General features: G+C 48.5%; 52 protein-coding genes, 1 tRNA gene and 1 pseudogene (2 of these 54 running past the window's edge). 30 read left to right on the top strand and 24 right to left on the bottom strand.

Annotated features, from left to right (window positions below; genetic code table 11):
* The 4 genes from gcvH to ABWH99_RS08715 form a co-directional block, all read left to right on the top strand.
* Window positions 1-116 carry the 3' end of a glycine cleavage system protein GcvH gene (gene gcvH, locus ABWH99_RS08730; RefSeq protein ID WP_375585899.1) on the top strand. 262 nt of this gene lie to the left of the window's left edge, so only the last 116 of its 378 coding nucleotides appear in the window; its start codon lies off the left edge, out of view; it ends in the stop codon at window positions 114-116.
* Window positions 117-170: 54 nt separating this feature from the next.
* On the top strand, window positions 171-509 hold the full coding sequence (locus ABWH99_RS08725) for a VanZ family protein (RefSeq protein WP_375586560.1): 339 nt from the start codon (window positions 171-173) through the stop codon (window positions 507-509).
* Between the two features lie 74 nt (window positions 510-583).
* A complete protein-coding gene (locus tag ABWH99_RS08720) occupies window positions 584-1,258 on the top strand; it encodes an energy transducer TonB (protein ID WP_375585898.1) in 675 nt (224 codons plus the stop codon).
* 77 nt (window positions 1,259-1,335) lie between these two features.
* On the top strand, window positions 1,336-1,695 hold the full coding sequence (locus ABWH99_RS08715) for a DUF2237 family protein (protein ID WP_375585897.1): 360 nt from the start codon (window positions 1,336-1,338) through the stop codon (window positions 1,693-1,695).
* Window positions 1,696-1,856: 161 nt separating this feature from the next.
* Here the strand turns inward: ABWH99_RS08715 and ABWH99_RS08710 are convergent, their stop codons facing one another.
* Genes ABWH99_RS08710 through ABWH99_RS08700 form a run of 3 tightly spaced genes read right to left on the bottom strand, consistent with a single transcriptional unit; the run spans window position 1,857 to window position 7,291 of the window.
* The gene (locus tag ABWH99_RS08710) at window positions 1,857-2,735 is read right to left on the bottom strand and encodes a YicC/YloC family endoribonuclease (protein WP_375585896.1); all 879 of its coding nucleotides are present in this window, start codon (window positions 2,733-2,735) and stop codon (window positions 1,857-1,859) included.
* Window positions 2,736-2,752: 17 nt separating this feature from the next.
* Window positions 2,753-6,205, bottom strand: a complete 3,453-nt coding sequence (locus tag ABWH99_RS08705) for a biopolymer transporter Tol (protein ID WP_375585895.1) — start codon at window positions 6,203-6,205, stop codon at window positions 2,753-2,755.
* Window positions 6,206-6,235: 30 nt separating this feature from the next.
* Entirely contained in the window at window positions 6,236-7,291 is a 1,056-nt protein-coding gene (locus tag ABWH99_RS08700) for an NAD(P)/FAD-dependent oxidoreductase (protein ID WP_375585894.1), read from the bottom strand.
* A gap of 56 nt (window positions 7,292-7,347) precedes the next feature.
* Here ABWH99_RS08700 and ABWH99_RS08695 point away from each other — a divergent pair, with 56 nt between their 5' ends.
* Genes ABWH99_RS08695 through ABWH99_RS08675 form a run of 5 tightly spaced genes read left to right on the top strand, consistent with a single transcriptional unit; the run spans window position 7,348 to window position 14,425 of the window.
* Entirely contained in the window at window positions 7,348-8,001 is a 654-nt protein-coding gene (locus tag ABWH99_RS08695; protein WP_375585893.1) for an MBL fold metallo-hydrolase, read from the top strand.
* Entirely contained in the window at window positions 7,998-8,702 is a 705-nt protein-coding gene (gene pssA / locus ABWH99_RS08690) for a CDP-diacylglycerol--serine O-phosphatidyltransferase (protein ID WP_375585892.1), read from the top strand. The genes ABWH99_RS08695 and pssA overlap by 4 nt, the downstream gene beginning before the upstream one ends.
* Window positions 8,686-11,934, top strand: coding sequence for a type IX secretion system sortase PorU (gene porU, locus ABWH99_RS08685; protein ID WP_375585891.1), 3,249 nt, complete (start codon window positions 8,686-8,688; stop codon window positions 11,932-11,934). The genes pssA and porU overlap by 17 nt, the downstream gene beginning before the upstream one ends.
* Window positions 11,931-13,148: a type IX secretion system outer membrane channel protein PorV gene (gene porV, locus ABWH99_RS08680; RefSeq protein ID WP_375585890.1), complete on the top strand. Its 1,218-nt coding sequence runs from the start codon at window positions 11,931-11,933 to the stop codon at window positions 13,146-13,148. Before porU ends, porV begins: the two co-directional genes overlap by 4 nt.
* The gene (locus tag ABWH99_RS08675; protein WP_375585889.1) at window positions 13,145-14,425 is read left to right on the top strand and encodes a M16 family metallopeptidase; all 1,281 of its coding nucleotides are present in this window, start codon (window positions 13,145-13,147) and stop codon (window positions 14,423-14,425) included. Before porV ends, ABWH99_RS08675 begins: the two co-directional genes overlap by 4 nt.
* Here ABWH99_RS08675 and ABWH99_RS08670 read toward each other — a convergent pair.
* Window positions 14,420-15,397, bottom strand: a complete 978-nt coding sequence (locus ABWH99_RS08670) for a glycosyltransferase (protein ID WP_375585888.1) — start codon at window positions 15,395-15,397, stop codon at window positions 14,420-14,422. The two genes, ABWH99_RS08675 and ABWH99_RS08670, sit on opposite strands and share 6 nt — an antisense overlap.
* 176 nt (window positions 15,398-15,573) lie before the next feature.
* On the opposite strand from ABWH99_RS08670, the gene ABWH99_RS08665 reads away from it, so the two are divergent.
* Window positions 15,574-16,170, top strand: a complete 597-nt coding sequence (locus ABWH99_RS08665; protein ID WP_375585887.1) for an IMPACT family protein — start codon at window positions 15,574-15,576, stop codon at window positions 16,168-16,170.
* Here the strand turns inward: ABWH99_RS08665 and ABWH99_RS08660 are convergent.
* Both ABWH99_RS08660 and nhaC read right to left on the bottom strand, forming a co-directional pair.
* Entirely contained in the window at window positions 16,163-16,765 is a 603-nt protein-coding gene (locus ABWH99_RS08660) for a 3'-5' exonuclease (protein ID WP_375585886.1), read from the bottom strand. The genes ABWH99_RS08665 and ABWH99_RS08660 overlap by 8 nt on opposite strands.
* Window positions 16,762-18,246, bottom strand: a complete 1,485-nt coding sequence (nhaC, locus tag ABWH99_RS08655) for a Na+/H+ antiporter NhaC (RefSeq protein WP_375585885.1) — start codon at window positions 18,244-18,246, stop codon at window positions 16,762-16,764. The genes ABWH99_RS08660 and nhaC overlap by 4 nt, the downstream gene beginning before the upstream one ends.
* A 196-nt stretch (window positions 18,247-18,442) precedes the next feature.
* Between nhaC and ABWH99_RS08650 the strand changes: the two genes are divergently transcribed.
* Complete coding sequence (locus tag ABWH99_RS08650; protein WP_375585884.1) at window positions 18,443-18,922, top strand: DUF962 domain-containing protein; 480 nt, start codon at window positions 18,443-18,445, stop codon at window positions 18,920-18,922.
* A 122-nt stretch (window positions 18,923-19,044) separates the two neighbouring features.
* Window positions 19,045-21,063: a cation:proton antiporter gene (locus tag ABWH99_RS08645; protein ID WP_375585883.1), complete on the top strand. Its 2,019-nt coding sequence runs from the start codon at window positions 19,045-19,047 to the stop codon at window positions 21,061-21,063.
* 106 nt (window positions 21,064-21,169) lie between these two features.
* Here the strand turns inward: ABWH99_RS08645 and queA are convergent, their stop codons facing one another.
* Window positions 21,170-22,219, bottom strand: a complete 1,050-nt coding sequence (gene queA, locus ABWH99_RS08640; RefSeq protein ID WP_375585882.1) for a tRNA preQ1(34) S-adenosylmethionine ribosyltransferase-isomerase QueA — start codon at window positions 22,217-22,219, stop codon at window positions 21,170-21,172.
* 114 nt (window positions 22,220-22,333) lie between these two features.
* Here queA and ABWH99_RS08635 point away from each other — a divergent pair, with 114 nt between their 5' ends.
* Window positions 22,334-23,581 (top strand): ABC transporter permease, encoded by a 1,248-nt coding sequence (locus ABWH99_RS08635; RefSeq protein ID WP_375585881.1) that lies wholly within the window; start codon window positions 22,334-22,336, stop codon window positions 23,579-23,581.
* Window positions 23,582-23,601: 20 nt separating this feature from the next.
* Here the strand turns inward: ABWH99_RS08635 and recA are convergent, their stop codons facing one another.
* Window positions 23,602-24,651, bottom strand: coding sequence for a recombinase RecA (gene recA, locus ABWH99_RS08630; protein WP_375585880.1), 1,050 nt, complete (start codon window positions 24,649-24,651; stop codon window positions 23,602-23,604).
* Between the two features lie 183 nt (window positions 24,652-24,834).
* On the opposite strand from recA, the gene ABWH99_RS08625 reads away from it, so the two are divergent.
* The 4 genes from ABWH99_RS08625 to ABWH99_RS08610 all read left to right on the top strand — a co-directional run bounded on the left by ABWH99_RS08625 (window position 24,835) and on the right by ABWH99_RS08610 (window position 28,452).
* The gene (locus ABWH99_RS08625) at window positions 24,835-25,629 is read left to right on the top strand and encodes a DUF3108 domain-containing protein (protein WP_375585879.1); all 795 of its coding nucleotides are present in this window, start codon (window positions 24,835-24,837) and stop codon (window positions 25,627-25,629) included.
* A 151-nt stretch (window positions 25,630-25,780) separates the two neighbouring features.
* Window positions 25,781-26,470 (top strand): response regulator transcription factor, encoded by a 690-nt coding sequence (locus tag ABWH99_RS08620; protein WP_375585878.1) that lies wholly within the window; start codon window positions 25,781-25,783, stop codon window positions 26,468-26,470.
* Between the two features lie 8 nt (window positions 26,471-26,478).
* On the top strand, window positions 26,479-27,543 hold the full coding sequence (locus tag ABWH99_RS08615) for a sensor histidine kinase (protein ID WP_375585877.1): 1,065 nt from the start codon (window positions 26,479-26,481) through the stop codon (window positions 27,541-27,543).
* A 198-nt stretch (window positions 27,544-27,741) separates the two neighbouring features.
* Window positions 27,742-28,452 carry an RluA family pseudouridine synthase gene (locus ABWH99_RS08610; RefSeq protein WP_375585876.1) on the top strand — a complete coding sequence of 237 codons (711 nt, stop codon included), beginning with the start codon at window positions 27,742-27,744 and terminating at the stop codon, window positions 28,450-28,452.
* 45 nt (window positions 28,453-28,497) lie between these two features.
* Here ABWH99_RS08610 and ABWH99_RS08605 read toward each other — a convergent pair whose 3' ends face one another.
* The 5 genes from ABWH99_RS08605 to ABWH99_RS08585 form a co-directional block, all read right to left on the bottom strand.
* On the bottom strand, window positions 28,498-29,127 hold the full coding sequence (locus ABWH99_RS08605) for a glycosyltransferase (RefSeq protein ID WP_375585875.1): 630 nt from the start codon (window positions 29,125-29,127) through the stop codon (window positions 28,498-28,500).
* A complete protein-coding gene (locus ABWH99_RS08600; RefSeq protein ID WP_375585874.1) occupies window positions 29,127-29,468 on the bottom strand; it encodes a hypothetical protein in 342 nt (113 codons plus the stop codon). Before ABWH99_RS08600 ends, ABWH99_RS08605 begins: the two co-directional genes overlap by 1 nt.
* 101 nt (window positions 29,469-29,569) lie before the next feature.
* Window positions 29,570-29,926, bottom strand: a complete 357-nt coding sequence (locus ABWH99_RS08595) for a DUF4221 family protein (protein WP_375585873.1) — start codon at window positions 29,924-29,926, stop codon at window positions 29,570-29,572.
* A gap of 25 nt (window positions 29,927-29,951) precedes the next feature.
* Window positions 29,952-30,725 carry a DUF4221 family protein gene (locus ABWH99_RS08590; protein ID WP_375585872.1) on the bottom strand — a complete coding sequence of 258 codons (774 nt, stop codon included), beginning with the start codon at window positions 30,723-30,725 and terminating at the stop codon, window positions 29,952-29,954.
* 100 nt (window positions 30,726-30,825) lie between these two features.
* Window positions 30,826-31,035: a hypothetical protein gene (locus tag ABWH99_RS08585; RefSeq protein ID WP_375585871.1), complete on the bottom strand. Its 210-nt coding sequence runs from the start codon at window positions 31,033-31,035 to the stop codon at window positions 30,826-30,828.
* 1,032 nt (window positions 31,036-32,067) lie between these two features.
* On the opposite strand from ABWH99_RS08585, the gene rplM reads away from it, so the two are divergent.
* The 4 genes from rplM to tsf all read left to right on the top strand — a co-directional run bounded on the left by rplM (window position 32,068) and on the right by tsf (window position 34,655).
* Window positions 32,068-32,511 carry a 50S ribosomal protein L13 gene (gene rplM, locus ABWH99_RS08580; RefSeq protein WP_375585870.1) on the top strand — a complete coding sequence of 148 codons (444 nt, stop codon included), beginning with the start codon at window positions 32,068-32,070 and terminating at the stop codon, window positions 32,509-32,511.
* 12 nt (window positions 32,512-32,523) lie between these two features.
* Window positions 32,524-32,910 (top strand): 30S ribosomal protein S9, encoded by a 387-nt coding sequence (gene rpsI, locus ABWH99_RS08575; protein ID WP_375585869.1) that lies wholly within the window; start codon window positions 32,524-32,526, stop codon window positions 32,908-32,910.
* Between the two features lie 45 nt (window positions 32,911-32,955).
* Window positions 32,956-33,717 (top strand): 30S ribosomal protein S2, encoded by a 762-nt coding sequence (rpsB, locus tag ABWH99_RS08570; RefSeq protein ID WP_375585868.1) that lies wholly within the window; start codon window positions 32,956-32,958, stop codon window positions 33,715-33,717.
* A gap of 110 nt (window positions 33,718-33,827) precedes the next feature.
* Window positions 33,828-34,655 (top strand): translation elongation factor Ts, encoded by an 828-nt coding sequence (gene tsf / locus ABWH99_RS08565; protein ID WP_375585867.1) that lies wholly within the window; start codon window positions 33,828-33,830, stop codon window positions 34,653-34,655.
* Window positions 34,656-37,070: 2,415 nt separating this feature from the next.
* Here the strand turns inward: tsf and ABWH99_RS08560 are convergent.
* The 3 genes from ABWH99_RS08560 to ABWH99_RS08550 all read right to left on the bottom strand — a co-directional run bounded on the left by ABWH99_RS08560 (window position 37,071) and on the right by ABWH99_RS08550 (window position 39,350).
* Window positions 37,071-37,484 (bottom strand): NUDIX domain-containing protein, encoded by a 414-nt coding sequence (locus ABWH99_RS08560; protein WP_375585866.1) that lies wholly within the window; start codon window positions 37,482-37,484, stop codon window positions 37,071-37,073.
* Window positions 37,485-37,567: 83 nt separating this feature from the next.
* Entirely contained in the window at window positions 37,568-38,416 is an 849-nt protein-coding gene (locus tag ABWH99_RS08555) for a lysylphosphatidylglycerol synthase transmembrane domain-containing protein (RefSeq protein WP_375585865.1), read from the bottom strand.
* On the bottom strand, window positions 38,397-39,350 hold the full coding sequence (locus ABWH99_RS08550; RefSeq protein WP_375585864.1) for a glycosyltransferase family 2 protein: 954 nt from the start codon (window positions 39,348-39,350) through the stop codon (window positions 38,397-38,399). The genes ABWH99_RS08555 and ABWH99_RS08550 overlap by 20 nt, the downstream gene beginning before the upstream one ends.
* A 200-nt stretch (window positions 39,351-39,550) precedes the next feature.
* Here ABWH99_RS08550 and ABWH99_RS08545 point away from each other — a divergent pair, with 200 nt between their 5' ends.
* Both ABWH99_RS08545 and ABWH99_RS08540 read left to right on the top strand, forming a co-directional pair.
* Window positions 39,551-40,645, top strand: coding sequence for a Gfo/Idh/MocA family protein (locus ABWH99_RS08545; protein WP_375585863.1), 1,095 nt, complete (start codon window positions 39,551-39,553; stop codon window positions 40,643-40,645).
* A 76-nt stretch (window positions 40,646-40,721) separates the two neighbouring features.
* Window positions 40,722-42,380, top strand: a complete 1,659-nt coding sequence (locus tag ABWH99_RS08540) for an ArnT family glycosyltransferase (RefSeq protein ID WP_375585862.1) — start codon at window positions 40,722-40,724, stop codon at window positions 42,378-42,380.
* 71 nt (window positions 42,381-42,451) lie between these two features.
* Here ABWH99_RS08540 and hpf read toward each other — a convergent pair whose 3' ends face one another.
* Genes hpf through rpsU form a run of 3 tightly spaced genes read right to left on the bottom strand, consistent with a single transcriptional unit; the run spans window position 42,452 to window position 43,924 of the window.
* The gene (gene hpf / locus ABWH99_RS08535) at window positions 42,452-42,757 is read right to left on the bottom strand and encodes a ribosome hibernation-promoting factor, HPF/YfiA family (RefSeq protein WP_375585861.1); all 306 of its coding nucleotides are present in this window, start codon (window positions 42,755-42,757) and stop codon (window positions 42,452-42,454) included.
* Window positions 42,758-42,788: 31 nt separating this feature from the next.
* The gene (locus tag ABWH99_RS08530; protein WP_375586559.1) at window positions 42,789-43,673 is read right to left on the bottom strand and encodes a tyrosine-type recombinase/integrase; all 885 of its coding nucleotides are present in this window, start codon (window positions 43,671-43,673) and stop codon (window positions 42,789-42,791) included.
* Window positions 43,674-43,729: 56 nt separating this feature from the next.
* A complete protein-coding gene (rpsU, locus tag ABWH99_RS08525) occupies window positions 43,730-43,924 on the bottom strand; it encodes a 30S ribosomal protein S21 (protein ID WP_375585860.1) in 195 nt (64 codons plus the stop codon).
* A gap of 159 nt (window positions 43,925-44,083) precedes the next feature.
* Here rpsU and galE point away from each other — a divergent pair, with 159 nt between their 5' ends.
* Together galE and ABWH99_RS08515 are read left to right on the top strand one after the other, a co-directional pair.
* Window positions 44,084-45,106: a UDP-glucose 4-epimerase GalE gene (gene galE, locus ABWH99_RS08520; protein WP_375585859.1), complete on the top strand. Its 1,023-nt coding sequence runs from the start codon at window positions 44,084-44,086 to the stop codon at window positions 45,104-45,106.
* A 10-nt stretch (window positions 45,107-45,116) separates the two neighbouring features.
* Entirely contained in the window at window positions 45,117-47,393 is a 2,277-nt protein-coding gene (locus ABWH99_RS08515) for a GH92 family glycosyl hydrolase (protein WP_375585858.1), read from the top strand.
* Between the two features lie 129 nt (window positions 47,394-47,522).
* Here ABWH99_RS08515 and ABWH99_RS08510 read toward each other — a convergent pair whose 3' ends face one another.
* The 4 genes and pseudogenes from ABWH99_RS08510 to ABWH99_RS08495 form a co-directional block, all read right to left on the bottom strand.
* The gene (locus ABWH99_RS08510) at window positions 47,523-48,452 is read right to left on the bottom strand and encodes a hypothetical protein (RefSeq protein WP_375585857.1); all 930 of its coding nucleotides are present in this window, start codon (window positions 48,450-48,452) and stop codon (window positions 47,523-47,525) included.
* Window positions 48,453-48,601: 149 nt separating this feature from the next.
* Window positions 48,602-51,126 (bottom strand): annotated as a pseudogene (locus ABWH99_RS08505) (ATP-dependent Clp protease ATP-binding subunit).
* Window positions 51,127-51,210: 84 nt separating this feature from the next.
* On the bottom strand, window positions 51,211-51,846 hold the full coding sequence (locus ABWH99_RS08500; protein WP_375585856.1) for a WbqC family protein: 636 nt from the start codon (window positions 51,844-51,846) through the stop codon (window positions 51,211-51,213).
* A 63-nt stretch (window positions 51,847-51,909) separates the two neighbouring features.
* On the bottom strand, window positions 51,910-52,539 hold the full coding sequence (locus ABWH99_RS08495; RefSeq protein WP_375585855.1) for an L-threonylcarbamoyladenylate synthase: 630 nt from the start codon (window positions 52,537-52,539) through the stop codon (window positions 51,910-51,912).
* Between the two features lie 226 nt (window positions 52,540-52,765).
* On the opposite strand from ABWH99_RS08495, the gene mltG reads away from it, so the two are divergent.
* The 5 genes from mltG to ABWH99_RS08470 all read left to right on the top strand — a co-directional run bounded on the left by mltG (window position 52,766) and on the right by ABWH99_RS08470 (window position 57,263).
* Window positions 52,766-53,812, top strand: coding sequence for an endolytic transglycosylase MltG (gene mltG / locus ABWH99_RS08490; RefSeq protein WP_375585854.1), 1,047 nt, complete (start codon window positions 52,766-52,768; stop codon window positions 53,810-53,812).
* Window positions 53,812-54,240 carry an acyl-CoA thioesterase gene (locus ABWH99_RS08485; protein WP_375585853.1) on the top strand — a complete coding sequence of 143 codons (429 nt, stop codon included), beginning with the start codon at window positions 53,812-53,814 and terminating at the stop codon, window positions 54,238-54,240. Before mltG ends, ABWH99_RS08485 begins: the two co-directional genes overlap by 1 nt.
* A complete protein-coding gene (locus ABWH99_RS08480; protein ID WP_375585852.1) occupies window positions 54,237-55,205 on the top strand; it encodes a YihY/virulence factor BrkB family protein in 969 nt (322 codons plus the stop codon). Before ABWH99_RS08485 ends, ABWH99_RS08480 begins: the two co-directional genes overlap by 4 nt.
* A 131-nt stretch (window positions 55,206-55,336) precedes the next feature.
* Window positions 55,337-55,422: transfer RNA gene (locus ABWH99_RS08475), tRNA-Ser, on the top strand.
* A 392-nt stretch (window positions 55,423-55,814) separates the two neighbouring features.
* Window positions 55,815-57,263 (top strand): hypothetical protein, encoded by a 1,449-nt coding sequence (locus ABWH99_RS08470; RefSeq protein WP_375585851.1) that lies wholly within the window; start codon window positions 55,815-55,817, stop codon window positions 57,261-57,263.
* Window positions 57,264-57,555: 292 nt separating this feature from the next.
* Here the strand turns inward: ABWH99_RS08470 and ABWH99_RS08465 are convergent, their stop codons facing one another.
* A protein-coding gene (locus ABWH99_RS08465; RefSeq protein ID WP_375585850.1) for a DUF4221 family protein crosses the window boundary here: on the bottom strand, window positions 57,556-57,671 show its 3' end. It continues 1,042 nt past the right edge of the window; 116 of the gene's 1,158 nt are visible here — the last part of the coding sequence; its start codon lies beyond the right edge, outside the window; it ends in the stop codon at window positions 57,556-57,558.

The raw sequence follows: 57,671 nt of genomic DNA, 5'->3' as shown, positions 1-57,671 counted from the left end.
AGCTGGTCAACGACGACCCGTATGGAGAAGGATGGATGATCAAGATTGAAGTGGGAGAAATTGATGATTCCTTGCTCTTGTCAGCCGAGGAATACGAAAAGACAATTGGACAATAACGTAAAAGAACGGTGCGCGTACAGCTGTTACTTGCCGTTGGCTGGTCCTTAGGAATGGCTTACGCCTTGTTTAGCCCGGAAAGCGGAGTGCCGGATTTGCCCCGGTTTTTCGGATCCGACAAGGTAATTCATTTTGGCATGTTTTTCGGAATGTCTTTTCTGTGGAGCCGCGTTATTCGCCAGAACCTCCCCGAGCCGGCAAAAAAAAATCCAAAGATTTTTACTAACTACTTAGTTTTATGGATTTTTCTTGCTATCTTTACAGAGTACGTACAGCGGTTGGTTCCAGGCCGGTCCTTTGATTACCTTGACATTGTGGTCAACATACTGGGCGGAACTATTGGTACAGTTATTTTTGTTTTCTTGAATAAGCGGGGTAGCATTCTTGTATAAATAAAAATAATTTGTTATGATTGTTACTTGGAATGAAATAAACGATACAACAAAATAAAAAAAGGAGTTATACCATGGAAGCCAAAAAAACACCAAAAGCTGATCTAAGCAAAAAGACAGGAATGTTCCTGAATCTTGGGCTCATGATCAGTGTTGGTCTGGTCCTGTTCGCCTTTGAGTACAAGTCTTACGACGATGGCCTGCTCAAGGATTTGGGATCGATCGATGACGATTTTGAGGAATTATTAGACATTCCGATCACAGAGCAGCCACCACCACCGCCACCACCGGTAGAACAGCCTGAAATCAAGGAGATTCCTGACGAAGTAGAGATCGAAGAGAAAATTGAAGTAAACTTTGATGTAGACGTTCAGGAAGAGACCGTGATCAAAGAAGTGGTCATTGAAGAGGCTCCTGTGGAAGAAAAAGCAGACGAGATCTTTGACGTGGTAGAAAACATGCCAACGCCTCCGGGAGGAATGGAAGGTTGGAACAAATACCTGTCTAAAAATCTTAAATATCCTACCCAGGCACGTCGAATGGGTATCGAAGGTACGGTTTATGTAGTGTTTGTAGTAAATACCGATGGCTCCATACAAGACGTGGATATCCTGAGAGGTATCGGCGGAGGTTGTGACGAAGAAGCGATGCGAGTCGTGAAGAATGCACCGGCCTGGGAGCCTGGCAGGCAGCGAGGACGACCGGTTCGTGTAAAAATGAGACTTCCTATCCGTTTCAAATTGAGCTAACACACGGATGTAATTCAACTAATACGAAGCCATAGATGCGAATACATCTATGGCTTTTTCCTTTAACTGCCTCATCCATGGCGACAAATGTTTTTGGACAACCCCTTCAGCCCTGTTGCTTCGCTCCGGTAACCGGCTTTTACCGCGACGGGTATTGTCGCACGGGAACCGACGATACGGGCACACACACCGTCTGTGCCATCGTAACGGCGGAATTTCTGCAATTTAGCTTATCGGTTGGCAACGACCTGACCACTCCCCGTCCGGAGTATGGTTTCCCGGGATTAAAACCCGGAGACAAATGGTGCCTTTGCCTGACGCGTTGGATGCAAGCCTACCATGCCGGCGTGGCGCCCAAGGTCATCCTGGAGGCTACCCATGAAAAAACACTGGAACTGATCCCACTGGACGAACTGATCGCTTTTGCCGCAAAATAACCGGCGACACCTTCGAAGCCTGTGCTTGTGAAAAATATGTGGGGTAGTAGCAGGCAGCAACGCTGAAAAAACAGGAAAGAAAATGATCCCTGCCACCGATAAAAGGGTGCCTCCTGCGTACCCTGTCCTTTTTCCGAACCGGGAATTGACAGTCCATCCCGTTACAAAATATTCAGTGCTTGTTCTTTGATTTTTTCCAACTCGTCCTTCATATTGATCACCTGATGCTGAATGGTCGCATCGTTTGCCTTGGATCCGATGGTATTGATCTCTCTGCCCAATTCCTGGCTCACAAAGCCCATTTTCTTGCCCTCCGACCTGCCAGATTCCAATACCTCTGCAAATAACTTGAGGTGTGCTTCCAGGCGAACAATCTCTTCGGAAATGTCCAGCTTTTCAAAGTAATAAATCAACTCCTGTTCGAAGCGATTGGCATCAAACTCCTGTTCTTTGACCCATTCCGAGAAATTGTTTTTGATTTTCATCCTTAACCGTTCTTTGCGGATGGGAATCAGGTCTTTTATTCGATCCAGGCTGTTCTGAATAATGCTCAGGTTTTCCGTAAACTTTTCCATCAATACCCGGCCTTCCCGTATCCTGCTTTGGTCACAATCCTCCAGCGCTTGCACCAGGACCTCGGTAAGCTTTGTCCAGGCTTCCTTGCTGCCGGATTTCTCGGTATTGGACAGGATCACATTGGGAGATTGCAGGGCGAGTTTAAACAAATCGGGAGATTGGGTACCAACGGCAGCCGCCATTTCGGAGTATTTCAGAAAATAGCGTTCAAAAAGGTCTTCTTGTATGACGATAGGTAGCTCCTCTTCCTTCTTCGAGACAAATTCCACCGAGATGTTCACTTTCCCCCGTTCCAGGATCGATGCAACCAGCGTTTTGACCTCCGTTTCTTTGTCTGAAAATTGGCGTGGGGATCGAAAACTGAGGTCTAGAAACTTCGAATTAAGTGTTTTTATTTCGATTTGAATAGAGTAATTCTGGTCTTCAAAGGCTGCCAGGCCAAAGCCTGTCATGGACTTTATCATTCGGTATGGAGTTTACATTAAAAATTATATCCCAAAGTTACATAAAACCTTGTTTTCTCCACGGAATAATTCCGAACCGGTCGGGCGGCATCCAGCTTTACGTAATAATTCAATAACACCGTTCGGATTCCTGCCCCATAACTCTGCAGCCAGGGGTTGTTAAAATTGTTCAACGTGATCACAAAAGGCGAACCTTCCGTGTTGATCACTTCTGTGTTTTGATCGTTTATTCGCTCCCATGGGGCCGCATTGGTCCAGGCCGACCCCGCATCGTAAAAGCCGACCAGCTGAAAATTACGGATAAAATTAGAAGTAATGTTACCGCGGGAAAGGTAAGAAAACAACGGAATCCGCAGCTCGGAGGTAAAGGTGATCACGTTGTTCCCACGGATTTCATCGTAGTCAAAGCCCCTTAGGTCTACAAACTCCGCAAAGAGCAGGTTGGAATTTTCTACACCGGCTTCGTTTCGCACGGGAGAGACTTCCGGTCGATTAGTAGGGGGTAGATGAAATTGGTTAAACAGCCAGTTGTCCATGCCTCCCACCAGGTATTTTTGTGGATTATTTCCAAAGAAGCTACCTGCGTAAATCCGTGTGGCCAGTGTGATATTTTTATGTATTTTTTGGTAGTTTCTGATATCCAGAAAGACGTTGCTGAACGAGCGCTGCACGTTATTGAGCCCTTGATAATGCACCATTCCTATCTTTCCTTTCAATCCTTGCTCCATATACAGGCCTAATTGCCGGGTTTTGTCTACCACCAATTCGGCTCTTCCTCCCGCATAATTGACATCCAGTCGATTTTGCGGTCCGTCGCCACCCCTCAATACCGAATCCGGATTTAAATTAAAATACTGGGTTTTGGCCACAAAGGGTGTAATGCTCACGCGGGTACTCACCGAAAGTGGGTAGGAAACGCCAATTTCCGATTTGGTGAGCACGTATTTCTGAAAGGTCAGATCCCCTTCATCCCGCAAAATGGCCCTTCGGTCAAACCTACCTCTGAAATCAAGTCGGTATTTCAGGTACTCGTATTCGAAGTACACATCACTCCCCGATCGGAAGTCCATGGCGGCCATAATCCCTCCCCGAATGGAATGATTGTCGAGCAGATCGGTCATCCGCCCGTTGAGATTGATACCAAACCCTCTGAGCGGATCGACGACAAACGATGTATTAAGACTGGTCGTGATGAACTGAGGAATGTAGTTTCGTGGACCTTGTACCCGCTTTACCATGTTTTGTTGCCGAAACGCATCCAAGATATTGCTACGCCGCTCCGCAGGGCTGGGTTGGGCCTCCAATGCCTGCGCGGACTCCTGGCCATAGAGATTGGGAATCGTATCAAAAACGTAGTTGTCTGTATCCAGTCCGCCTTCCCGCTCAAAGCGAAGTCGGTCTATATTGATTGCGGCTGTTTGTGGCTCCACTACCTGTGGTAGGGAATCGGTCCCGACCGGCTCGCTCGCTTGCGCGGCTTCGGTATCTTCGACCGGCCCTCCCAGCAGCAAAGACTCCAGGTCCACCCCGGCGGCGGTGGAATCCGCTTCCAGCAGTTCCGGCCCGGCCATTTCCGGTGCCGTCGGTTCATTTTCAGGAATATCCTCGCTGGTTGCTTCCTCCTGCTCGGTTTCGGATGCATCCGGCTCGTTTTCTCGCTGAATCCTTCGGTTGGATATTCGTTCGTTTAGCATCTTTGCCTGTTCTAGCTGAATGCGCGGAGTACTGGGGGTGAATTGATCCATGTTTGGAAAGGTCTCCACCACCAATTTGCTTTGGCTTCCATCCCTCACGGCATAGGCCCATTTGTTGTTTTCCACGTCATAATCAAAGGACTCCAGGCTCTTGTTAAACGCAGAGACCTGGCTTGAAATCGAATTGCCCAGCCCCAGACGCATCACGTTGGTAATACCACTCTGCTCGCTTAGATGGAGAATGGTCGCGTTGTCGAGCTTTTTGGGAAGCAGGTTGATATGATTCAGATTTGTCAGGCGTTTTTCGGAAATGGTATCTCCCAGGTTTAGCTGGAACAGGTTGTAATAATCGGGTAAGTTGCGCACGTCAATCACGCCCGTCATCAAGCTATCCGGCAAATCGGTTTTGTTGGAGGCATAGATAATGGTCGAATCGTTCAGGTAAATCGGCGTGCGGTTGTCGAAGATATCGTTGGTAAGCCTTCTCCCCTGTCCCCGCATGTTCAGCGTGTAGATATCCGTTTTCCCATTATTGATTGCCGACAGGACCATCGTCCGCCCATCGGGAGAGAAATCCAGGTTCAGGATCTGGGTGATGTTTCTCAAAAAAAGCTTGTCTTGATTGCTACCGTCGATGGCCCGCATGCGCAGGGTGGTAACCCCTCGTTTAAAGGTTCCAATTACCAGATTCAGTGTGTCTCTCCAGGCAAGCGCAGGGGTTGTGTAATCGGCATCTTGTTGGTAGGATGCATATCCACCCCGGAGGATGACCCGTTCCCTGCCGCTGCTGAGTTCCCTGATTTTGACCCGGTATTTACCCTCCACGTTTTGCACATAGGCGAGGTACTTTCCATCGGGACTAAAACTAAGGCTGGAAAGGGCCCCGTACTTGTTTTTCGGCGTTGATACAATGACTTTGTCCTCGTCCAGGTCTTTGAAGTTTTGAAAAACGTCTTTGTTGATGCCGGTGTAGAAATTGGCCCATTCGGTGGTGAAATCACGAAACCTTCTACCCAGGGTATTGGCAATACTGTTTTCTTCGTTTCGGTTGATTCTGCTTAGGTTTAGAATACTGGAGATGTACCTACGCCCGTACTTTTCCACGATGTAATTCCAAATGGACTGTCCTACCAGAGCCGCATCTTCGTTCCGCAGTTTGAAAAGTTTCGGGTTTTCATTTTCCCGCAGGTAATGCCTGACAAAATCATCCATTTCACGACTCCAGCCGTGGGCGAGGTACATGGCCGCGCCGTCGATAAACCAATCCGGGAAGTTGTTTACCAGATTTGCCTGGAAAGCATCCGAAATACTGGACCCGTACAACATCTCCTCAATGATTATTTTTGAGGTCTCGTAGAGTAGCTCTCTTTTGAAAGATTCCCAGGAACCGGAATAAGCGACCTCTGCGAGTAATTTGCTAAAAAAGGTCTGCCCGTCTACCGTAAAGGAATTGTTATTTAAGTTGAGATTGCTTTCCAGCATCTCCTGATTGGAATTGTATATAAAAATCTTCGGCTTGGTATAGGCCACATAGCCTATGGACTGGGTCAGTTTGTCAAATTCTTCTTCCAGAAAATCGATGGCCATGCGGGCATTGGCCTGTCCCCCATCGTAGTAGTATACCTCAAAATTATTGGAAGCGAAAAAATACCAGTCTTTGTCTGTGTGCTGTATCCTGTTGTTGCCAAACCTTTCCTGATCGAATTGCGCCATGAGCAAACTGCCTTGGCTACAAAAAACCAGTACCCAAATAAGTGCTAGATTTTTAAGTCTCATTTACTTGCTTTCCTAATATTTGCCAATATCTTAAATATACTTAAAAAAACGATTTATGTTCACTTCTTTTTGAGGTTCCTTACCTGAAATTAAAAAATCGCTCATTTGCTGGCTGAAAAAAGGCGCAAGTGAAACGCCCTTTGCACCCAACCCACCGAACAAGTAAACGTTTTTTTCCGCCGGGTGTTGTCCGAGCACCGGTCTTCTGTCTCGCATGGCCGGGCGAATGCCTACCTGATGGTCGACGATTTCCTGTGCCTCAGCGGGAATAAGTTGGTGTAGCTTGTCCAGCAACTCCTTCTTTCCCGCGGCGGAGGGTTTTAAATCCAGCTCCCGGTTATTGTAGGTAGACCCTACCTTACCCAGTCCTTCGCCCATATCGATTCGAAAAACACCTCTATTGATGATCTCTGCGGCGCTAAAATCCTGTTTGACAGTCAAAATTTCGCCCTTGACCGGGGTAAAGGGTACCCATTCAAAGAAGGGGTTTTTTCCTGCTGCTACCCCGTTACAGAAAACCAGATTTCGGGCTACAATGTGCCCATACGTCCAATACCCCCGCTGATCGCGGCGCAACCTATTCGCCTGAAAGCGGTGCTGCATCAGCATTTCCCGGTCCAGCGCCCAGACCTTAAAGGACTGCAACAGGGGTTTAATCGCCAGGTACCCGGAGGATTTTAGCAACAAGCCACCGTAAGCATCGTTGACACCAGGGAAAGCGGAAGAAGAAAGCACCTTTTCAATGTATCGATCGTATTGCGGATCAGCGCTTTTGGCGATCCACTCGTTTTGTTCCTCGTAGGAAACGAAGGGTCGATATATACCCGTGGGGTACAAAAAGCGCTGCCCCAATGCCTGTTCCAATTCCGCGTAAAACGGCTCAATTTCCGGAAAAAGGGCGTCGGCCAACCAGGTTTTTACCATTTTACGCCCGGTTATCGGGTTGTACAGACCGGCAGCTACCTTGCTGCTGCTGTTCGGGTTACCATCATCGAGTACCTGCACCTTTGCTCCGGCCCGGTGCAGGCGATACGCCAGAATGCTGCCTGCCAATCCCTGGCCAATGAGTAAAAAATCTACGTCCATACGCTAAATTAACTCAATCTTTGTTATTTTGACCCTGGAATTCAAATCATTTCATCATGTTAGAAATTAAATCATTTACATTCAATCCGTTCGCAGAAAACACCTACCTTCTCTACGACGAAACGAAAGAGGCGTTGGTGATTGATCCTGGCTGCTACGAAAAACAGGAAAAAGGCGAGCTGCTTGACTTCATTACAAAAAATGATTTAAGCCCCGTAAAATTGATTAATACCCATTGCCACATTGACCATGTCCTGGGGAATGCCTTTGTAAAAAGTACGTTCGATATTCCGCTTTGGTACCACGAAGAGGAAGAAGCAGTCCTCCAGGCGGTTAGCAGCTATGCTGCCAATTACGGATTTGCTCAGTATCAGCCCAGCAAAGCCGACCACTACATTCGTGAAGGGGAATGGATCAAATTCGGTAATACCCAATTGCTTTCGATCTGGGTACCGGGCCACTCGCCCGGACACCTGGTGTTTTATCACGAGGAGTCGGCAAGCTGTATCGGTGGAGATGCGCTATTTCAGGGAAGCATCGGACGCACCGATCTTCCGGGAGGCGATCACGAAACATTGATCCGGTCCATTCGCCAGAAGCTCTTTGCCCTACCGGACGAGGTACTGGTCTACCCCGGCCACGGGCCCAATACCCGCATTGGAGACGAAAAAGAAACGAATCCATTCGTAGGTAAATCTGCCTTCTCTTGAGTATCCTCCGACACCTTCCAAACCTGCTTACCTGTCTGAACCTTCTATCCGGGATGGTTGGCATACACATCGTGATGGAAAAGGGCCCCGTGTATGGATTCTATTTCATTTTGGCAGCTGCAGTTTTCGATTTTTTTGATGGCTTTGCCGCCAGGTTGCTTGGCGTACAGAGCGGTATTGGCAAACAGCTGGATTCGCTGGCAGACCTGGTTACTTTTGGTGTCTTGCCCTCCTTTATTGTTTTTTACCAGATTCAGGCGATGGCCGTCCCGGTGTACCTTCCCTATGTCGGCTTTCTTTTGGGTATACAGTCTGCCATTCGCCTGGCAAAATTCAATATAGACGAGCGGCAAACCGATCGCTTTATCGGGTTGCCAACTCCCGCAAATGCACTGTTTTTTTCCACGCTCCCGCTTTTGGGACAAAAAGTGGCGTTTCTTTCGGAAACCTGGAACAATCCCTGGGTACTTTCATCCCTGACCTTGATTTTTTCGTACTTACTAACAGCAGAATTACCCCTGCTCGCGCTCAAATTCACCCATTTTGGGTGGAGACAAAACGAATTCCGGTACCTGATGCTGCTTATTTCGCTGTTCGGGATCGTTATCTGGGGCTGGGCAGGTATTCCCATAGCGGTAATTTCGTATATCTTCCTGTCCATGATCAGCAATCGGTTGGAAAAACATGAAGAGAAAACCTAACGTTTCCATGTGTACGGGCGCCGCGCTCTGGGGCTTTTTGAGCCTTTTCGCCGGCCCTTTGGTTTCTCAGGATTATTTTGTGTTTCCAGTTACCAATGAAGGCATCTACCGTCTTTCCCAGGATCAGGCTTCTGCCTGGGGCTTGGGCGAGTTGGAGGAAATCAGCTTTTACGGAGAGCCAGGGGCCTTGCCGCAAAAAATTGATAGTAGCCTGTTTCGCTTAAAGGAACTACCCCAAAAACGAATCGGTGACTACCTGTACGTGTTTCTGGCGCAACCCGACCGCATCGTGGTAGACGAAGGCGAAGTCCGGCTCGAAGCACATCCCTACACCGATAGTTTGTACTACATGATCCAAACCGGAAAACCACCCGAAAATCGGGTGCAGGATGTCAGCGAAAGCACCCCTATTCGGCCTCCCGATGCCGATGCCTTGCTTTACCGCTTTCAAACCTTTCGGGAGGAAACCTACAACCTGCTGACCTCGGGCCGCTCCTGGTATGGGCTGCGGACCTTCGCCAACGGCGGGCAAACCGTCGCCTTCCCCTTGCCGGATGCACGCCCGCAGGGTATGGTATCCGTTCATGCCAGCATGATGGCGCAGTCTTTTGAAGACAGCCGGTTTCAATTCCGTGTCAATGGAGCACCGATTGGCGAACTCACGATTCCGTCAGTTCCGAACGGCCGGTATGCCGTAAAAGGCAGAGAAGCCCGCTTTGATGCCGAGGCAAGGATATCGGAAGATGCCGACGGCCTATCGCTGCAATTCACTTATACCAGCTCCAGTCCAAACGGAGCCGGCTATCTGAAGTACCTGCTACTGGGGTTTCCCTATACGGCGGCAACCATCGGCCCGGGGATTTACTACCGCTTGACCCCGGAGCCCCTACCTGCAATCACGAACGACTACCAACTCTGGGATGTGAGCGATTTCCACCGGGTGCGGTCAGGCCAGGCAGCTGCCATCGATGCAGAAAAGCTGGCCGTTTTTGATCCGGAGGTGGTGCCGGAAATACCACGCCCAAGCGCCGTAACCCCGCCGGACCAACTCCTTTCCGGTACGCCCGAACTGATCATCGTGACCGCCGCTTCCCTTACCGCACAGGCAACGCGACTTTCCCGATTCAAAAACTCCCAGGGAATACCTGCCGAGGTGGTGCAAACGCAGGACATTTACAACGCTTTTGGCTACGGAAACCCCGATATCGGCAGCATCCGGAATTTTTTGGCCTACCAATGGCACAGGGGCAAAAGGCTCAAAAACGTGCTTTTTTTCGGTAAAGGCAGTTTCGATTACAAAAAAAAATTAGGTGGGCGACCCAATCTGGTACCTACCTATAGTTCCCGATCCAGCCTTAACCCACTGACCACCTACGGGTCGGACGACTTTTTCGGCTTCTTAGGTATGGGCAAAGGGGAATGGGAAGAATCCGAAGCCGGCGATCATGAGCTGGACATCGGCGTGGGCAGGATTCCCGCCATCACGACGGAGGAGGCGGCAGAAGCAGTAGATAAGATCATCCGGTACCAAACCGAAAGCGTAGGCCCCTGGAGGAGGAAGCTTCTGTTTATCGCAGACGATGGGGATGATAACATTCATCTTCGCGGTGCGGAACAGCACGCCGCCTTTCTGTACGAGCATTACCCGGAAGTCGACGTCCGAAAACTATATCTGGACCAATTCGAACAACACCCTTCCGAACCTACGCTTCCCGAAGCGAAACGGAGCCTGGCAAAAGAACTTTCAGAGGGCCTTCTTCTGGTGAATTATACCGGCCACGGCAACGAACTGACCTGGGCCGCAGAGGAGCTGTTTACCGTGCCAGACATAGACGACTGGCCGGAAAGCGGGCGTTTCCCCCTTTTCGTAACCGCTACCTGTGAATTTGGAAGGCATGACAGCCCCTTTTTGCGTTCCGGCGCGGAAGAACTGCTTTTTGCCCATAACAAAGGGGCTATCGCTGTATTGGCAACCGGAAGACCCGTATTCAGCAGTGTAAATTTCCGCTTAAACGAGGCTTTCATAGCCGCCTTATTTGAAGCGGATGGAACCCTCAGCCTGGGAGAGATTTTCAAACGGACCAAAAACGAAAGCCTTTCCGGTGCGCTGAATCGGAATTTTTCCCTGCTGGGGGATCCCTCGCTTCGGTTGGCGCTTCCCGACTTACGGGCCGCTACCACCGCACTGTTGACCAGTCAGGCCCGACTCGAAACCGACACCCTCTTTGGCAATCAACGGCTGATTTACCAGGGAGAAATCCAGGACCCATTAACCGGCGCCCAAATCGTTGGTTTTGATGGAAGGTACGAGATCCGAATAGACAATGAACCAAAAGCGGTAGAAACCCTCGGCAATGAAAGCCCCTCTACCACCTTTCTTGACTACTACCAACCTTTGTTTCGGGGAAGGGGTCGGATCGAAAAGGGTCGGTTTGAAGGGGAATTGCTGCTGGGCAATGCTTCCCTGGAGGAGGAGCTGGCCACCGGGAAAATCATGCTTTATGCCCGGGAAGAAGATGGTTCCGCGGAGGCCTTTGGAGGGGAAGTGATCCCATTGAAACCCGGATCGGATGAATGGGTAGCGGATACAACCGGACCCGAGATGGAGCTGTTTCTTTTCGACAGTCTGGAAAACCGGGAACGCATCTCCAGTACCCAAAGTCCCGTTTGGATCTACCTGCGTGACCCTTCGGGAATACAGGCCGGAATCGCGGAGGGAATTACCCTACAGATCAACGATAACCCGCCCGTGTCGGTAACGGATTTTTACACAGCGACCGAGGGAACCTACCAGCAGGGCTATGTTAAATTTCTACTGGAAGGCCTGACGGAAGGAGAAAACACAATCCTGGTCAGCAGCAGTGACCTACAGGGCAACGTTTCCACGCGCAGGCAGTCCCTACGGGTAGAAGGGAGCCGGAGACTTCAGGTAGAAACGGTGCTGGCCTACCCCAACCCCGCATCCGAGCAGGTATCCTTCCTGGTGTCCCACAACCAGCCGGGTGACAATCTCCAGTTAAAATTACATATACATTCTTCCGCCGGCCATGAAATATTTTCGTTGCAGCGGCGTTTTCCAAAAGCCGAACGGTTTTTAACAGACATTCAATGGATATTTTTACAAAGCAAAACCAAATATCCGGCAAAAGGAACTTATCTTTACCAATTAGAACTCGTTTCTGAAGGAGACGGCACTTCGGGAAGAACGGGAGGAAAAATTATTATTCGATGAAAGTGAGCAAAACCATTCTTCAAACGTTAACTTTTTTTATGGCTTTCGCCGCCTTTCAGGCGGAAAGTCAGGCACAGATCACGATCCCCCAGCTCTCCGGACAAGATGTTGACCGGCGAGTGATCATCACGGCGGTACCGTTTCTTAACTTTGCGCCGGACAGCAGGCATTCGGCGATGGGAGATGCCGGTGTAGCTACCCGTCCGGATGTAAACTCGGCGCATTGGAATGCGGGCAAACTCGCATTTATTGAAGATGACATGGGATTTTCGCTGTCTTACTCACCCTGGTTGGGACGTTTGGTACCCGACATGTCTCTGAACTACCTGACCGGATACAAGCGAATCGACGATGTATCGGCCTTTGGGCTGGACCTGCGGTATTTCAACATGGGGGACATTCAGCTGACCGACTCCAGGGGCAATGCCCTCGGCGATTTTAGCCCACGAGACATCGCCATCGGTGGCACCTATTCCAGAAAGCTGTCGGACAACCTGGCCCTGGGTATCAGTGCCCGCTTTATTCACTCCAATCTTTCCGGGAACCTAAGTTCTGCCGGCGGTAACGAAAGCAGGCCTGGAGTCAGTGTAGGCACCGATGTGGGGCTATACCATACCTCGGAAATCATCCTTTCGGACAAAGAGGCGAATCTTTCCTGGGGTATCAATATCTCCAACATTGGTCCAAAGATCACCTACAACAGCGCAGAAGACCTGGATTACCTCCCAACGAATTTGCGCATTGGGTCTGCACTGCAGATTCCCATGGACGAGATGAATACCATCACTTTCGCTTTGGACTTGAACAAAATGCTGGTGCCCACTCCTCCACTATACGAGATTGACGAAAACGGACAATTGGTGCTGGACCCTTCCACCAATCAGCCCGTCATTGCTGCCGGGAAGGGCCCTGCCCGACCCCTGATAAGCGGCATGTTTGGCTCGCCCTTTGATGCCCCGGATGGATTTCGGGAAGAAATGCAGGAAATCATGATTTCCTTTGGTACGGAATACTCCTACGACGATAAATTTGCGGTGCGCGCGGGCTATTTTTACGAAAACCCCAAAAAAGGAGGTCGCCGTTATTTCACCATGGGGGTGGGTTTCGTGTTTAACCGCCTCGGATTTGATTTTTCTTACCTGGTCCCTCAGGTACAGAATCATCCGTTGGCAGAGACCCTTCGGTTCTCACTTTTATTCAACGTACCGCGATGAGCATAGACCGCAGTCAGGCTCCTCCCTTTGTACTACCCGATGAAATTGACTTAAAACCACCCGAATGTCGTCTGTTGCCCGGAGGGATGCGCTTGTATTACAATCCTTCCCCCACCATTGATGCGGTGAAAGTGGAAGTACTCTTTCCGGTCCATTTCCAAACAGACCAACCTTACAATCCCTTGGTTTCCTTTTTTACCCTGCACATGTTACCGGAGGGAACCCGAGCTTTGCCGTCGGATCAATTGGATGATTTCTTTGATTTTCACGGCTCGGAAGTAGAAATCCTTTCGGGATTTGAGCGGCATGGGCTGGGCCTGGTAACGACCAAAAAGCATCTGAAAAATGTGTTGCCCGTATTCCGGTCCCTATTTACCGATGCTGTCTTTCCGGAAAAACATTTTTTAAAACGGAAATCCCAAAAGAAATTAAGCCTTAGCATTCAGCAAGAGCAAACGGGTGCGCGGGCCAATCAGCTCATTCGTGCCGGGCTTTTTGGCAAGGAGCACCCCTTTGGGCGGCATCCTTCGGAAGAAGACGTGGATGCGGTCTCGCGCGAACAGCTGATCGCGTATTACCAGAACGGTTTTCTTACCGTCCCCCAGCTGTTTGTCACCGGTGATCTTTCAGAAGGGGAACTGCTTTTTTTGGAGGAGCAGTTTGCCAGCCTGCCTTGCCGGAAGGATCCCCCTCTACCCCCACCCGCATTCAATGCGGACTCGGCGAGCCGGCAGACGGAGGTAAAGCCTAAAGCCGTGCAATCCAGCATACGGATGGGCAAATGGATGATCCCTATGGCGCATCCGGACTACCAAACCCTCTCGTTTTTCAATACGGTCCTGGGTGGCTATTTCGGCAGCCGCCTCATCCGAAACATCCGGGAGGAGAAAGGCTACACCTATGGAATCAACAGCTTCCTGGGAAATGTAAACGGCGGCGGCTACTGGATGGTATCTGCAGACGTGAAAGGAGGATTCGGAGACGAGGTCATTCGGGAGGTATACAAAGAAATCCAGCGCCTGATCGCCGATCCGATTCCGCCAGACGAGTTGGAAATCGTAAAAAACTACCTGGCCGGCACGCTACTATCCGGTTTTAGCAATCCCTTTGACCTGATGAGCCACTTCCAGCGGGTGCATTTTGAAGGGTTGGATTTTTCGGTCTTCACCCAACAACTGGCCTTTATCAAGGATTTTGATGGGGACCGCTTGCGGGAAATCGGCTCTGCCTATTTTTCCCCGTCGACCATGCAGGAAGTCATTGTGGGTCAGTTATAAGTCCCTGCGTCTCCTCCACCAGGCGTACAAACGCGAAAAATCCCATCCACTCGCCAGCCAACCCTTGTAGAAATAATACCGCCAGTCCCCCAACCTGCGGTTGGGGTATCGCTTCAAAAATCCGGCGGCACTGGCGAAATTGCCCGAGGCCAGGGCGTGTTTGGTCTCGTGAATCAACCGAAATTTCAGGGCCTGCACCTCCTCCTCGGTACGAAGCATCGAGGCAATCTTGTCACACACCCGGAGCGTGGAAGACAAAAAACGGGTTTCTCCCGCCCGGTACTGTTGTCTGGAGAAAGAATCCGGCAGGACTCGTTTGGTGACCCCCAACAGGTCTCCATAGACAAACGCCTGATCGCGAGCCATCCGTACCAGCAAATCGAAATCTTCGTAGACCAAGGTCTCGTCGTAGCCGCCGGCAGCCTTGAGCACCGAAGCGTTCAGGACCAGTGAGGCAGAGCTGATCCGGTATCTTTCTACCACGGAGGCAAACACATCGCCCTGGGGAACCGGGCCGATCGCTTTCCCGGAAGCATCCACCGGGTAAAAGGCCCGGGTACGTCCGTCCGGATACAGGTGAAGCACGTTGCAAAAATACACCGAAGCCTTCGTTTCTTTGAGTCGCTTCACCGCCTCGGCTACATGCCGGGGGTGAAGAAAATCGTCGGCAGCCAAATCCAGTACCAGATCGCCACTGCTCTGCGCAAGCGCCCGGTTGAAGGATTGGCAATAATTGATGGGGCTGTCCTGAAACTGACAACGAATGGGTAGTTTGCCGGCGTTTTTCTGCTGCCAGGCGAGGATGAACTTACGGGATACATCAGTACTCCCATTGTCGATGATATGCAGTTCCATCGAGGGGTACACCTGCTGCACTACGCTGTCCAGTGCTGCATTCAGGTAGGATGCCTGGTTGTAGCAGGTACAGATCACGGAGACAAGCGGTTGGGCAGGTAATTGATGCCGATCCATTGGAAAAACAGGCTACAGTGGCACTTTCCAACATTCCCAGCTGCTCAGTTACTACCCGTCCATCTGTAAGCGATGGGCCGTTTTGGTACTGCATGAAAGGGCTTGGAATGCAGGCGGAACGATTCGTTATATTTCGCTAAATTAGCAATTCTAAACCGACCGGCACCATTCGAATCATGGAAGATCGCTACCTGACCCTAAAATCCGCTTCGACGGGCGATTATAAAGAAAAAGGAAGTAAGTTTCTGTCCTTTGCCTACCCGGTAAGCGACGAATCGGAAGTGCAGCAAATCCTGGATCAACTTCGGAAATCCTACCACGATGCCCGACACCACTGTTATGCCTACGTCCTGGGAAAAGACCGGAAAGTACATCGGGCCAATGATGACGGGGAACCCCACCACAGCGCTGGAGACCCTATATTGAGACAACTCCGGTCCCGGGAGCTGACCAACGCGCTGGTAGTAGTGGTACGGTACTTTGGCGGGATAAAACTGGGGGTAGGCGGACTGGTGAAAGCCTACAAGGCCGCTGCCGCCGCTGCCCTGAATGCAGGGGAGGTGATCGAACAAACCTGTCTGGCCCGTATCGACATCCGCTTTGAGTACCTGTCCATGGACGAGGTAATGCACCTGATCCAGCGTCACGACCTTAAAATCACTGCGCAACATTTTGATACCGGCTGCCGGCTCTCGTTGGAATGCCCACAGGCAAAATCCGCTGAAATCAGGGCACTGCTGCAAACGATTCCCGCACTAACAATCGTCACATAGAAAAGATATCGTCCAGGTATCCCTCTTTGTACAATTTGAGGAAGATTTCCAGGCATGCCCAGGCATCCGTGGCGGCATACAGTTGCTGTTTTTCCGTCAGGGAAGGTGCCTCCCAGTTGGAAACTTGCTCGGATTTTGAAATTCGGATTCCCAATACCATCGCGCTCAGGTTGCGCACCCCTACGTTGAGAAAACCCACTCGACGTAATTCCTCATTAAGATCAAAGAAAGCATCCGGAGAAAAACCCGCGGAGAGTTTTTTCAGGGCTTTTATGTCGTCCCTTACCGCCGCTCCCACTTTCACTGTATTCGGGTCCTCCAGCACAGATTTGGCCTGAATGGGAAAACCCAGCTCGTTTAACCGGATAAGGTAAGCCGTATCCCGGGTGGACAACTGCAGCAGCGACACGTCATAGGAAACACCCCGTCGGAACGCCGGCCTGGTTTCGGTGTCGAAACCGATGAATTGTTGCCTGGACAGGTCCTTCTCCATTCGGCGCAGGTCATCCAGGTCCCGCACCAGCAGAATCTTTCCCGGAAAAGCGCCAATGTCCAAGCCATTTACCTCTTCTTTGGTGATTTTCATGGGTATCATACCAACACCTCCTCTTCCTTAAGCAGTTTCATTTCTTCTTTCGAATAGTAATTGATTCCCCAGTTAAAATACCCAAACAAAATCGTCATTAAGGGACTGATGATATTAAAGAAACAGTACGGGGCATAGGTCAGGGTGGCTACGCCCAACACGGAGGCCTGCGTGGCCCCACAGGTATTCCAGGGAATCAACACCGATGTTACGGTGGCGCTATCTTCCAGTGTTCGGCTTAGGTTTTCGCCCTTTAAACCTTTTTTTCGGTAAATATCTGCATACATTCTGCCGGGAACAAGAATGGCCAGGTATTGGTCCGAGGTAGTGATATTGAAAAAGAATCCGGTGCCTGCGGTGGCTGCAATGAGCGAGCCTACCGAATTCACTTTTCCGATTACCGCCTCGGCGATGACTTTTAACATGCCGCTGACTTCCATGATGCCGCCAAAAACCATGGCACAAAGAATCAGCCATACGGTGTACAGCATCCCGGCCATGCCGCCGGTGACCAGCAAGTCGTTTACGATGGCATTGGAGGTGACGATGGCCGTGTCACCAAACAGGGCCTGCATGACCACCCGAAAAGAGCGCAGCAAGGCACCTCCACCCATTTCCGAGGAAAGGCTTCGAATCACCTCTCCCTGAAAAATCAATGCAAAAATCCCTCCCAACAGCGCGCCCGCAAGCAGGGTAGGGATGGCCGGTACTTTTTTAATGATGAGCACCAACACCAAAACCGGCACGATAAACAACCAGCCGTTCACCACAAAGGTATCCGAAATCACGTTGGAAATGGCTTTTACCTGCCCTACCGTCCCCTCCGGCTTTCCCCATACCCCGATCACCCCAAAAATCAGCAAGGTAATGGAAATCGACGGCACGGTGGTTTTCACCATGTGCCGGATGTGGGTAAACAAGTCCGTTCCTGCCATGGCCGGGGCCAGGTTGGTGGTGTCTGACAGCGGTGACATTTTATCCCCGAAATAGGCGCCCGAAATAATGGCTCCGCCAATAATCCCTTCACCAAATCCCAGGGCCTTGCCGATGCCAAGAAGGGCCACTCCTACGGTGGCTACGGTCGTCCAGCTACTCCCCGTGGCGATGGAAACCACTCCGCAGACCACACAGGCAGCCAGCAAAAATATGGTTGGGTTCAGTACCTGAAGTCCGTAATAGATCATGGCAGGAACAATTCCGCTCAGCATCCAGGTACCGGCGAGCGAACCGATCAACAGCAAAATCAGGATGGACGACATGGCAGAGGATATACTTTTTATCATGCCATCCTGAATCGTACCCCAGTTGATGCCCAGCCGGAAGACTGCCACCAGGCCTGCTACTCCGGAAGAAATGACCAATACCAGTTGATTGGAGCCCAGCAACCCGTCTGTTCCAAAAACACTGATATTGATCACCAAAAGGACGATCAGAAAAAGCAGTGGAAACAGTGCTTCCCAAATAGTCGGACGTTTTGCTTGTGTACCCATGGCCATCGGTGGATGAAAAGTGAAGCCTAAAGTTAAAAAAAAATATGAATTTCCAGCCGGCACCTTCAATTCTCTTTGTTATTTAAATTAACTGTAATGATTTTAAAACAAAATTTTGTTTTTAATCATCAACTCACACATTTCAATTATTTTTCATAACTTACCATGACTTAATTTGGTGACAAGGACCGGATTCATGAGAAAGATAGACGGACTCCTGCAAGCGTACGACATCAGCCATCAGCATCCTGCCAACAGAACCATCCGTTGGTTTTGCGTGCCAGCGATGTTTTTTAGTGTCGTGGGCTTATTGTACAGCATCCCTCCGGGACCCATGGAGGAAATGGAGTTTTTGCTCAGCCATTTTGCCAATTGGGCCACTCCGGTATTATTGCTGGTACTGGTATACTACCTCACGCTTTCTCCTCCCCTGGCACTGGGGATGTTTCTGTTTGCTGCCCTGTGCCTCGCAATGGCAAGCTTGCTATCCCTGCTCCTTCCCTTTTCGCTTTGGATCTTTTGCCTTTTCCTGTTTCTTACTGCCGGGATGGTCCAGTTACGTGGCCATCGCATCGAAGGAAAAAAATCTTCGCTGCTGACGGACCTGCAGTCGCTACTCATCGGTCCTGCCTGGCTGATGCACTTCATTTACAGGCGTTTAGGAATCGCGTATTGAATGTGATTGCACGCTAATCTTCCTTCCAATGGCTTTCACGGGAATTTTCCGCTCCCATATCCGCCAAATTTTCACTATATTCTGGTAAATTTGAGCAGTAACTCTTTTTAACCGACCTATCCATGCTATCCTTTATACTTGCAGCTACCGAAATCCCCTTACTATCCGACATTGTTGTCATTTTTGGACTGGCAACGTTGGTAATACTGCTTTTTATGCGCCTCAAGCTACCCACCATCATCGGGTATTTGCTGACCGGAGCCATTGCCGGGCCTTATGGTCTTTCCCTGGTGGATGCTTCCACTGCAGTGGACGTATTGTCCGAAATCGGGGTAATTCTTTTACTGTTTGTCATCGGGATGGAATTTTCCCTAAAAAGCCTGATGGCCATCAAAAAGGCCGTTTTCATCGGTGGCAGCCTGCAGGTGATCCTGACGATTGCTGTGACCAGTCTGATCACCTACGCCTTCGGCTACGACTGGAACAAAGCGGTATTTTTTGGCTTCCTGTTTGCCCTCAGTAGTACGGCCATTGTGTTGAAACTGCTCCAGGAAACCGGACAGATCAATAGCCTGTCCGGCCGTACCACACTGGCCATATTGATCTTTCAGGACATCATCATTGTTCCCCTGGTGCTTTTTACACCCATGCTGGCGGGGGAATCGGACAATATCCTGCTTTCTCTTACCTTCATGGCACTCAAAGCAGGGCTGGTCATCGTCTTGACCATTCTTAGCGCCAAGTACCTGATTCCGCAGCTTCTGTTCCGTGTAGCAAAGTCCAAAAACGAAGAACTATTCTTGTTGAGCATCATCGTTATTTGTTTTGCGGTAGCCTATGTGACCTCCTTACTGGGTCTGTCCCTGGGTCTGGGCGCCTTTCTAGCCGGGCTGATCATTAGTGAATCGGAATACAGCCACCATGCCACCGGTAAAATACTACCCTTCCGGGAGATCTTTCTGAGCTTCTTTTTCGTGTCCGTGGGCATGCTGTTCGATCTCAGTTTTCTGATCGACCACCTTTTGGTGATTCTGTTTTTGGTGGTACTGACCGTGGTGCTGAAATTTTTGGTTGCTGCCATTGCCGTCAAATCCATCGGCAGTAACTTCAAGGATGCATTTGTCGTGGGTTTCTCCATATTCCAGGTGGGTGAATTTTCTTTGTTGCTGGCAAAGGAAGGACTTGAATACAAACTTCTGGATCCCATGACCTATCAGTACTTTCTGGCGATTTCGATTTTCACCATGATCATTACGCCCTTCGTGCTAAAGCAAAAAGAAAACCTGGCTTGCCGGGTCCTCAACATCCCGTTACCTCAAAAAATCAAAGCCCGGTTTGGCGAAAAAATCAATGTTCCGACCGGTCAAATCGAACCCGAACGCCTGAGCGACCACCTGGTCATCATCGGCTTTGGGTTGAATGGGAGAAACCTGGCAAGAGCGGCAAAACGTGCGGATATCCCCTATGCCATCATCGAAATGAACCCCGAGACCGTGCGGGTAGAAGCAGCAAAGGGAGAACCGATCATGTACGGCGATGCCGCAAACCAGGTGGTGTTGGAACACGTGAATATCCACAAAGCCCGGGTGGCGGTCATCGCCATATCCAACCACGAAGCGACCCGGAACATCATCACCAATATACGTACCGATAGCCAAAACGTCTTTATCATCGTGCGAACACGGTATGTAAACGAAATCGAAGCCATGCTAAAACTTGGCGCAGATGAGGTGATACCGGAGGAATTTGAAACTTCCATCGAGATATTTACCCGCGTGTTGAACAAATACCTGGTCCCCAAAGGCGAAATCGATGACTTTACCCACGATGTACGCTACCACAATTACGAAGTATTTCGTTCTTTGCAGGGCGATAGCGGGTCCACCATTGCCCTGGATATTCCTGAAATTAATTTTGCCGGAATCAAGATTGAAAAAGACCACGGGGCCTTTATCGGAAAATCCATCAAAGACATCAATTTGCGGGAAAAAGCGGGAATCAATCTGGTGGCTATCAAGAGGGGCGGTACCACCGATACAGATATTCACGGGGACACCAAGATCAAACTGGGAGACATTGTCTACGTGGTGGCCCGTCCGGAGGCACTGGAAAAATTCGAAGACGATGTGAGCGTTTCCTAAGTCGTTCCATCCACCCCTCCTCAGACGGGGTAAGGCGCCATAAAAAAACGCCAGCCGGTTAAACCGAATAGCGTCTTTTTCTATCTCAGAACCGCGCGGCGGTTGGCTAGAGAATCAGCATGGCATCGCCATAGCTGAAAAATTTGTAATTTTCTTTAATGCCTTCCTGATAGGCTTTCATGATCAAATCGTACCCACCGAAAGCTGATGCCGTCATCAACAGAGTCGATTCGGGTAGGTGAAAGTTGGTGATCAGCGCATTGGCGATCTTAAACTCGTAGGGGGGAATGATGAATTTATCCGTCCATCCGCTACTGGATTTTAACCGGCCATTGGCGGTCACAGAGGATTCGATGGTCTTGAGTGAGGTGGTTCCCACCGCAACTACCCGTTTTTTGGCGTCCAACGCTTTGTTGACCAGCTCGACGGTTTCCTGAGGAATGTCGTAGTTTTCCGAATCCATTTTATGCTTGGTCAGGTCCTCCACGTCTACCTGCCGAAAGGTCCCCAACCCAATGTGTAGGGTAATCGGACTAACTTCCACACCTTTGATTTCCAATCGTTTTAGTAGGTGCGGCGTGAAATGCAAACCCGCAGTAGGCGCTGCCACCGCCCCAACGTGCTGGGCAAAGATGGTCTGGTACCGCTCCCGGTCCGAGTCGACCACGTCACGTTCGATGAATTCTTTCAAAATGGGTGTTTCTCCAAGGGTGTCGATGGTCTTGTAAAACTCCTCATCGGTACCGTCAAACAAAAACCGTATGGTTCTTCCCCGGGAGGTGGTATTGTCGATCACCTCTGCAACCAGGTCGCTGTCTCCGAAATACAGCTTATTACCGACCCGTATTTTTCGTGCGGGATCGACCAACACGTCCCACAGGCGAAGTTCCTGATTAAGCTCCCGTAGCAGGAAGACTTCAATTTTTGCCCCCGTCTTTTCCTTATTCCCGTAGAGCCTGGCAGGAAACACTTTTGTATTGTTGGTGACAAATACATCGCCTTCACCAAAATACTCAATGATATCCTTAAACACCCGATGCTCTATTTTTCCGGTATCCCGATGGATCACCATTAGTCGGGATTCATCCCGGTTTTCCGGAGGATACAAGGAAATAAGCTTTTTAGGAATTTCAAATTTGAAATCAGATAACTTCATGTGTATTTATTTTGGAAATAACGAGTGAACGTAATTATCGTAAAAAATGCAAAGATAGTAAGAATTTAGCCTTTTTCTACTTATCTTGTCGAATTGTTTTAAATATTCAGGAATTTGATCGTCATTCGTCTTATCTGGGAAAGTCTTCGCTTTGCGATGCAAGCGTTGAAATCAAACCTTACCCGGACCATCCTTTCCCTGCTTGGAGTAACGGTAGGGATTTTTGCCATCATCGCGGTGTTTACCCTGGTGGATTCACTGGAACGCAACATCAAAGACAGCCTCACCTTTTTGGGTAGCAATGTCATTCGGGTGGATCGTTTCCCCTTTTCCTCGGGTCCCTCCCAATATCCCTGGTGGCGCTATTTTCGCAGACCTCCGTCAAATTATTCCGAATACGTTTTTTTGAACGAACGGCTGAAAAGTGCCTCCTCGGTCACGATCTTTGCCTCGACCCGTACCACAGTAAAAGCAGGTAGCAATGCTTTCGAACAGGCCAACCTGGATGGAGTGGTACAAAACCACAAAGCGGTCTACGATATCCCGATCCAAGAGGGACGTTTCTTTACACCCATGGAGATCAATGCGTCCCGAAACGTATCCATCATCGGTGTGAAAATCGCCAATGCACTGTTTCCGAACCAAAATGCCCTGGGAAAAGAATTTAAGATCAAGGGATTAAAATTTATCGTTATCGGTATCCTGCAGGAGGAAGGCGAGGGGTTGTTTGACACCCCCTCAAAAGACGAAGCCCTGCTGGTGCCCTACGGTGCATTTAACAAACTGTTCTACGTGGGGAAAAACGGGATTGAACCTACGATAGCGGTCAAGGGCCGGGACGACGACCCGGGCTTGATTGCCCTGGAGAATGAAATGGCCGGCCTACTCCGGGCGAAACGTGGGCTGCGCCCGACGGAAGAAAACAACTTTGCGTTGAACAAATCGGAATTTATTCAGGACGCCGTCGGTTCTATTTTCGCAGTTATCTCCATCGCCGGCTGGGTGATCGGAGGATTCTCGATTTTGATCGGGGGATTCGGTATTGCTAACATCATGTTTGTCTCGGTAAAGGAACGAACCGGAATCATCGGTATACAAAAATCACTGGGAGCCAAAAACTATTTCATTTTAATGCAATTCCTGTTCGAGGCTACCTTTCTGAGTTTAATCGGGGGCCTGGCCGGGCTATTGATCGTGTTCGGGACCACCTTTGTTTCCCTGGGCAATCTGGAGATCATCCTTAGCTTTAAGAATGTCCTTTTGGGAGTGGGCTTATCTTCAGCGATTGGCATTGCCTCGGGCATCATTCCTGCTTCGCTGGCGGCTAAAATGGATCCGGTAGAGGCCATCCGCATGGCCTAGCAGCTACCGGACTCCTTGTGTCATTCTTCTTTCTTGGATTTGCCGTTTGATTTTGCTTTTTCCTTGTTGTCTTTAAGGATACCTGCCTTTTCCTTGATTTTTAGCTCCAGCTCGTCCATGAGTTCCGGATTGTCCAGTAGAAGCGTCTTGACCGCATCCCTACCCTGTCCCAGTTTGTTTCCTTCGTAGGAAAACCAGGAACCTGCTTTCTTGACAATGTCAAATTCCACGCCCAAATCGATGATTTCACCCACTTTCGAAATACCTTCTCCGTACATGATATCGAATTCCACCACCTTGAAAGGCGGCGACACCTTGTTTTTTACCACTTTCACCTTGGTTCGGTTACCGAGAATACTGTCCGGACCTTCTTTGATCTGCCCGATTCTTCGGATATCCAGCCTCACCGACGCGTAGAATTTCAGCGCATTACCACCGGTGGTGGTTTCGGGATTGCCAAACATCACGCCGATTTTTTCCCGAAGTTGGTTGATAAAAATACAGGCACAGCCTGTTTTATTGATCGCTCCGGTCAGTTTACGCAGGGCCTGCGACATCAACCGGGCCTGAAGGCCCATTTTGGACTCTCCCATCTCCCCTTCCAGTTCTCCTTTCGGTACCAGGGCTGCCACCGAATCGATCACAATAATGTCGATGGCTCCCGAGCGGATGAGGTGCTCGGCGATCTCCAGGGCCTGCTCGCCGTTGTCCGGCTGGGATATCAACAAATTTTCGATGTCAATGCCGAGTTTTTCCGCATAGGACTTGTCAAAGGCATGCTCGGCATCGATAAATGCCGCCAGGCCTCCTGCCTTCTGAGCTTCCGCAATGCAGTGCATGGAAAGGGTGGTTTTGCCCGAGGATTCCGGCCCGTAAATTTCGATCACCCGGCCTCTGGGTACGCCGCCAATACCCAACGCCATGTCCAAACCCAAGGAACCCGTGGAAATGGCCGGTACGTCCAGCACCACGTTATCGCTTAGTTTCATTACCGTGCCTTTTCCATAGGCCTTTTCCAGCTTGTCCAGGGTCAGCTGCAATGCTTTTAATTTTTCCGCGTTCGCACTCATAGCATGTATCTTCAGAAGTTTAACTCGATCAATTGATACTGTGAAAGTAACCATTCGTGGGATCATTCACAACTTCGGATAACCATTGTTTTATGATTTCGTTAGTATACATTTGATGAAACCTTTCCGGTCCATTGATAGTCAAAATGGTACGGACTTTGAAGCGATCTTTTAAAAAAACGCATGGTCATACAGCTGCATTTCGTCTTATTGATGCTTCTTTCCCTGGGAAACAGCCAGGCGCCAGACCCCGGGCCGCTACGGAAAAATCAGGCATTTGGTAAAGGAGAGTCCCTGACCTTCAATGTCAGCTACTTTTTTATCAACGCAGCGGAAGCCAAAATGGTGATATCGGATGAAATCCACCAGGTAGACGATCGGCCTGCATACAAAATAGATGTCTACGGCAGAACGCTTAGCATTTTCAAACTCTTTTACGTGAAAGACAATTGGGGCAGCTATATTGATACCGCCCGGATCGTCCCGTACCGGGCGTATCGCCACATCGAGGAAGGAAATTACCGAAAACACGAGGTTATTGATTTTGATCAGGAAAATCAATCCGCCACCGTGAAACTATACGATCGGGAAAACAAGGAATTGGTAAAAACCGAATCGTTTGATGTGCCCCATCGGGTCCAGGATATCGTAAGCGGGTATTACCTGCTCCGTACCATGGATTTCAAGAGCCTAAAAAAAGGCGACGAAATTGGGATCAAGGGATTTTTTGACAAGAAAAATTATAACCTAAAGTTAATATACGAGGGGAAGGATCAGGTGTCCACGTCAATCGGCGACTTCGATACGCATGTGTTCAGTCCGGTAATGCCCAGCAATAAGTTATTCCGGGGTAAAAAACCCATCAGAATGTGGATTACCGCCGACGAAAATCGCATTCCGGTAAAAATCAAGGCCAGCATGGTAGTAGGCTCCATCAATATGGACATAGTGTCGGCAGAAGGATTACGTAACAATTGAGTAACAAAGTGTTAACAATTATCCAACATATCTGAAAAATTCGGGTAAGTAAATACCCCTAGCGCGGTCAAACCTCGCTCGGGAAGGTACCATTTTTTTATATTTTACCTACCTTTGTACCGTGCGTTTAAATTACTGTTATTTTTGATCCATGACTGACAAACCGACGTTAAAGGTCCTGGTGGTAGACGACGAAGAAGATATCATCGAAATCGTCACCTACAATCTGGAAAAAGAGGGCTACGAGGTACGCGCCGCCACGGACGGCGTTCAAGCCGTCAAAAAAGCCCGGATTTTTCAGCCAGACCTTATCCTTCTGGACATCATGATGCCCTATCAGGATGGCGTGGAAACCTGCCGGCAGATCCGGGATATTCCCGAGCTGAAAAATACCTTTATCGTTTTTCTGACAGCCCGGTCCGAGGAATACTCGGAGGTCGCTGCCTTTGACGTGGGAGCTGACGATTACATTCACAAGCCCATCAAACCCCGCGCATTGGTCAGCCGGATCGGAGCCCTTTTTCGGCGCGACAATAAAAAAGAGCCGGACAGCACCAAAATAGAAATCCGGGACCTGGTGATCGACCGAAGCAGCTACACCATATCCAAAGCTGGCAAGACCATTATCCTTCCCAAAAAAGAATTTGAACTGCTGTACTTCCTGGCAAAAAACCCCAACATGGTATTCAGCCGTGATGAATTACTCAAGAATATCTGGGGAGCAGATGTATTTGTCCTCGCACGAACGGTGGACGTACACATCCGAAAGGTCCGGGAAAAAATTGGCGATGACTACATTTTCACCGTTAAAGGCGTCGGGTACAAGTTCAACCTAATTTAAAACCGGGCATGTTCAGTACTTCCAGGGGAATCGCTTTTGTACTGGCCGTATCCATCGCCTTGCTTCTGGTGGCCTTTTTATCCCTGATTGACGAAGTAGGCTCCGTGGTCCTGCTGGCTACCGGCGCTCTTTCCTTTTCCATTTCCTACCTGATCATCCACCTGAGTCTGGAGTTTCTGGTGTTTAAGGAAATCAGCAATATTTACAACGTACTGGAAAAAATCCAACGTAAGGACCTGTCCTTCAAAGGAGTGAAAAAAATCAAAACCTCTCTCCCCCCCCTGAAAAGCATTCAGACCAACATCAACGAATATGCTGCCGCGAAAAACCGGGAAATCGAAACGCTTCAGAAAAACGAAACCTTTCGAAAGGAGTTTATTGCCGATATTTCGCATGAATTAAAAACCCCAATATTTGCCGCACAGGGCTATATCCACACGCTGCTTGACGGCGCGGTGGAAGACCACAGCGTACGGGGTAAGTTTTTGAAGCGGGCTGCCAAAAGCCTCAACAACCTGGAAAATCTGGTACAGGATCTGATCACTATCAACCAGATCGAAAGTGGTTTTATTCGCTTTCATCCGATTCATTTTGACCTGCGGGAAACCCTATTGGAAGTCATCGAACAGCTGGAAGGCAAGGCCCACAAGCGGGGGATACGGATTCATTTCCAGCATGTTCCTGAGGAATCTTATTTCACCCATGCCGACCGGGAAAAAATATTCCGGGTGCTCCAAAACCTGATCTCCAATGCCATCAAATACAACAAAGAAAAAGGAGAGGTGACCATTCAGTTAAAAAGCCACAAAAACCACCTCTCCGTCAAAATCAAAGACCAGGGCATGGGCATCCATCCGGAAGACCTGAAGCGAATTTTCGAACGTTTTTACCGGGTAGAAAAGAGCCGGTCGCGGGAAAAAGGCGGAACAGGGCTGGGGCTGGCCATTGTTAAGCACATTCTGGAAGGGCACAAAAGTACCATATCGGTCAGTTCCATTGTGGGCAAGGGCTCTGTATTCAGCTTTGATTTGCCGATAGGGATTGGGCCGGTAGGATTGGAAAAAAAGACGTGAAGAAACAGGACAGCTCCTGCTTTTCAATTACCGGAAAGCTGATCTACCGAAGCCTGAAGACATTCAAAAGAATCCACCCGCCGCGCCCGTGGCGGCCGCTGCGTGAGATTCTCCGCAACACGCCATACCTGCTCCTTTCTTTTTTTTTGGTTTTTTTATACGGGCTAAATTCGGAACTTTGAGCCGAAATAAGGCCGCATGAAAAAAATTGACTTTACATCACTGATACTGCTGGAAACGGAGGACTACATCATCGTCAACAAACCTCCTTACTTCGCTACCCTGGAAGACCGGCACGAGGCGCAAAACATGCTTGCCATCGGGAAGGAATATTGGGAGGATTTGCAGGTCTGCCACCGACTGGATAAGGAAACCTCCGGCTGCCTGGTCTTTGCCAAAAATCCCGAGGCCTACCGGCACATTGCCCTGCAATTCGAAAACCGTACCGTAGAGAAAGTGTACCATGCCGTGGCTGAAGGCATTCATGATTTCGATGGGGTGCTGGTAGACCGCAACCTGACGGCCAGCAACAAAGGGATTGCCCGCATTGCCGCACAAGGAAAACCGGCGCAAACCCTTTTCAAAACACTGAAAACCTATTTCTCGCACAGCCTGATCGCCTGCAAACCCATCACCGGCAGGCTGCACCAGATCCGGGTGCACCTGGCCTATCTGGGCGCCCCTATTTGCGGAGATACGCTATATGGTGGCAAGGCCTTGTACCTGTCCCAGCTCAAGCGCAAGTTTAACCTGAAAAAAGACACCGAAGAGCGTCCCATCATGCAGCGGGTGTCCCTGCATGCCCGGTCCATCAGCTTTCAGAACCTGGCCGGTGAGACCATCACCGCGGAAGCCCCCTACCCCAAGGATTTTGCGGTATTGATCAAGCAATTGGAGAAGACGAGTTAGACGAATTCAAAATTAACCTTCTAATGGAGTCAAGATAAACGTATACTATTCAGAAAGTTCTTCCACCAATTTACGGTTATCAAACCTTTCCAAAACCAAATCCCTACCTTTTTTACCCATTTCTGTTCTCAATTGTTCATTTTTTAAAAGAGATCTTATTTTCTCGGACAAAGCATCAATATCTCTTTCAGGAACTAGAAAACCTGTCTCATTTTCAACTATACCTTCAGGTATACCATTGTGAAAAGTGAATACTATCGGAAGGAAGGGTGGGATAAATTCAGTTTTGTCCTGACACACCTTGGTCGATACGGTGATAATTGGGATATTGCGATGTAGCAAGTGAAGGGTATAATAAGTCAAAGAAGTATCCAAAAGCACCAATCCAGGTTTAATCTGGGATATGGCTTGATCAAAAAGATTCATTTTAAGAAAATTATCTTCCATTATTGCTTTTACGTCTTCAGTATTTTCTACCTTTCCAGCAATTATTTCAGGTTGGAAATTTTCCGATCGAACAAGAAAATCAAACCCTTGTTGCTTGATCTTTTTTTCACTTGAGGGTTTGCCAAGATATACAATCTGATGGTTCCTAGATTTGAAGGCATGTGCCATTTTAAAAGAAGCATTCAGGTGGCTGGCTGTATCCAATACAACAAACAAAATCGTAGTCATTAATTTTCTACGTCTGTTGGGTTTGACTCCAAGGCTTTGATCAATTTCTCATATTCCAGAAAAGAAAAAGTCTCCACTTTTCCATTTTTCCATAGGGCCAGTTCGGTGTTTTTGTCCGTAACCCCCATCTCATAGGAAAAATCAAGCGAATCTATAAAAACAAAGGACTTGCTAAAAAGTTCTGGGTATTTTACACCGGTAATTTTATCAGGATAGCGCTTAAAGACCAACCCACAATTTTCCGGAAATGCTTCAAGTACAAATATATAAAATTGGTCTTTACAAGTGTGGCAACCATAGTCCAGGACAATTACGAAAGAGTTGAATTTTTCCCTTTCCATTCCCATTCGGTTCAAATAAGCCATACCATGATCGTTCCGACAGGCGGATAAAAATAACGAAACTACTAAGAAAATCAATTTGAAATACCTGCTAGCCATTTTCATTTCTCCAAATCAAAACGAACCACTTTATACCTAAAATGATCCTCATCAAAGTCTGGATGGTTTTGATTATTTAGCGAAAGGTATAGCCCTTTTTCGCCAATAAACATATTGGACTCCGAGTGTATTTCATACTCTTCGAAAATGTATTCGCCCAAAATATTTAGCTCCCTGTCTAATACCATGACACCTGTAGTAGGCCTGGAACGGTCTATAACCCTAAGTTCTTCCGTCCTCAATCCATCCACCCTGTCATCACCAGGATTGAAAATCCGATAATACACTTGTCTATGAGGATCATAAAAAAAGCCACCATATTGATCGGCTTTTATTCTATTTACATAGGCTTCATCCATTCCTGAAGGCATTCCATCTACGTAATTAAAGGTTAGGAGATTTTACCTGTTTCCTTTCCTTTAACAACCCGGACTTCATATCAACAATTTGAATCTCGTGATCATAGAGAGGTGCTATACATAGATTATTGCCCGCTTTCGTCCAGGAAAAATCGGATAATTTCTTTCCCTTATCCCAGTAATTCTCCGGATAAAAAATGTCATACCATAGCAGCGTATCCCTTTCACTATCATAACTAAAAACCAATTGAAACTTCGTTAAATCTTCCTTGGTGATTTGGTGATGTCCTTGCAACCAAGGCTGTAGAGCGAAAATTTTTTGACCATATTGTAAAAGCGGTGTGTGGTGGGGGAGAATAATAAAATTAAGAGGTAAAGGTACAAGGTCATTTATTATTCTTTTTTCCAAAACAATCTCACCATCAAAATTAAGTAAAGAAAGCCTTAACGGTTTTGACATAATAAGCCAGATAGAGTCCAAAGAAGTTAGGGTCGCTCCGGTGAAGCCTTCCACACTATTGGGCCCTTCAAAGCGTAAAGGGACTTCTTTGACCACTTTTCCATTAACCATATTAATAAATTGAAAATTTTCAGCCACGTGATTATAAGCAAAAAGATAGCTTCCTGAGTCTGACTCCACCAAGTGGGTATAGGCAGGATTAACAGCTATAAAATCTCTGGCAGGAAAAACTACCGATTCCACCGCAACCAATTTCCCTATTTTTTCTTTATCATTTACTTCACAAGCGAAAAATGAAAAGAATATTAAAAAAAACACTACGTTATAGATTTTAACCATTAGTATCTTATCGTTTAGAGATATAAAATAAGTTGATATCAAATTTAGATTTATCCCAGCTGGATAACCAAATAGAAATTACCCAGCCAGGATAATAGAATTAACATTGATCTTCACAATGGCAGGGTAAATCAAAATATGCAACCTTACAACCATCAATTTCAGGCCTTGACGGATCATTTATCCATTGACAATACTCAATTGATCCGCTGGCAGTAACGTTTTCAATTTGTCCAGTAAAAAACCCCAAGCCAAGAAGAGCACCCAAGGAACCTAATAATAGGACCGGTTTTTTAATTAACTTTTTCATAAGTAAATAAATTTAAGTGAAACAAAATAATTATTAGTTGAATTTAAAAAAAAATAAAAAACCAAAATTAAATTTAATTTTTTTTACACTATTCAAATATAAAATAGCGAAAAACTAAACAAAAAATAAAATAATATTCTTTATTTATGTTCCATACTATACTTAAACTTAATTTAAGCAGGGTTAAAAATGATTACAAAGCACAATATTCTGGATGTTCTTATATCCAATTGAATGTTTATACGCTCCTCAAAACCAGCATATAATGTCATAAATTTGCAAAATTCATCTTCGCCTTGGAGTTATTTAGAGTACCCCCTTCTATTCTTTTTAAAAGAATTGAATTAGGCACCTAATCAATAGTTCAATCTTTGTCTAAGAGTCCTAAAAGGCCTTTTATTTATGTAAAAAACCCCTAAGGGCCAATTTGCTAGCTTTTCACAATGAACGATAGTCCCTAACAGCTTGACGATCAGTTCAGAAAATATTATTTATCAAGTGCCTAATTCAATAAAAGAAAAGGCATTACGTTAATAAAGGCCACTACTTCTTATCATTTCCCACATCAAACCGAACTACAATATACCTTAAATGATCTTCATCATAATCAGGACTGTTTCTATTGTTAAGCGAGAGGTATAAGCCTTCTTCACCTACAAATACATTAGAAGAAGCGTGTACTTGAAATTTAAGCCCCACCATGATTGTCCCGGCAGCCTTACAGGAAAACGGAATCCAATAAACGTAGATAAAGCTCTGGAAAGAACCTTGAAGTAGGCCATTTCCCCATATTATAAGAAAGATAAATCCATTAGCTTGCTGAATGAACAATGGAATTTCGGATTAGATGCCCTGGAATTTCATTCTCCCGCAACCAATTCGCTTTTGGAACCCATATTGATGTGCTATTCTCATGAAAATTAAGGGGATAAAGTTTCATTTCTTTTGCAATTGAATGAATTTACTTCTATCTTTGTGTCCCTTTTTGAGGGTGAAATGTATTTAACAAGCTAATTATTAAACGTTTACACAGTGAATACTTTAAGCTATAAGACCATATCAGCGAACGATGCCACGGTGGATAAAAATTGGGTGGTAGTGGATGCCCAATCCCAAATCCTGGGCCGCTTTGCAAGTGAGGTGGCAAAAATGTTGAGAGGGAAGCACAAGCCAAACTTTACCCCTCATGTGGACTGTGGTGATAATGTGATTGTCATCAACGCCGAAAAAATCAGGCTTACAGGCAAGAAATGGAACGAAAAGGTGTACGTTCGTCATACAGGGTACCCGGGAGGGCAGCGCATTGCGACCCCCAAAATCCTGATGGAGAAGGCACCCCGAACCCTGGTAGAAAAAGCCGTCAAGGGTATGTTGCCAAAGAACCGACTGGGCAGGAAAATGTATACCAACCTGTACGTATATGCCGGTCCGGAACATCCCCATAGCGCTCAGAAACCAAAAGAAGTCAAACTTTAATGCCAGCCATACATGGAAGTAATTAACAAAATCGGAAGAAGAAAAGAATCGGTAGCCAGGATCTACATGAAGGCCGGAAATGGCACCATCACGGTCAACAAGCGGGCGCTGGACAAGTATTTCCCCTTTGAGTTGCACCAGATTGTGGTGAAACAGCCGCTGGTATTGGTCAACGAGGACGGAGCCTTCGACATCTCCATCAACGTCGATGGAGGAGGGATCAGTGGACAGGCCGAAGCCATCCGCATGGCGATTTCCCGTGCTCTGTGCGAAATCAACGAAGAGCACCGCGGCCCGTTGAAAAAAGAAGGATTTCTTACCCGTGACTCCCGAATGGTGGAACGTAAGAAAGCAGGACGAAGAAAAGCACGAAGAAGGTTCCAGTTCTCCAAGCGATAATTGGGAAGATTCCTTACACAAACTAGAAAACAACAATTTTATTAAATGGCCAATATAGAATATAAAGACTTACTGGATGCTGGTGTTCACTTCGGACACTTAACAAGAAAGTGGGATCCTAGAATGGCACCCTATATCTTCATGGAGAAGAATGGGATCCATATCATCGACCTAAACAAAACGCTCGTTTGCCTTGAAGAAGCATCCAACGCAATCAAGCAGATCGTACGCTCAGGCAAAAAAGTTATGTTTGTAGCGACAAAAAAACAAGCCAAGGACTTGGTAGCTGAAGAAGCAAGAAGGCTCAAAATGCCCTTTGTCACAGAAAGGTGGTTGGGTGGCATGATGACCAATTTTGCCACCATCCGGAAGTCGCTGAAGAAAATGTCCTCCATCGACAAGATGTCCAAGGACGAGAGCTTCAGCAACCTGGCAAAAAAAGAGCGACTGATGATCAGCCGTCAACGGGAAAAACTGGAAAATGTACTGGGCGGCATCGCCGACCTTACCCGTCTTCCCGCAGCCCTGTTTATCGTCGACATCAAACGGGAGCACATTGCGCTCTCCGAAGCCAAAAAACTAGGCATTCCTGTGTTTGCATTGGTGGACACCAACTCCAACCCCAACGAGGTGGACTTTCCCATTCCTGCCAATGACGATGCGTTTAAATCCATTTCACTCCTGGTGAAAGCTTTCGGTGCAGCCATTGAAGAAGGCTTGTCTGAACGTAAGAAAGACAAAGACGAAGCCAAACTTTCCGAAGAGGAAGAGGCAAAAAAAGCGGCCGACGCAGAAACCAACGAATAATCCACTTTGACATTGTATGAATAAAAATTGGACACAGGCAAAGGCCTTGTGTTCAATTTTTGTTTTACTGTCAATACCTAATTATCCATCAACAAAAAATACATAAACCAATGGCTATTACTGCACAAGAGGTAAATAAATTGAGACAAAAGACCGGCGCCGGTATGATGGACTGTAAAAAAGCCCTCACCGAAGCAGAAGGGGATTTTGAAAAAGCTATTGACATCCTGAGAAAAAAAGGACAAAAAGTGTCCGCTTCCCGGGCCGACAGGGAAACCAAAGAAGGCGTGGTGGCTACGCATGTCAGTGCAGATGGCAAAACCGGCACACTGATCTCCCTTACCTGTGAGACCGACTTTGTCGCAAAAAACGAGGAATTTGGCAGCTTTGCCAATGCCATACTGGAAGCCGCGGTCAGCGCCAACGCCGACTCCATTGATGCGGTAATGGCCCTTCCTTTTGAGGGCATTACCATCGGTGAGAAAATCACCGAAATGACCGGCAAGATCGGCGAAAAAATTGAAGTTTCGCACCTGGAAAAAGTAAGCGGGGACGCCGTAGAACCCTACATCCACTCCAATGGAAAATTGGGCGTGCTGGTAGCCCTCAACCAGTCCGGAGAAGCGGTATCCGATGCCGGCAAGGACGTGGCCATGCAAATTGCAGCCATGAACCCGGTCGCCATCGACAAGGATGGCGTGGATGCTTCGGTAGTGGAACGAGAAATCGAAGTGGGCAAGGACCAGGCAAGGCAGGAAGGCAAACCCGAAGCCATGTTGGAAAAAATTGCCTTGGGAAAACTGAACAAATTTTACAAGGAAAATACCCTGCTTAGCCAGACCTTCGTAAAAGATCCCGGAAAGACCATCGCCCAATACCTGGAAAGCGTCCAAAAAGGCCTTACAGTAGTGGACTTTAAGCGTGTTTCCATTGGCTAATTACTGTTAACAAACCATTAGTAAATCAAAACCTGGCCCGTTGTGGTCAGGTTTTTTTCGTTTTGGGGTAAAATTCCAATCACCTGCCTCCACTGCACCGGGATTTCATCCTTTCTGAATGCATTCCTGCTTTGGCGTTTGCACAGGCGGATGAATCTAAACCAAATCAGCCTAACATCTCAATTTCAGCGATTCCCCCTTTCAAAGGGATTTAGAGACGAAAAAATTGACTCGTCCTGAAAAAAGTTTATGGATTTAAATTATATTGATTGGTAGTCCTACCGGAAATTTTCAGAAATCAGTAAGCGTATTCATGGTATGGGCACGAAAAAATCCCCCTCGCCCCCTTGATAAGGGGGAATTATAGTCGCTTGGCTCTACGGAATTCAAAAGCCTGACGGTCTATCAACCCGATTACACTTTCTAATTTTCGCAAAAAATCCCTTGTTCAGTAATTCCCCCTTTCAAAGGTAGCTGGGGGATTTAAAGACGAAAAAATTGACTCGTCCTGAAAAAAGTTTACGGATTTAAATTATATTCATTGGTAGTCCTAACGGAAATTTTCAGAAATCAGTAAGCGTATTCATGGTATGGGCACGACCCCCCCTTGCCTCCTTGATAAGGGGGAATTATAGTCGTTTGGCTCTACGGAATTCAAAAGCCTGACGGTCTATCAACCCGATTACATTTTCTAATTTTCGCAAAAAATCCCTTTTTCAGTAATTCCCCCTTTCAAAGGTAGCTGGGGGATTTAAAGACGAAAAAATTGACTCGTCCTGAAAAAAGTTTACGGATTTAAATTATATTCATTGGTAGTCCTAACGGAAATTTTCAGAAATCAGTAAGCGTATTCATGGTATGGGCACGCCCCCCCCTCGCCCCCTTGATAAGGGGGAATTATAGTCGTTTGGCTCTCCGGAATTCAAAAGCCTGACGGTCTATCAACCCGTTTACATTTTCTAATTTTCGCAAAAAATCCCTTGTTCAGTAATTCCCCCTTTCAAAGGTAGCTGGGGGATTTAAAGACGAAAAATTGACCCGTCCTGAAAAAAGTTTACGGATTTAAATTATATTGATTGGTAGTCCTACCGGAAATTTTCAGAAATCAGTAAGCGTATTCATGGTATGGGCACGAAAAAATCCCCCTTGCCCCCTTGATAAGGGGGAATTATAGTCGTTTGGCTCTACGGAATTCAAAAGCCTGACGGTCTATCAACCCGATTACATTTTCTAATTTTCGCAAAAAATCCCTTTTTCAGTAATTCCCCCTTTCAAAGGTAGCTGGGGGATTTAAAGACGAAAAAATTGACTCGTCCTGAAAAAAGTTTACGGATTTAAATTATATTCATTGGTAGTCCTAACGGAAATTTTCAGAAATCAGTAAGCGTATTCATGGTATGGGCACGACCCCCCCTTGCCTCCTTGATAAGGGGGAATTATAGTCGTTTGGCTCTACGGAATTCAAAAGCCTGACGGTCTATCAACCCGATTACACTTTCTAATTTTCGCAAAAAATCCCTTGTTCAGTAATTCCCCCTTTCAAAGGTAGCTGGGGGATTTAAAGACGAAAAAATTGACTCGTCCTGAAAAAAGTTTACGGATTTAAATTATATTCATTGGTAGTCCTAACGGAAATTTTCAGAAATCAGTAAGCGTATTCATGGTATGGGCACGACCCCCCCTTGCCTCCTTGATAAGGGGGAATTATAGTCGTTTGGCTCTACGGAATTCAAAAGCCTGACGGTCTATCAACCCGATTACATTTTCTAATTTTCGCAAAAAATCCCTTTTTCAGTAATTCCCCCTTTCAAAGGTAGCTGGGGGATTTAAAGACGAAAAAATTGACTCGTCCTGAAAAAAGTTTACGGATTTAAATTATATTCATTGGTAGTCCTAACGGAAATTTTCAGAAATCAGTAAGCGTATTCATGGTATGGGCACGACCCCCCCTTGCCTCCTTGATAAGGGGGAATTATAGTCGTTTGGCTCTACGGAATTCAAAAGCCTGACGGTCTATCAACCCGATTACATTTTCTAATTTTCGCAAAAAATCCCTTTTTCAGTAATTCCCCCTTTCAAAGGTAGCTGTGGGATTTAAAGACGAAAAAATTGGCTCGTCCTGAAAAAAGTTTACGGATTTAAATTATATTCATTGGTAGTCCTAACGGAAATTTTCAGAAATCAGTAAGCGTATTTATGGTATGGGCACGAAAAAATCCCCCTTGCCCCCTTGATAAGGGGGAATTATAGTCGTTTGGCTCTCCGGAATTCAAAAGCCTGACGGTCTATCAACCCGATTACATTTTCTAATTTTCGCAAAAAATCCCTTGTTCAGTAATTCCCCCTTTCAAAGGTAGCTGGGGGATTTAAAGACGAAAAATTGACCCGCCCTAAAAAAAACATACCGCTAATGGTTTAAATCAATCCAGCCTGCTGAAGTATTTTTTCGTGGTCAAAGGCAAGTTCCGGAAGTTCGGTGAGTGAAAACCAAGCCACCTCGCTGCTATCCGAACCCGCCCGAGCTTCCGCCGGTTGGGTAAGGGTGAATAAATAAGCCATGCTTACCGTCCAGCCTCTGGGGTCCCTGCCCTTCTCTGCAAATACCCCGATCATTTTCCCTTCCCGCAGGTCCAGACCGGTCTCTTCCTTCAACTCACGGCTACAAGCCCGATCAGGCAATTCGTATTCCTCCACAAATCCCCCTGGAAGGGCCCACTTGCCCTCAAATGGCGGGTTTTTTCGCTTGATCAACAACAGGCGGTTTTCCGACACATCGTGCACCAGGGCATCACTGGTCAGTGCAGGGCGAGGGTAGGCGTATTTGTACATAATGGATTCACGGTTAGATTATCTGGGGTGACGTACACAAATAGCATGCAAGCGCTGCATGCGATGGGCGGTACGTACCCCTCTTATTTTTTGAACTTAAAAAAAATCCCACTCAGCGAAGTCAGCACGGTTACCAGGAAAAACAACAGGCTAAAGGCCACCGCCACGTTTCGATCAATACCCACCAGATCGTGCGCATACACAAATACCAGCTCCCTGGCTCCAACCCCGCCGATGGTCAGCGGCAACACCGACACGGTACTCGAAACCAGAAATACAAAGAGGTAGGTGACAAACTGCTGTTCCACTTCCAGGGCCGCCAGGAGAAAATAGGCGCTAAACAACTGCAATACCTGGTTTAAAAAAGAGTAACCCGTGCTCACCGGAATGGAAGACATAAAGGGGCGAAAAAAAAGATACATGACCAGATAAAACCCGAAAGGTAATGCCGCCATGGCTAGCAAACCCAGCCAAAATGGGGAAATGGGAAGGCCCCAGTCCAGGTCCAGAAAAAGCATGAGCGCGAACATCAGCCAAAGCAGTACGGCCAGGCCATTGCCCCGGTCCAGCAGCACGCAATGAATCAGCTTTTTGACCGAAGCCCCATGGGTCTTATTGAGCAGGTATACCTTGTATCCGTCTCCACCAATACCCCCGGGTAAAAATAGGTTGTAAAACATGCCTATCGCATACAATTTCAGGTTTTTGGATTGGGGCAGGTGCAGGCCGATATCGAAAAAATAGCGATTCAACCGAAAGGCACTAAACACCTTGGACACGATAAAAAACACCCAGGCCAGCGCCAACCAGCCCGGGTGTGCGGATTGAATGACGCGCCAGGTGGTCTTTGTATCGATTTTGTTAAAAACCACATACAGGGCAATTCCCGTGAGGAGAATTTTAAGGAAAAGTTTAATTCGTTTTTTGCCCACCTTGATGAATCGCTTTCACGGTGTACGTTTTCTTGTTTTGTGACTCAAAATAGGTTCGGACGATGATTTCTGCCACGATACCCGTGGTAATCAGCTGTACCCCTCCCAATAGCAGAATAAAGCCCACCAGCAATATGGGTCGCCCCCAGATATCCTCCCCCAATAGTTTCAGCACAAGCAGGTAACTATTTACCAATACACCGATGCCGAAGGAAAGCAAACCCAGCGTACCGAAAATATGGATGGGCCGCTGAAAGTACTTTTGAAAAAAAAGCATCAGGATCAGGTCGGCGATCACTTTGAAAGTGCGGCTCAGACCGTATTTAGAGGTGCCGTGGATGCGTGGATGGTGCTTCACGTCCACTTCCGTCATGCGGGCACCTTCCTGACGAGCCAGCACGGGAATGAAACGGTGCAACTCTCCGTACAACCCCATGTTTTGGGCAATGTGCGCCCGGTAGATCCGCAGGCTGCAACCGTAATCGGAAAGGTACACTTTGGTGGTGGTACGGATCAGCCAATTGGCGATTTTGCTGGGCAATTTTCGGAACACAAAGCCGTCCTGCCGGTTGGCCCTTCTCCCGGCCACCACGTCCCAGTCTTCCTTTTTGGCCATGTCCAGCATCATGGGGATATCGCTGGGATCGTTTTGTAAATCCCCATCCATCGTCACGATGTAGTCCCCGTTGGAATGATCAATTCCTGCTGCCAAAGCCGTCGTTTGCCCGTAATTCTTATTGAAGATAAGCACCCGTGTGTATTCATTCGCGAGGGCCTTCATTTTTTCCACCGACCGATCTGTCGATCCATCGTCAACCAGGATGAGTTCGTAGGAGAGAGAAGCCAGCGCGGCATAGATTGCGTCTAGTAAAGGGGGAATGTTCGCTTCTTCATTATATACGGTAACAACGACCGAAATCTCTGGAGGGACCATACAACAAAATTTCAACGAAATTACGTTTTTTTGAAAGCGGGGGCAAATGGCTGCCGCAAAAACATTCCCGACCACCCTATCCGCCCCCGTTCAAGGACCGCTCCGGCTGTTGCCGCAGCCGGTAAATTTCCCTATATTTAAACGGAAAACCAGAAAAAACCTGGGGATCCCCTTTTTATCAAACCAAACGAGAAAACCCAATGAACATGCATTCCAGACGACATGCCCTTAAAACCCTGGCGCTGGGCAGCAGCCTTGCCCTGGTGAACCCCCTGCAACTACTCGCCCGTTCCAGGAAAGAAAAAATTGGAGTGGCACTGGTAGGGTTGGGCTATTACAGCACCGATTTATTGGCCCCGGCACTGCAGCAAACCGAGCATTGCTACCTGGCAGGGATTGTCACCGGCACCCCCTCCAAGGCAGAGGCCTGGAAGGAAAAGTACCAACTACTCGAGAAAAATATCTACAATTACGAAAACTTTGATCGTATCGCGGATAATCCGGATATAGACGTGGTTTACGTGGTCCTTCCTCCCTCCATGCACGCCGAATACACGATCCGGGCCGCTAACGCCGGCAAGCATGTCTGGTGTGAAAAACCCATGGCGGTGACCAGCAAGGAATGTCAGCGCATGATCGATGCCTGTAAGAAAAACAAGGTACAGCTCACCATTGGCTACCGCTTGCATCACGAGCCCAATACCCAGGAATACCGCTCCATCGTACGGCAAAACAAGCTGGGTAGCGTTAATTACGTGGATTGCGCCGCCGGCTACCGGGAAAACCGAACCGACCACTGGAAGCAAAAGAAGGAAATGGGTGGCGGCGTCATTTACGATATGGGCGTGTATTCCATACAAGGTGCACGCCTGGGTACGAATCGAGAGCCGGTAGCGGTGGTATCGGCCTCGGCCATCTCCACTCGCTCGGAAATCTACAAGGACGGCCTGGCAGATGTCGTGACCGCCAAACTGGAGTTTCCGGACGGTATTTTTGCCGACATCAAAACCAGCTTTGCCGAAAGCGTAAACTTCCTGACCATTCAATGCGCAGAAGGGAATATTGAGATGCAGCCCTATTCGGCCTATGCCGGGGTCAAGGGAAAAAGTCCACTCGGAGTCATCAACCATCCCTATCAGGTGCCCTGGCAGCAAGCCAAACAGATGGACGACGATGCACTGGCAATTTTGGAAAACAAAGCGCCGCTGGTCCCCGGAGAAGAGGGATTGCGGGACATCGCGATCGTTGAGGCGATATTAAAGTCCGCGGAAAAGGGAAAACGAGTAAACATCTAGTGGAACACCTGCTTTTGGGGAGGCCTTCTTCCCAAAAGCAGTATTTTTTCTTACCTTCGCCCTTCTTTTTTACTCCATGAAACAACCGCTGCCTTGGACAAACGGCTTTTCCTTACCTCTGGTCGCCTTCCTGCTGCTGATCGCGCCGTTTGCCCTGGATTTTCATTTGCATTATCCAGACGAAATGTACTACACAGACGCCGCCTTGAAAATGATGCAAAACGGCGACTACCTGACCACGTACCTGGGAAACGGCGAGCTGCGCTTCAAAAAACCCATCCTTACCTACTGGGCCGTCCTGGCAGGATTCCAGACATTGGGAGTCTCCGCTCTGTCTTCCCGTTTGCTGTTTTGGCTGGCAGGCGCTGCCCTGATCCCTTTGGTGTACCTGATCGCCCGGATGGCGGGTGGGCAGGGCCGTCTGCCACAGTGGGCGGCCTGGATTGCCGCCACCCATCCGGTACTGATTTTCAGTAGCACGCGTTCCATTCCGGATATCTTGCTGGCCCTTTTTATCACCCTGGCTGCCCTGGGTGTGGCGGGATTGCTACGATTCGGCGAGGAGGCCCCAAAGCGGTACCTCTGGTTGTTTTACCTAAGCCTGGGATTGGCTTTTGAAGTGAAGGGCCTGCCTGCGGCCGCGTTGGGACTCATTGCCCTTGCCTACTTATGGCTGAATCCCTGGAGGGCCCTTTCCCTGCAGAAGTTGCTGCATCCACCCGCCCTGCTGAGCGGCATTGCCATTGGCTTGTTTTGGTTTGTGGCCATGTATCTTCGGTTTGGTCCGGTGTACCTGGATTCCTTTTACGAGGACCAGCTGGGCATGCGTCTTGGAAGCAGGATTTGGCAAATTGCCCGGCATTTCTCGTTGGCATTGCTGCTGATGATCGTTTTGTTTGTGCCTTGGTTTCTGCCGGCGCTAAAAGAGGTACGCTCTGCGGCTGCGGCTACTTTTCGGGAAAACAAGGCCTTTTTTGGCTTCCTTGCAGTATGGGTCTTGTCTATCATTGCCATGACCGGCATGGTATCCACGTTTTACGAACGGTACCTGCTGCCCGTCACTCCCCTTGCCGCTGTGGGTCTGGCAGCGCTGCTACTGAAGCAACCGGAAAAAAACCTTCACCGCGGCCTGAAAGCAGCCGCATGGGTTTTTCTGGGCATCAACTGGCTATTGCTGCTGGTAGCCCTCTTGCCACTAATTGGCCTGGAAAGCCCCTGGTACCTGTCCTTGCAGTGGCTGGCAGGTAGCCTCCTGAGCCTCTTTCTGGCCTTCCAACTCAAGCTTCCCGCTTATCGGGTTCAGGTGCTGGGAACCGCCATTCTGTTGGTGTTTTTTAACCTTACGCTGGTTTCGTATCCCTTGTCCATTCCCCATCAGGGGGTACAGCTTCGTGCCCACCTGGAGCAGGCAGCCATCCCGGAAAACAGCCCGATCGCTTTTTTGGGGCATCCCCATTATGCCAGTAAAATCCGAATCGGTCTGGGAACCACCTATCCCATGAAGACCTTTGCCAGTCTGGCCGAGGTGCCCGCGCAGTACCGGTTTTTGATTTGTGATGCTTCCAACCTGGAACAGTTGCCGGTGGAATCATTCGACCGGCAGCTGGCCAGTCTCAATTGGGACCCTAAATATTGGCAAGTAATGGTAGCAGCTATCCTCAGTGGAGACACAGCCGATGCGAAGCGCAAATGGGGCAAAAAATACTACTGGGTGGAGCGCCGCGTATCTCGATAAAAATACGGGCCGTCCGGGGGCCATAAAAAAAGCTGCACGAAGCAGCTTTCTTAGCGTATGAAAATGCGAGGCTATTGCCTGGCGATGACCAGTTTTTCCTTAAATTTCTTGATTTGCCTTCTTAGCGCTTCCACCGAATCGTCGGCCGCTGCTTCAAAGGAATCGTTTTGATTTTTTGCAAAAAGTTGTTTTCCAGGTACATTCAGCTTGATTTCTACGATCTTATTTTCACTCTTATCATTTTTATCCAGCCTCATAAAAACCTCTCCATCAATGATCTGATCGTAATACGTATCCAGTTTATCCGCTTTTTTCTGGATAAAATCAATCAATTTCTGATCGGCATCGAAATGAATGGAATGCATTTGTAATTTCATAATAATCACTGTTTAAAAGTTTGACTTTTATTTACGCTTTGGGATGTGCCTGTTCGTACACAGCCTTCAGTTTCTCGATGGAATTATGAGTATATACCTGGGTGGCAGCCAGACTGGAGTGTCCCAATAAATCCTTGACGGCATTTAAGTCGGCTCCTTTATTAAGCAAGTGGGTGGCAAAGGTATGGCGCATGAGGTGGGGACTTCTATGGGTATTCTGAATAAAAAGATCAAGGTATTTCCGGACAATTCGGTAAACCATCATCGGATAGGCTGCTTCCTTCGTATTTCTAACTATAAAATAGTCATTTCCATCTGTAAATGAAAATGTTTCTTCGAATACTTTTTTGTAGGCCAGGATATTTTTGTGAAGCCCTCTGGACACCGGAATTATTCGGTATTTTTTCCCTTTTCCGAGCACCTTGATCTGCCCGGTTTCCAGGTCCACCGCGCTCCAGCGCAAGCCGATCAGCTCCGACAAGCGCATACCGGTAAGGTACAGGAGCTGCAGGGTCATACGGTCCCGCTGCCCGTCAAAATCGGAGGTATAGTTTGCCGACTCCAAAAGGGCTTCTACTTCTTTTTCCGGGATAAATCCAGGGAGCGTTCTTCCTTTCTTCAGGGAAACGATCTTGACCGTGGGATCGCGATTGATGCGACCCGACTTTACCAAAAATTTAAAAAAGGTCCGCAAGGTGGCCATTTTTCGATTGACTGTTGCGGAGGACTGTCCCTCTTCGATCAGGTCTACCATCCAGGCCCGAATTTCGGAATGGCCCGCCTCTTCTGGCCCCTGCAAGCCAAAGGCTTCTGCAGAATATACCGAAAACTGCTCCAGGTCTTTTTTGTAGGCCAGGACCGTGTGGGGGCTGGCCCGCTTTTCGTGCTCCAGGTAGTTTATAAACGAAAAAAGCATATCGGTGATTTCATACACCAATATGCTCAATAATTTTATGAAAAAGAAAGGTTTTCTTATTTCCCTTCCTGTTCCTGCATTCGTTGTTTGTAGGCGGCTTTGATTACCTCTGTCCGTCGGCTAATGGAAGGCTTTTCAAAATGCTGCCTTCTTCTCAGCTCACGGATGACACCCGTTTTGTCAAACTTTTTCTTGAAACGCTTTAGCGCTTTTTCGATGGACTCGTTTTCTTTAACGTTTACTACGATCATATATATACACCTCCTTTCAGCTCGCAAACTTACGGAATCTAAGGGATAATACAAAAAAAATCCTTGTGCAACTGTGATTCTCTGAATAAAAAACCGCGATTCCACGGGAAAAAGCACTGGAATGTTTCCCCCAAAATGAATTTAACTTTATATTTGGTCATGGAAAAAATTTTAATTACGGGAGGTGCCGGATACATCGGTTCCCATACAGCTGTGGCCCTGGTGGAATCGGGCTACCAACCCATCATCGTTGATGACTTTTCAAATTCCGAGAAAAATGTACTGGAAGGCCTTAAAAAAATCACGGGCCAATCCATTCCCTGTTACGAAGGGGATTGCAACGACCGCTCCTTACTGGAAAAAATCTTTTCAGAACATGCGCTGGCAGGGGTGATTCATTTTGCTGCATACAAGGCGGTCGGAGAAAGTACCGAAAAACCGTTGAAATATTACGGCAACAATATCTTTTCGCTGCTGGCACTCCTGGAAACCATGGAAAAATTCGGGGTAGAAAACCTGGTTTTCTCTTCCTCTTGTACCGTCTATGGGCAGCCCGACGAATTGCCGGTGAAGGAAAGTACGCCCCGAAAAGTGGCCGAAAGTCCCTATGGCAATACCAAGAAAATCTGCGAAGACATTCTGGTCGACCAGGTAAGAAGCCAGGCGAAGCTGGCTGCCATTGCATTGAGGTATTTCAACCCCATTGGCGCGCATCCTTCCTCTCATATTGGAGAGTTGCCGATTGGGGTTCCATCCAATCTGGTACCTTTTGTCACCCAGACAGGGGTGGGTATCCGGAAGGAACTTACCGTTTTTGGCGATGATTACAACACCCCCGATGGAAGTTGCGTCCGGGATTACATACACGTAATGGACCTGGCCGAAGCCCATGTAAAAGCGATCAGCTACCTCCGCGGAAAAAATGCACCCTTCTACGACCTTTTCAATGTGGGCACCGGCACCGGAAACACCGTACTGGAGGTGATCCAGGCCTTTGAAAAAGTCAGCGAGCAGCCCTTGAATTACAAAATCGGCCCCCGGAGACCCGGAGACGTGGAAAAAGTATGGGCCGATACCGGTAAAATAACCCGGGAACTGGACTGGCATCCTCATTATACGCTGGAAGATTCCCTTCGAGATAGCTGGAACTGGCAGCTGGCACTTTCTAAAAAACCTGCGTAACCCTCCCCCCATGACTTCGAATCGTTTGCTACTGTTTGTACTTGCATTTTTTCCTCTGTTTAGTTTTCAGTCAAAACCCAGCCCGGAACCGGTCGACATGGTGTACCCCCTGTTGGACGCTGCCAATTCCCGTTGGTTTTATTTTAGCTCGGCTACCCGGCCTTTCGGGATGGTCAACCTAAGCCCGGACCACGAACTAGACGGTGCCTGGAACAGTGGATACCGCTACGATGCGGACAGTATCAAAGGATTCAGCCATATCCATGCCTGGCAACTATCCGGAGTCTCGGTCATGCCGGTCAGCTATTCTGCTTCCCCCGAAGAACTGCTTTCCGACTACTATTCCCCCTATAGCCACGATCGGGAAACCATTCGGGCGGGTTACCACCGGGTGTACCTGGACCGTTTTCAGGTCGAAGCGGAACTCACCGCTACCCATCGGGTTGGCCTGCACCGCTACCGCTTTCCTTCCGGAAAACAGTCCGGCGTCCTGTTTCATCTGGGGGGAATGTTGGGACCCAGCGCCATGGTGGAGGGTCAATTAAAAAAACTGGACGACCACACCTTGCAGGGCAGCGTCACCAACGAACCGACTTCCCGACGTCCCCACCCGATCACCGTTCATTTTCAGGTAGCCTTTGACCGCCCCATTACCGGCTGGGTAGAACATTCGGATTCCCCCCATGTTATTGTGGGTTTTGGTGACCTGGCCGGCGAAGCACTTCACATGAAGGTAAGCATCTCCTATACCCACCCGGACAATGCCCGCAACAACATGGAAAAGGAACTTTCCCATTGGGATTTTGAACGCGTCGAACAAGAGACCCGGGCTGTATGGAACGAACTGTTGAGCCGTATTCAGGTGCAGGGAAATACCGAAACGCAGCGACGCCGCTTTTACACCGATTTGTGGAAAGCCCTACAGGGGCGGCGTACCATCAGCGATGCAAACGGAGCCTATCCCGATCACACCGGCGATACCTTCCGGATTGGGCAACTGCCGCTGGATGAAGCCGGCAATCCCCGTTTCCGGCATTTTAATTCCGATTCCTTCTGGGGCGCCCAATGGACCATTGGAGTATTATGGTCTCTGGTCTACCCGGATATTGCGGAGGAATTTGCCAATAGTTTTCTACAGTACTACCGGGATGGTGGGCTGATTCCCAGGGGACCTTCCGGTGGCAATTACACCTATGTCATGACCGGCGCTTCTTCCACGCCTTTTTTCGTCAGTCTGTACCAGAAAGGGATCCGCGGATTTGATGTGGAAACCGCCTACGAGGGGTTGAAGAAAAACCATCTGCCCGGAGGAATGATGAGCAAATCCGGCTACGAGCACCGTACCGCCCTGGGCGGCAATGTGGAAGACTACATCACAATGGGCTATGTCCCCTACCCCAACCCAAGAGGTCGATTCGGCGGGCACGAACAAGGTGCCGGACAAACGCTGGAATACAGCTTCCAGGATTGGACACTCGCCCAACTGGCAAAAGCCCTATCCAAAGAGGCCGATGAACAGCTCTTTTTAGCCCGCTCACAAAACTACAAAAACGTATACGACCCCGCTAGCGGCTGGATGCGCCCGAAAAACGCACAGGGCGAATGGATGGCACCTTTTGACCCCTACGACTATGCGAAAGGTTTCGTAGAGGCCAACGGGGCACAGTTTACCTGGTTTGTCCCGCACGATTTACCCGGTCTGGCGGAACTAATGGGTGGAAAAGAAAAAGCCGTGCAAAAACTACAGGAGCAATTCGTCGAAGCAGAGAAACTCGGATTTACCTCTGGTACCTCTCACGCGGTGGAAACACATCCCGAATACCGCAGGATACCCGTCAACTATGGCAATCAGCCTTCCATGCAAATGGCCTACGTGTTCAATTACCTGGACCGTCCGGACCTTACCCAATATTGGTCCCGGAAAGTACTGGAACGTGCCTTTTCTGCACTGAGTCCCCACCTGGGCTACAACGGAGACGAGGACCAGGGCCTCATGGGCTCTTTGGCGGTGCTAATGAAACTGGGCCTGTTTCAGATGAATGCCGGAACGGAAGAAAATCCTATATACGAGTTAGGAAGCCCTATTTTTGAAAAAGCAGTCATCCGCCTCCATCCGGACTACTACCCGGGAAAAACCTTCACCATCTGGGCTGAAAACAACGGACCCGATCGCTATTATATCCAACGAAAAACCTTTAATGGAAAACCGACAGACGGCATGGGAATTCGCCATGGGGATTTGGTAAATGGAGGTGTTCTTCGCCTGCAAATGAGTGAAACCCCTTGATGAATCGGCTCGGATAACCGATCCAGGCTGGGCCGCCCGGGTATTTGCCGACAGCAGGCATGTGTTGGCTCGAAAGGCAAGCTGCCATGCACCCGTTTGCGTTTGCCGGGGCCGCTGCCGATCGAGGGATTACTCCGGTACCGGTATGCGAGCGTAACGGTACAGCACCGGTTGTACCCGCAGTTTCTTTTCGCTGAGCGTGAAATAACTGTTGCCATCCGGGCTGAATGCCAGCGCTTCTCCTTGGGGTTCCGGCTCGTAGGGCAGTAGCCTTGCGGGTTGGCGCAGCGTTTCCTCCAACGACAAAGCGGGATCCCGCTCCCAATAATAGACTACCCAGTAGTTTTTGATCGCTACCTGACGCCCATCCGCAGAAATATCTCCGGCTACCGATAGGGTAATTGGCAATTCCAGCACCTTTTCCAACTCGACGGTACTCCCATCCTGCAGGTCAGCGGCGGCCGCTTTGTACAGCGTATTTCGTGCGTCTCGTTTGGTCAGCAGGTATAAATCACCGCTCAGCGGGTCCAGCAGCAATGTTTCTGCATCTTTGGCCCCGTCCGGGTACCTCAACTTGATCCGTTCCGGATTTACAGAAAGTTCTCCCCGGAGGACAGGAGGCTCGGGAAACCGATAAATCAACAGTTCCTCATGGACGCTGAAATTATCGCCAATGTCCCCCAGGTACAGGTAGGATTGACCCGCAGCGGGGCCGGGACCGATGGCCAGATCCTCCCAATCCCGGTTTTTCGTCCCCTCCAGCAGAATCTTGCCCCGGTATTTTCCCAGGGTATCAAGTAGAAAGAGTTCCGCCGATCCGCCACTGTCGTTGTGTAAATAGATGATCTCTGGAAATTTTCGGGAAACGGCCATGCCGCTGGTCTCATCGAGGAATTTTTCTTCGATCGCCGCGACTTTTTTCGGACCGGAAAAGATGCTGTACGTCACCTGGGGGTGTAGCTTTAGGTCGTACTTTTTTTGAAGCTTTTCCGAAAGCAAAAAAGGAATGATCGAAAAAAGAAAGAAAAGTTTAAGCAATTTCTCGAAAAGAAAACCCATTCCTCTACGCGTTTAACCAACAACCGAATTGAACAACTTGACTGCCATGATCTGGTAATCCATACAGCATGACTACTTAAAAAACAAGGGACAGCCCCGAAAGGCTGCCCCAATAGTGTATGTTTGCTTTCCCAGCATGAAGCCAGGGGTTAATCTGCTTTTTCCTTTTTGGTGACGCTGATTTGCAGCGCGTCCCCTTCTCCAGATAGTCTGCGATGATCACGTCTCCCTCGGACAACTCTCCTTTGAGAATCTCCTCGGCAAGCGCGTCTTCCAGGTATTTCTGTATCGCTCGATTCAACGGACGTGCACCGTATTGTTTGTCGTAACCTTTTTCCGACAGAAAATCTTTTGCTTTGTCGGTTAGCTCGATAACATAGCCTAAATCGGTAATTCGGGTAAAGAGCTTCTTGAGGTTGATATCGATAATCTGATGGATGTGTTCCTTGGTCAGGGAATTGAATATCACTACATCATCCAACCGGTTCAGAAACTCCGGACTAAACGCCTTTTTCAAGGCATTTTGGATGGTTGATTTCATCACGTCGTCCATGTTTTCTTCCTTGGCTTTGGAAGCAAATCCAATTCCGGCACCAAAATCCTTCAAATCCCTTACGCCAATATTGGAGGTCATGATAATAATGGTGTTGCGGAAATCCACCCGCCTGCCCAGTCCGTCGGTCAAAACCCCATCGTCCAGCACCTGCAACAGGATGTTGAAGACGTCTGGGTGAGCTTTTTCGATTTCATCAAGCAAGACGACCGAATACGGCTTACGTCGAACTTTTTCGGTGAGCTGTCCACCTTCTTCGTAGCCCACGTAGCCCGGAGGAGCCCCCACCAATCTGGACACGGAGAATTTCTCCATGTACTCCGACATGTCGATTCGTATCAGCGCATCTTCTTTATCAAACAGGTAGGTAGCCAGCATTTTGGCCAACTCGGTTTTTCCGACCCCGGTGGGACCCAGGAACACGAAGGAACCTATGGGCTTCTTCGGGTCTTTCAATCCAACCCGTGTGCGTTGGATCGCTTTGGTCAATTTCTTGATCGCTTCTTCCTGTCCTACGACGCGTCCTTTCAGTTCGTCGCCCATGTTGAGCAATTTCGCTCCTTCGTTTTGGGCGATTCTACGGGCGGGAATACCGGTCATCATGGCGATCACCTCTGCCACATTATCCTCTTCCACCGTGTACCGTTTGGTCTTGCTTTCCTCCTCCCATTTTGCCTTCGCGTTCTCCAACTGCTCCAGGAGTTTCTTTTCTTTGTCCCGCAGTTGGGCAGCCTCTTCGTATTTCTGGCTTTTGACGACCCGGTTTTTTTCTACCTTGATTTTTTCCACCTCTTCCTCCAACTTCAGAATATTTTCTGGCACGTGAATATTATTAATATGTACCCTGGCTCCTGCTTCGTCGAGGATATCGATCGCTTTGTCTGGTAGAAAACGATCCGATATGTATCGGTCGGAGAGGTTCACACAAGCCTGAATGGCCTCCGGAGTATAATTCACGTTGTGGTGATCCTCGTACTTGTCTTTGATATTCTCGAGGATTTGGATGGTTTCCTCCGGAGAGGTGGCATCCACCATCACCATTTGAAATCTCCGAGCAAGCGCACCGTCTTTTTCGATGTACTGTCGGTATTCGTCCAGCGTGGTAGCTCCGATGCATTGGATCTCACCCCGGGCCAGAGCCGGTTTAAACATATTGGATGCGTCAAGTGAGCCGCTCGCTCCTCCTGCCCCCACAATGGTGTGCAACTCGTCGATAAACAAAATCACGTTGGGCGATTTCTCCAACTCATTCATCACCGCCTTCATTCGTTCCTCGAATTGCCCCCGGTATTTCGTACCGGCGACCAGCGAGGCCAGGTCCAGTGTAACCACCCGTTTGTTGAACAACACCCGGGATACTTTCTTTTGAATGATCCGTAGGGCCAGTCCTTCGGCAATGGCCGTTTTACCCACACCGGGTTCGCCGATCAGAATGGGATTGTTTTTCTTTCTTCTGGATAGAATTTGTGCAACGCGTTCAATTTCCTTTTCCCGACCAATAATGGGATCCAGCTTATCCTCTTCCGCCATGCGGGTAAGGTCTCTGCCGAAATTATCCAATACCGGGGTGCGGGATTTTTCCGCACTGCCCTTGGAACTCCCGGAGGAGCCGCTGGAGGAACCAAATAATTTGGAACCTTCCTCGTCGGAATCGTCTGCTTCGGTACCTGACCGGGGCGACTGATCCGTTTGAAATTCGAGCATTTCCTTGACGGTATCGTAGGTTGCATCAAACTTCTGAAGTATCTGCGTGGCAATATTATCTTCGTCTCTCAAAATGGAAAGTAACAAGTGTTCGGTGCCTATAAGTTGGCTTTTGAATATCTTTGCTTCCAAATAGGTGATTTTCAACACCTTTTCGGATTGCCGGGTCAGCGGAATATTGGCAAGATTCTTCACATTGTGATTCGCCGTTCCTTTTACTGCCCGCTCCACGGAATTCCTGAGTTCGTCCAAAGGAACGCCAAGTTTCTTAAGAATGGAAACAGCCACACCTTCCCCTTCACGAATCATTCCTAACAAGAGGTGCTCTGTACCGATGTAATCATGCCCCAGTCGCAACGCTTCTTCGCGGCTGAGGGAGATCACCTCTTTAACTCTGTTTGAAAATTTTGCTTCCATTATATCCTTTCTTATGGTATTATTTCAAATCGTTGATTAATGTTATCGAATTTGTTTTAAAAACACAATAGTTTTACATATTGTTCAATTACTTTTTTCTGAACGGTCCAGGATGCGATTGGCACCGGGACCTTCACAGAATAACAAATCCACAATCGACAAATCCGGTGCAAAGTCTGCGCCAAATATTTGCTGGTACGGCTGCGGGCGATAGATTCCTTGCCTCTCTTTCAGCTTTTTAGGATGAATCAGCCCCCTAATGTCCCGAAAATGGACTTCTCCCACAGGGTCGGCTGCTACCCGCAACGTGACATCCCAGCTCAGAAATTTCAGACAAAGTGTCAGTAACTCCCGATTCAGATCCAACAGGTAGGGATGCTTTTGTAAATATACGCGCTCCAGGTCAGAATAAAAATATTCAAAAAAAGGAGCTTTTCCGTACCCGCTTTGCAATCCCCGCAAGTGGACGTTTAACCATTTTTGATCGTAATCAATTTTCAGGTCTTTGACGGCCTGCTTTTTACGAACCCCGTACACGGGTACCGACAACGTTTCGACCTTATTGGCCAGGCGTATCCTTGTCTTGTTTACAAAGGACTGCCGGCGCACCGGGTCTGCGGCAGCAAGGACGATTTCCCTTGCCCCCCTGACCGCAACGAAATAAGACAGGGTGGGCAAATACAAGACGTCCGCCACCACTCCGGATGAGAGCTGATTCATGGGCAACAGTTTCCGGAAAGGTAGGGGTAAGTTAAATTTTCGACAAAGAAAATAGGATTTTCCTCAGACGATTTCGCTAATTTCCCCAAGTCCTTCGCGAAGGACTTCTATTTGATCCCCCGTGCAATCGATTACTGTGGAAGCCACATTTTGCCCATAACCACCATCGATTACCACGTCCACCAAATCCTTGTACTTCTCATAAATCAACTCCGGGTCTGTACTGTACTCGATCACATCGTCCTCGTCACGAATGGATGTGGTCAGTATCGGTTGGCCCAATTCCCTGACAAGTGTCCGCGGAATGCTGTGGTCCGGTACCCGGATACCGACGGTCTTTTTCTTGCTATTTAACAGCTTCGGCACCTTATTGTTCGCTTCCAAAATAAAGGTAAACGGACCGGGCAGTGCTTTCTTCATCAGTTTAAAAACCGGCGTACTCAATGCCCGGGTGTATTCGGCAATATTGCTCAGATCGTAACATATAAACGAAAAATTTTGCTTTTTGGGTTTCACTCCTTTAATCAAACTGATCCGCTCAATGGCTTTTTGGTTAAAAATATCGCAGCCCATACCGTAGATGGTATCCGTAGGATAGATGATTATTCCGCCTTGCCGAAGGACATCCACAATCTGACGAATCCTTCGGGGATCCGGATTCTCGGGATAGAGCTTGATAAAGGCTGCCGCCATACAGTTCGCTGGGTTAGGTTCTCCCGGCACCGACCTTGTCAATGCCGAACAGACAGTTAAATTAACTCATTTAATCGCCAATATAAAAGCAAGGCTTGGTTTTTTCTACGGGATTTTATTTATTCAAAAATACAAGTCCTTGTTTTAATAGTATATTTGTCAAAAAGATTGAGAACAGAACCTGTGCGTTCCCCCGGCGTTCCCCGCAGGTCAAGTAAAAAAACGCATGCTTACAGACAAAAAAAAGAAATACCTGCTGGTAGGATTGGTGGCGGTTTCCGTTTTGCTGACCTCCCTGAGTTTTTACTTTTACCAGGCATTTTTTTCGCCCAATACCCTCGTAAATCGCGATGCGCCGGAAACTTTTACCATCCCTACCGGAAGCACTTTTGACGCCGTACGGGACAGTCTTTTGAAGCGAGACATCGTAAACGAGGTCGTTACCTTCAGTTTTGTAGCCAAGGTAATGGACTATTCGCAGGCCGTAAAACCGGGAAAGTATACCCTTCAGCCCAAAATGTCCAACCGGGAGCTGATCACGCTGCTCCGCTCCGGAAACCAGACGCCGGTAAACATCACCTTCAATACCATACGCCTACCCGAAGAACTGGCGGAAAAAATCACCACGGGCCTGGAAATGGACAAGGAAAGTTTTTTACCGCTGCTGCAGGACCAGGATTTTCTTAAAAAGTACGGTTTTGACAGCCTGACAGTCATGACCATGTTTATCCCAAATACCTACGAGGTATATTGGAACCTGAGCCCGGTAGAACTCTTTGACCGCATGTACCGGGAATACAACCGATTCTGGACGGATGCCCGGAAGGCAAAGGCAGAACAACTGGAACTGACTCCGCTTGAAGTTTCTACGTTGGCCTCCATCGTGCAGGCGGAAACCAACAAACGGGACGAGCGGCCGCGGGTGGCTGGAGTGTACCTCAATCGTCTGGAGCGCAACATGCCCTTGCAAGCCGATCCCACCCTGCTATTTGCCCTGGGTGATTTCAGTATCCGACGGGTATTGAACGTGCACAAGGAAGTGGAAAGCCCCTACAACACCTACAAGTATGCCGGACTTCCGCCCGGCCCCATCAACCTGCCGGAAATCAGTTCCCTGGATGCCGTGCTGAACTACGAAGATCACGAGTACCTGTATTTTTGTGCGAAGGAGGATTTCTCCGGTTACCATGCCTTTGCCCGGACCCTTCGAGAGCATCTCAGCAATGCCCGAAGGTACCAAAACGCACTCAACGCCTCAAAAATCTACCGGTAATGTTTACGAAAGAGCATCAACTCCGCGTCAGGTATGCCGAAACGGACCAAATGGGCTACGTCTATTACGGAAATTACGCCACGTATTACGAAGTAGCTCGGGTAGAAGCCTTGCGGAGCATTGGTTTTTCGTACAAGGACATGGAAGCCTCGGGGATCATGATGCCGGTTCTGGAAAACCACAGCCGCTTTTTGCTACCTGGAAAGTACGACGAACAGCTGACCATTCGTACCAGCATTCGGGAAATGCCCGGGGTACGCATTCGGTTTTACTACGAAATTTTCAACGAACAGGGGGAAACCATTCATGTAGGGGAAACCTTACTGACCTTCCTCCGAACGGACACGCACCGGCCCTGTAGGCCACCGGTACCCTTGGTGGACTTGCTGCGGCCCTATTTCGACACCCCTAATCCATCCGGGACGTGAAAGAGCGGATCGAAAGGTTTTTGGATCGTTTGCACAAGCAAGCCTTACGACTAAAGCCGATCCATTTTGGCAATCCGGATCAAAACCTGTACGACGTAGGGAAAATCTTTTTCCACCACCTGCAAAAAGACGACGTATTCGAACGTGCCAGCGCCATGGCATTTAACTTCACGGTGGCCATGTTTCCCTTGTTGCTATTTTTACTGAACACCATTCCCTTTATTCAGTTTTTTTTTCCGGGCGTAACCACGGCTAATATTTTGCTCTTTATCCGGGATATTTTGCCCGAGTCCGTGTACAACGAAGCCGCGCCGACCATTATGGACATTGTGAGCAAGCCCCGGCAGAGTTTGCTATCACTGGGTTTTTTCCTGGCCCTCTACCTATCCACCAACGGGGTGATCTCCATGATGAATGCCTTCAACGCCGTGTACCGCACCAAGGAATACCGTAGCTTCTTCCGCACGCGCCTGATAGCTGTAAGCATCGTATTGGTACTGGTGGTGAGTATTTGCGGGGCCGTGTTGGTGATGCTGGTGGGCAGCGATCTGTTGTTGCGGATTTCAGAATTCGAGTTTGTGAGCAACACCATCTATTACTATTCTCTGGCCTTTTTCCGATTTTTCGTGTTGCTCCTGCTGTTTATGATTGCTACGGCCTATATTTTTCGCTTTGCTCCGGCCGTTCATGAAAAGTGGAAGTTTTTTTCTACCGGATCGGTGGTGGCTGGCTTTCTGATTACCTTGGGATTTTTTCTGTTCACCTTTTACTTAAATAATTTTGCCAGTTACAACAAGTTATACGGATCGATCGGGACGATGATTGCGGTGATGTTGTGGTTATGGATTACCTCCATCCTGGTATTGGTAGGGTTTGAAATCAATGTCAGCCTGGACAAGACCCGCCGGAAAAAGGCGCCGGTAAAGCGACCAAAGCAACCCGGAAAAAATCCCGGATTTGCCTAATTTTTTCCTACCCAACTATTGGTATAAACTAGAATATGGTCTACATTTGCAATCCAAATCCCATCAGCATGCACAAGAAAAGGGATGGGCAGGTGCTAAAGAAGTAAAGCGAGAAAGCGCCGGGTAGATTTAGAGGAGTGGCAGAGTGGTCGATTGCGGCGGTCTTGAAAACCGTTGAACCGCGAGGTTCCGGGGGTTCGAAATCCCTCCTCCTCTGCACAAAAATAGCCGGGCAAATTGCCCGGCTATTTTTATTTCGAGTCGTCGGGAGCTGCCCTGCTGCCTGGCTTTTCGCTAAATCGGTCTCAAAAGATAGATCCTTGACGCTCCAGTCCTAAAGGATATTTTTTATGCGCACAAAGCTCTTTTGCTGCGTACAACCTTGCCTGACATGGAAAAGAAACACCTTTCGACTTTGGAATATTTCCACTTGAGAAAAATGGATTTTTTCCGGGCTTCAGTGCCGTTTTACAGGATGACATTGGTTTTTTAGCGATTTTTTTCTACCTTTTACTGGATTGGTACAAAAGAATCCGGCGGGAGGTTGTCTGCTTGGACGGACGATTTCCTTTCGGGAGGCGGCAACCGGTTAATTTATCAACCCCTATCATGCTACACAACATCCTTTCGAGCCTCCGGTCTTGCCTGGGTATAGTGGTCTTCCTATACTCCAGCAGCTGCGGCAGTCCCCCCGCCGGTTGCCCGGATTGCCCGGACGATTTGCAACTCCCCTCCCTCTTGTCGGAAGAAGTTCCTTTTCGCACGCTTCAGGTGAAATGGAATGCCCTGAACGGAGCGCCTTCCATTGACGATCCTTCGCTGCTTTGTGAGGAGACCTTTGGCGAGTTGTTGCAAAACCGCCACCTGCGGGCAGGCCTATGCAACTGGACCCAGTGTAAAATCCTCTTGGGACCCGTTATCGGTTCAACCGCGAATTTCGGATTGTTTGACGATCCGGACCTCTCCGTTGGCGCAGCCGGTGACGTCGTGGTGCACCATACCGCACTCACCTCGGAACTCGAAGAACTGGCCCTCCTGTGCGATAACCACTGGAATGCGCAGCCTACCGGGGTAACCGGTCTCGCTGTTCGCTCCTTTGTCAATGCCGATGGCACAGACAGTCCGATTAACGGTATCGCTTTTGCGAATTCCGGAACCCGGCCTTTTTTCTTTATCGGCGACCTGGAATTCTTTCCCAGTGCGCTTGGCGACCTTCACCGAAACACGGAGCGGGTGCTGGCCCACGAACTGGGTCACGTTCTCGGCCTCTGCCATGCAAATGGAGATGACGGGGTGGCTTGCAACAGCGGTTTTCTCGATTTTAATGATTTTGGCAACCTCATGTCCGGTGCCGGCAGTTCGGCCTCAAGTCGAACGCTGGAAGTAGCGCAGTGCGATATCGCGCGCACCCGCTATGCGGACCTTTTCTTTCCGGTAGCCGATGCCCAAAGGCGCATCGTGTCCCTGTTGGACGAACGGGGGGAACGCTTTGCCGCAGCCGATAAATCCCTTGACCTGTACAAAACCATGGTGTTCAACCGGCTATCCGAAGCGGGCGAGTTGACCATACTTATTGGAACAAATGGCCTGTTTACCCCGCGCAAAAACGACTATTGGGTTCTGCTAGATCTGGACAACGATGTGCAAACCGGGCTACACGGTGGGCGGATTGTCCGCGATAGCGATCAGCAAGGTGTGGACTTGGCCCTGCAGGTAGAAGTAAGCGATAGCGGCAAGCGCAGCAAAACCACGCTGTATACCGCCGAATCAAGCGGGTTTCGGCCGCAGTCGCTGGCACCGGGTCTTTTGAGCACGACGCTTGTTACCAGCGAACTGTACACCTCTTCGGCGGAGGCCTGCCAAGGCGTTCCCGTATTTCAGGAAATCGAAATCAGGCTTTCGCGGGAACTGTTGGCAAATGGCGGTACGGCGGAGGAAGTTGCCCGCTTATTTCCCAACGGCCTCAGCCTGCAAACCATCGCGGTCGGCACCGCTGCCAATGGGGAAGCAATCCTCGACAAATGCCCCGAGCGCCCGCGGGCGGTTCGCTTGCACTAGCTGTAACCCTTCGGAGATGCCAGGATGCAGGCTCCTTTTACCCCTGTTTCTTTGTCCTATTCAAAAGGTGAGATGACATCTACCGTTTTAATGTTGGAAACGTTATCGCTCCATCCTGCCCGGACACAAAAGCCAAGGGCCTTGCAACAAAATTACCGAAGGTTTCCTTTAGAAAAGCTATTTTTTTGAACTGGCCTAGCAATGGAGGGTAAATGGCTGCTCTCCTATTGGCAGGGATCATGGTTCAGAACCGGGGTTTGTTCTCAATAACCAAGATTTTGGTAAAAAACAGCTAGGAATTCAGGCCCAAACGTACAAATGCCAATTCGTCATGGACATTCAAATAGAGCCACACCTTTCCATCTTTAAAAAAAGGTTTTTGGGGTATGGGCGTTGAAAAAAGCTTAC

The sequence above is a fragment of the Cyclobacterium xiamenense genome, assembly GCF_042140265.1.
Taxonomy (GTDB): domain Bacteria; phylum Bacteroidota; class Bacteroidia; order Cytophagales; family Cyclobacteriaceae; genus Cyclobacterium; species Cyclobacterium xiamenense_A.
The sequence above is the reverse complement of the archived record's forward strand: the minus strand, read 5'-3'. Positions and strand labels throughout refer to the sequence as shown.

Coding starts and splice junctions, on each gene's coding strand:
- ABWH99_RS08700 (WP_375585894.1), bottom strand. CDS start 7,291: ATGGACGTAGATTTTTTACTCATTGGCCAGGGATTGGCAGGCAGCATT.
- ABWH99_RS08470 (WP_375585851.1), top strand. CDS start 55,815: ATGCTACACAACATCCTTTCGAGCCTCCGGTCTTGCCTGGGTATAGTG.
- ABWH99_RS08695 (WP_375585893.1), top strand. CDS start 7,348: ATGTTAGAAATTAAATCATTTACATTCAATCCGTTCGCAGAAAACACC.
- recA (WP_375585880.1), bottom strand. CDS start 24,651: ATGAGTGCGAACGCGGAAAAATTAAAAGCATTGCAGCTGACCCTGGAC.
- ABWH99_RS08710 (WP_375585896.1), bottom strand. CDS start 2,735: ATGATAAAGTCCATGACAGGCTTTGGCCTGGCAGCCTTTGAAGACCAG.
- ABWH99_RS08670 (WP_375585888.1), bottom strand. CDS start 15,397: ATGGATCGGCATCAATTACCTGCCCAACCGCTTGTCTCCGTGATCTGT.
- mltG (WP_375585854.1), top strand. CDS start 52,766: ATGCTTACAGACAAAAAAAAGAAATACCTGCTGGTAGGATTGGTGGCG.
- rpsU (WP_375585860.1), bottom strand. CDS start 43,924: ATGATCGTAGTAAACGTTAAAGAAAACGAGTCCATCGAAAAAGCGCTA.
- ABWH99_RS08510 (WP_375585857.1), bottom strand. CDS start 48,452: ATGGGTTTTCTTTTCGAGAAATTGCTTAAACTTTTCTTTCTTTTTTCG.
- porU (WP_375585891.1), top strand. CDS start 8,686: ATGAAGAGAAAACCTAACGTTTCCATGTGTACGGGCGCCGCGCTCTGG.
- ABWH99_RS08615 (WP_375585877.1), top strand. CDS start 26,479: ATGTTCAGTACTTCCAGGGGAATCGCTTTTGTACTGGCCGTATCCATC.
- ABWH99_RS08715 (WP_375585897.1), top strand. CDS start 1,336: ATGGCGACAAATGTTTTTGGACAACCCCTTCAGCCCTGTTGCTTCGCT.
- ABWH99_RS08600 (WP_375585874.1), bottom strand. CDS start 29,468: ATGGAAAGGGAAAAATTCAACTCTTTCGTAATTGTCCTGGACTATGGT.
- ABWH99_RS08585 (WP_375585871.1), bottom strand. CDS start 31,035: ATGAAAAAGTTAATTAAAAAACCGGTCCTATTATTAGGTTCCTTGGGT.
- ABWH99_RS08540 (WP_375585862.1), top strand. CDS start 40,722: ATGAAACAACCGCTGCCTTGGACAAACGGCTTTTCCTTACCTCTGGTC.
- nhaC (WP_375585885.1), bottom strand. CDS start 18,246: ATGGGTACACAAGCAAAACGTCCGACTATTTGGGAAGCACTGTTTCCA.
- ABWH99_RS08620 (WP_375585878.1), top strand. CDS start 25,781: ATGACTGACAAACCGACGTTAAAGGTCCTGGTGGTAGACGACGAAGAA.
- rpsB (WP_375585868.1), top strand. CDS start 32,956: ATGGCCAATATAGAATATAAAGACTTACTGGATGCTGGTGTTCACTTC.
- ABWH99_RS08530 (WP_375586559.1), bottom strand. CDS start 43,673: ATGCTTTTTTCGTTTATAAACTACCTGGAGCACGAAAAGCGGGCCAGC.
- ABWH99_RS08545 (WP_375585863.1), top strand. CDS start 39,551: ATGAACATGCATTCCAGACGACATGCCCTTAAAACCCTGGCGCTGGGC.
- ABWH99_RS08645 (WP_375585883.1), top strand. CDS start 19,045: ATGCTATCCTTTATACTTGCAGCTACCGAAATCCCCTTACTATCCGAC.
- ABWH99_RS08665 (WP_375585887.1), top strand. CDS start 15,574: ATGGAAGATCGCTACCTGACCCTAAAATCCGCTTCGACGGGCGATTAT.
- hpf (WP_375585861.1), bottom strand. CDS start 42,757: ATGAAATTACAAATGCATTCCATTCATTTCGATGCCGATCAGAAATTG.
- ABWH99_RS08550 (WP_375585864.1), bottom strand. CDS start 39,350: ATGGTCCCTCCAGAGATTTCGGTCGTTGTTACCGTATATAATGAAGAA.
- ABWH99_RS08595 (WP_375585873.1), bottom strand. CDS start 29,926: ATGGATGAAGCCTATGTAAATAGAATAAAAGCCGATCAATATGGTGGC.
- galE (WP_375585859.1), top strand. CDS start 44,084: ATGGAAAAAATTTTAATTACGGGAGGTGCCGGATACATCGGTTCCCAT.
- ABWH99_RS08650 (WP_375585884.1), top strand. CDS start 18,443: ATGAGAAAGATAGACGGACTCCTGCAAGCGTACGACATCAGCCATCAG.
- porV (WP_375585890.1), top strand. CDS start 11,931: ATGAAAGTGAGCAAAACCATTCTTCAAACGTTAACTTTTTTTATGGCT.
- ABWH99_RS08495 (WP_375585855.1), bottom strand. CDS start 52,539: ATGGCGGCAGCCTTTATCAAGCTCTATCCCGAGAATCCGGATCCCCGA.
- queA (WP_375585882.1), bottom strand. CDS start 22,219: ATGAAGTTATCTGATTTCAAATTTGAAATTCCTAAAAAGCTTATTTCC.
- tsf (WP_375585867.1), top strand. CDS start 33,828: ATGGCTATTACTGCACAAGAGGTAAATAAATTGAGACAAAAGACCGGC.
- rpsI (WP_375585869.1), top strand. CDS start 32,524: ATGGAAGTAATTAACAAAATCGGAAGAAGAAAAGAATCGGTAGCCAGG.
- ABWH99_RS08725 (WP_375586560.1), top strand. CDS start 171: ATGGCTTACGCCTTGTTTAGCCCGGAAAGCGGAGTGCCGGATTTGCCC.
- ABWH99_RS08660 (WP_375585886.1), bottom strand. CDS start 16,765: ATGATACCCATGAAAATCACCAAAGAAGAGGTAAATGGCTTGGACATT.
- ABWH99_RS08560 (WP_375585866.1), bottom strand. CDS start 37,484: ATGTACAAATACGCCTACCCTCGCCCTGCACTGACCAGTGATGCCCTG.
- ABWH99_RS08590 (WP_375585872.1), bottom strand. CDS start 30,725: ATGGTTAAAATCTATAACGTAGTGTTTTTTTTAATATTCTTTTCATTT.
- ABWH99_RS08500 (WP_375585856.1), bottom strand. CDS start 51,846: ATGAATCAGCTCTCATCCGGAGTGGTGGCGGACGTCTTGTATTTGCCC.
- ABWH99_RS08515 (WP_375585858.1), top strand. CDS start 45,117: ATGACTTCGAATCGTTTGCTACTGTTTGTACTTGCATTTTTTCCTCTG.
- ABWH99_RS08610 (WP_375585876.1), top strand. CDS start 27,742: ATGAAAAAAATTGACTTTACATCACTGATACTGCTGGAAACGGAGGAC.
- ABWH99_RS08605 (WP_375585875.1), bottom strand. CDS start 29,127: ATGACTACGATTTTGTTTGTTGTATTGGATACAGCCAGCCACCTGAAT.
- ABWH99_RS08625 (WP_375585879.1), top strand. CDS start 24,835: ATGGTCATACAGCTGCATTTCGTCTTATTGATGCTTCTTTCCCTGGGA.
- ABWH99_RS08705 (WP_375585895.1), bottom strand. CDS start 6,205: ATGAGACTTAAAAATCTAGCACTTATTTGGGTACTGGTTTTTTGTAGC.
- ABWH99_RS08675 (WP_375585889.1), top strand. CDS start 13,145: ATGAGCATAGACCGCAGTCAGGCTCCTCCCTTTGTACTACCCGATGAA.
- ABWH99_RS08720 (WP_375585898.1), top strand. CDS start 584: ATGGAAGCCAAAAAAACACCAAAAGCTGATCTAAGCAAAAAGACAGGA.
- ABWH99_RS08485 (WP_375585853.1), top strand. CDS start 53,812: ATGTTTACGAAAGAGCATCAACTCCGCGTCAGGTATGCCGAAACGGAC.